Source organism: Psychrobacter sp. ASPA161_9 (genome assembly GCF_051970275.1).
Lineage (GTDB): Bacteria > Pseudomonadota > Gammaproteobacteria > Pseudomonadales > Moraxellaceae > Psychrobacter.
On the sequence record NZ_JBEFNI010000011.1, the window covers coordinates 57,672 to 115,342 of the forward strand.

Below are 57,671 nucleotides of genomic sequence, written 5' to 3' on the forward strand. Positions count from 1 at the left end.
ATATGGGTATTACCCGTGATGCTAAACAATTAACACAAGCGCTGGTACAAATTCAGCAATGGCAACAGAAGCTTAACTGCGTAAACCCCAATCAAATAGCTATCGTTAACAAAGACAACGCCACTGTTCTGAATAATTTGCCCTACTTTCAATTAGCAAGACAGTTGCAATTAGCGGCATTGATTATACAGTCGGCTTATCAGCGTCACGAGAGTCGCGGTGGGCATTACCGAAAAGATTATCCAAACTTAGCGAGCAAACCTAAAGTGAGTGTAATTACCCCTCTATCAGACAGTCTGCCTCGCCATATTTATGCATCTGATAAATTTGCTATAGTCAGTGAAAAATATAGCCAACAAGATAAGCATTTGCGATCAGCCGTTAGCACCCTGTAAACTTGCAAGAACATGGTAATTTTTGTCCGCTCGTTCCAGCATTTATAGCCTAATATGATACAATCTCCAGCTTCCTAAAAACGCCTTGTCAAAACGCTGCGAGCACATCATCATGCAAAGCCTAGTTACCCTTGTTTTGGTATTAATGCCAATGTTTATTGGCTTTGCCATTCCCTCTAATCCCAAAATGACTAAGCTTGCTGATAAAGGCTTGTCGTACTTGGTTTATGTCATCTTAACCCTTATCGGTATTGAGCTATCACAAGTAGAAGGGCTGGGTAGCCAAATAGGTGAAATCGCCCTATATGTCACTATCCTATCGATCTTGACGATTGGCAGTGGTTTGTTTGCCCTCATGCTATTCGATCGTGTGCGTCCATGGCACGCCAAAAAGCCCAGCGTAAAATCCAAAGAACATCGCGTCAGTATTCGTGGCAGCTTGGCACAAGTGATTTGTGTCGTGATTGGTATGGTGATTGGCTACTTCTTGCCAGTAGATTATATGCCGCCTGAAAACTCCATGACCGTCATGCTAATGATATTAATCTTACTGGTCGGCATTGGGTTAAAAGGCTCAGGAATTACCCTTAAAGAAGTGCTACTAAATAAACGCGGCGTTGAGATGAGTATTATCTTTACGCTATCGATATTGGTTGGCGGTCTTATCTTTGCGCTGATGTTTAGCGATGTGTCATGGACGAAAGGCTTAGCACTGGCATCAGGGTTTGGTTGGTATTCATTGTCAGCGATTATCATGACTGATGCTTATGGCGCGGTTTGGGGCAGTGTGGCGCTATTTAATGACTTGGTGCGTGAGTTCTTTGCGCTATTATTTATTCCTGTCTTTATGCGCAAATATCCATCAGCGGCAGTTGGGCTTGGCGGCGCGACCAGTTTGGATTTTACCTTGCCTATCATTCAACAATCAGGTGGTCTAAAAGTTGTGCCACTGGCGATTAGCTTTGGCTTTATTATTAATATTGTGTCGCCAGTGTTGATGGTGTTGTTTTCGTCGTTGGGGTAAGTATAAGTTTTAACGGTTGATAAAAATCAGTCGTTATTATTCAAACGGCTCACAATGCTTGGCGTACTTACCATAACTATCTCTATCACCTGCGTATTTTAGATTCGATAAAACTTTGACTTGTCTGCTTGCCTTAAAAACTACTCTTCTGTCTTTGGATTCGATCTGTTTAGGATCATCATAACTCAGATCTATGTTGGTAGAAGGATACCGATCTAAGCAGTCGTAAGTAGTAATACGGTCAGATGCGATATGATGCTCGGTTATAAGTCTGTTTTTAATAGTGAGTGCACGTTGGCGTGATAAGTTGTCATTGCTCTTTGATAATGCAAGCTCATTCGATGACAAATGCCCAAAAATAAAGACATTAGCATCTAGATATTCGTTAAGCTTTTCTTCAATTTTTGCAAACTCTTTATCATAGGTATTAATTAATCGACTACTCAGCGGTGCAAAAAATCCTTGTAATTCCATCTCAAGCGCCTCGCCTCCCTCAATTATTATTTCACAGCCTTTGACGTCGACCACTACGTTAGGTGGCGTTTCAGGGCATTCGTCTACAGCATCAAGCATACCGTCACTATCTGAATCAATCTCTGCTTGCATCGTCCTGATGATTTCATGTTGAGCTGCATCTTTAGACGGCGCAGTTGGAGTGATTTGACACGCCGATAACGTCAAAGAACTACAAAAAACGGTACTGGCTAGATAGAAATTTAGTTTCATATCGAATCGAAGCCCTTATTCAATTAGATTTGATGATTTACCTCAAATCGTTTCAGTAATAAAGTTTTTTTTATTCCTGAGGTTCAGACGCAATCGCATATACGCGCCGGTTCAACATATTGCCCTCTTCGCTATCAGACGGCGCAATCGGTCTTCTTGCACCATACTCAGTCGCCGTGATGCGCTCAGAGGCAATGTTATATTTCGATATTAAATAATTTTTAACCTTATTCGCTCTGTCTTGCGCCAAGGCATTCGCTTCGTTTATAGAGGCGCTATCGACTTCAGTTCTTGAATTATGACCTTCAATCAATATGGTGGCGGTTTTATACTCTTGTAACCTCATTCCTACCTTATCAAGCTCAGCTTGATATTTTGGTAGTAGCTCGCTACTACCTTTGGCAAAAAAGGCACGATACTCCATTTTTAGACCTACCCCAGGCATCGTAAAAGGGCAACCTCTTTCATCGATCACTACGTTTTCTGGCGTATTCGGGCACTGATCTAACTTATCAGGCACTCCATCACCGTCACTATCTACATTAACCACAACCATTGGCATGTTGATAGTTTGACTTGTTCGATTAGACAAGTCAGCTGTTTGACAACCTGTCAGTGCTAATACACCTATCATCATCGGCGCTATTGTCCATAATTTAACGTTCATACTCTACTCTTCCTTAAGTTAAAACCCTAAACCCCACTCGCCTGCTTCGCAAACAATCGCATAAGCGGTTTCATCTTACCCACGCGGTACATACCTTCGCTACGGATTTGTTGAATAGGACGCATCTGTGCAAGTGACCCTGCAAATAGCCAGTTTAGTGCCGAGAAGCTATGCATCATCAGAATATTATGTGGACGACGCAGACGCTCGTAAGTACGCAGGGTTTGATTGCTGCCCCAAAGCGTGCCACCACTACGTGCAAAATCATGCATTAGCTGTTCACTTAACGCCTGTACATCGAGCATGCCTAAATTAAGCCCTTGTCCAGCAAGTGGATGCACGCCATGCGCAGCGTCTCCTATCAAGACTAAATTATCAGCGACATAACTCTTTGCTTGTTGCGCGGTCAGTGGAAAGCTAGCGATTGACTCAATCTGACTAATAGCACCAAGCTCATAATTACTTGCAGCAGCCAGCTTATCGGCAATCACGCGCGCGTCTTCCTCTATCAATGCCAATGCCTGATTGCGTGGCAGTGTCCAAACTATCGACTGCCAGTGTTGCGGATTGGCCTTATCAGCATCAGTGATATCCGCTAACGGCAATAATGCCAGCGTTCCAGTGGGTAGCATAGCTTGGCGAGCAGTCGCTTGATGAGGCTTGGTCGTTTGAATCGCACAGCAAATCGCGGTTTGATTATAATCAAGCGTATCCAGCTCAATTCCTGCTTGCTTACGCACAAACGAGCCGCGACCATCAGCACCAATCAACAGTTGAGCATCGATAGCTGTATCGTTATCCAAAGTCACACGGTAGCCTTGCTGTGCGCCTAACCAATCCATTCCCACGACTTTATGTCCAGCGATGACGGTCAGATAGTCACTGACATCATCCTCAGATAAACGCTGCCATAATGCGTGCTCAATAACGGCAGGCTCAACCATACTTCCCAGTAGTTTTGGCGCACTGCTTTCGCTATCACCAAATAATAACTCGCCCATACCGTTCAGTTGCCATACCTGCATCTGCGAGTAATCCGCCTTACGCCCAGATAGGGCAGTCTTTTGCCAAGCGCCAACATCTTTGAGTAAGTTAATACTAGCTAAGCTAAGCGCATAGACACGTGCATCGCGCGCGCTCAATACTTCTTGCCAATCTGACTCATCACGCGCAGGACGTGCATCAATCAAGGTCACTGGCATTTTGGCTTGCGCAAGCTTTAGCGCCAATGTCGCACCGACGATACCGCTGCCTATAATCAGCGTATGGTTATTTTTCATAAGTTATCTCTCAATGTTAGAACGCTTATTATAAGACTATGATTTTAAGCCCATCGCATAATTAGCAATTAGTGGTTTAATATTCGGCAGCTTGTCAAAGGCAACTAAGGCCACATTACGCGCCAGCTTCACTGCTGGGTTAGGATGAGTAAAGCCATGTACAACGGCATCACAGAAACGAATAACTCGTTTTTGGTCGGTCTGGCGGGCTTTTTCATAGCGTTTGAGTAGTGTTGGGTCACCGATATCTGCGCCTTTGAGGACTTGCGCACTCATCATTTGCGCCAGTACATGCGCATCACGCATACAAAGGTTAAAGCCCTGACCCGCCACAGGATGCAAGGTATGCGCAGCATTACCCATGATGACGCAGCGGCCCTCTGCTTGTTTGTCCGCTAGCACGCGTGTCAACGGATAGGCACCGCGGCGACCAGCAGCGATGAACTTGCCAGCACGCTGACCAAATGCCTGCTGTAAAGTCGCCAGAAAATGCGCATTATCTTCTAGGTATTTATGCTCTTCACCGGTTGGACATACCCAGACTACCGAGCGTCTATAGCCCTTTTGATATTCATCATTACCATCACCTTTTGGATCAGTCAATGGCAACACCGCAAGCGGGCCTGCCGGACTAAATCGCTCAATCGCGACATGCGCGTGTGGCTTATCTGTCTCTACCACACCGACGATAGCGGTTTGCTGATAATCATAAGTCGTCGTACCAATATCTAAAAGCTGACGTACCGTAGAGTCGCGACCATCACAAGCGACTAAGACGCTGGCTTGCAATTGCTGCTCATGCTCCTCTTCACCATAATAGCTAAAGCTCAGCGTCACACCGTCGCTCTGTTGTTCCACAGCGATGACATTAGCATTATCAATCAAAGTAATCAGCGGTTCTTGCTGAGCAGCCAGTAATAACTTACGTCCAAGCCAAGCGTTTTCCATGACTTGTCCGAACGATTCTACCTGCTCTTCAGCTTTATTTAATTGCGCACGTCCAAAGCTACCCTGCTCACTGATTTGCACGGCATCAATGCGGCAAGCATGACTTTGCAGCTCGTCCCACAACCCAATCTCTTGATAAATCTGTACGGTGCGCCGAGATAATGCCGTATTGCGACTGTCTAAATAATGACTGCGCATACTATCATCATGTGGGCTAATAGTTGGGTAGCTGTTTTTTTCTAGCAAAGTACTAGCAATACCATGATGTGCTAATAGCAATGCAAAGGATAAACCTACATGACCGCCGCCAGCGATGAGCACCTGTTGCTCGGTCATTGCCGTTTTATTATTTTTCATATTAGATGTCTTATTAACAGTGTTCGATGGCGCAGAATTTGATATCGTTGGCATATCTGAATGAGTATTTTGTATCATTGTTATCCCTATTGGAATCTGTTGGATAAAGCGGTTATATACGATTAGGAAGACTTTTTATACTTAATTATAAAGAGTTATTTATCAGCATTTTATGGTTTTAAGCGTCATGACCAAACGATTTTTAGACAACTCATAGATTACCACAAATTGCCCAAACCTCTGTGTCCTTCCCGGTATGCTTAACGCTGAGTAGCTACTTCTAAGCTTATGAGCATAGCAAAAATTTGTCGATATATGCAGTGGTTGCAATCACCATACAAAAACAGCCCAGTCCATTGCTACACAATGCTTGAAATTTAAAAACTATCAACCATAATGAAGACAGGACTTTCACTTACCATACATATAAACAATAATAACTTTACCGTCATTTTTTCTACTATCTACAAGTAATAAAACCCTACTACTGTTTTATCTATTAAGCCCATCAATCTATTGAGAATTAACAATAGTATCGGGTAACTAATATAAGGATAATCGCTTGACTGATTCCATGAGCCGCCGTATAAAGTTTGAGTCATTGACCCCAGCACAGCTTAAAACCGTGCTTGGCGAATACAACAACCATATGAAATATCTTCAAGACCGCCTCGACATCAAAATCAGCCAACGCCAAGGCGACTTCTGTCTGAGCGGCGATGTCACAGGTGTTGAGCGCGGCGAACGTATTATATATAAGCTAGTTGATGAAGCTCAAAACACAAAAGATATTAGTGCAGAAGAGTTACATCTCATCATCCAATCTAGTATCTCACGCGATCAAGATACGGAAGATGATGAGCAAGTCACTGATAGCGAAGAAGATAAAAACGATTTGGATTCGCCAAATGACTTTACACCCATTAGTCTGCGCACACGTAAAGGTAAAATCATTCCACGCGGTGGCAACCAGCAGCGTTATGTAAAAAACGTGCTTAGCTCTGATGTGTCGTTTGGTATTGGTCCTGCCGGTACGGGTAAGACTTATCTGGCGGTCGCTTGCGCAGTCGATATGATAGAGCGTAATGAGATTGAGCGCATTTTGCTCGTACGTCCAGCCGTAGAAGCAGGCGAAAAGTTAGGCTTTTTACCTGGTGACTTGGCGCAAAAAATTGACCCGTATTTACGCCCGTTATATGACGCTTTATATGAAATGCTTGGCTTTGAAAAAGTCGGTAAAATGATTGAGCGTCAGATTATTGAAGTTGCTCCACTTGCCTATATGCGTGGCCGGACCTTGAATAACTCGTTTGTCATCTTGGATGAGGCGCAAAATACCACACCTGAGCAAATGAAAATGTTTTTGACACGCTTAGGCTTTGGCTCGCGTGCAGTCATCACTGGTGATATTACGCAGGTCGACTTGCCACGTGGTACTAAGTCAGGACTGACGCAAGCGCTAGAAATTTTAAGCGGTATTGAAGAGATTCATATCACTAAGTTTGACTCAAAAGATGTGGTACGTCATCAATTGGTACAGCAAATCGTTGAAGCTTATGATGTCTTTGACAGTGAGCAGTTAATATTGGAAGAAAAACGTAAACAAGAGCGTATTGCTGAGCAAGAGCGCAGACAGGCAATAGCCAACGCGGCATCTAAGTTGTAAGTAATTAGCTTAGAGTTAGAATTTTGAATATTTGAGTTAAAAAAGAGCGAGACTATTAGTGATAATAGCCTCGCTTTTATGACTTAGCACTTCATGCAACTTAAAAAAACATTTCATATTATGCTATATCATCTAAAAATGATCTGTGATAGGTTATTAGTAAGCACTATTAATCTATTATTGAAATTGCTATAGACGTTTTTACACGAGTAATCGGAGGTTGGAATGGCTTGGATTAGCGTAGTATGGGGTTTGGCAATCGAAGATCCAGAAGAAGGTGTAGCGGGCGACGACCCACGCGTTGACGAAGCGAGTCTTCAAATTTTTTTTGTTACAGCGTTCAATGGTAGAGTTAAAGTGCATGGATACACTACTGGTGACGTATATCCTACTTTTGAATTACCTGCATTAGATAGTCCAAGCGGTTGGGCTAATCCGCAAGCCCGAACAGCAAGAGGTGTTATAAGTTCAAAAAATGTACCTACCAATAATAATCCATTCTTTGGGCTTGTCATAAGAACGGTGGAAGAAGATCGTTCCCTACATCGGCATCGGCGTGACAACAATAACATTTTATATGAAACGGTAAGAGTAGCAGCTCAAACAGCCTTTGATGATGGAAGGACTCCTACAAGGGAAGAGTTGGCAGTTGCAGCTAGAGTAGCATCATCGAAGATGCATGATAGACTTTTCCGAGACGATGATGATTTTATTGGAGAAGCAGCATGGATATATCCAAATTTGGGAGTCGACTGGTGGCCGAATTCCTCAACTGATGAATCTGGGTTAAGACCAGGTCAAACAATATACTACGAAAGAGAATTAAATAGATTGACAAGCCGCAGAGAAAATGCAAATTATAGAATATATCAACAAGTTTTCATAACTGCAAATAACCCTAGCGGTCCCCGTCTTATTGATGACCGGATAGAAAATGAGTAATAATTTTTAGTTATTTTGTTAAAGAAAAAACGGTTCAAGCTCGACTTACATACGCAATATTTCTAGTGAAAAACGGAACAATAGAAAACTACTACAATCACATATGATTCTTACATATAACATATAGCTTTACTCACTTCTAGCATGCTTAATTCTTTCCAAATTGTTAATAGATCTTTAGTATCACTTATACTAGAAGTGGACTATCTAATAATATATTTATGCCAACAGTATACATTCGACATTAGGTTTTTCGCTTATGGAATCTAATTGGAAAGTCATTCGAGTAGAAAAGGCATAAACATTACCTGATAACAGTTTAATGTTAGCGGCAATATTTATTGCAGATTAATCATGCTCTGAGAAAATAGGCACATTGAATATAATTGATATATTTTATGAAATAACTTATAACTAGATTAGGCAATAAGTGTAATTTACGGATAAAAATAATATGAATGAAATAGAGTCAAATAGTCTAACCAGTGCTGAGCTAAATGCCAGCGCTATTGATAGTATTGATGATAATTTGATTGATAGCTTTTATAACGAAGATAGTCTGTTGCCAGTCATGATGGCAACTTTAGATTATATAGATAAGCGTAAGAAGAATGGGCTGATGCTACCCTACTTTGCAGATATTAGTCTTGAGATGTGGCAGCAGAAACCTAAAGCATTAGATATATATATTACTGACGAGACTGAAGGCCAAGAATTGAATTTGGAAGCACGTGGCAAGGATTATGCGACCAACATTTTATCTTACCCAAGCGAGATGCCAGCTAATATTATTGAGCTGATGCCAACCCTGCCACTTGGTGAGCTAATTATCTGTCATGAAGTAATGGTACGTGAAGCCGCAGAGCAAAACAAAACGCTAGTGCAGCACATTAGCCACTTATTGGTACATGGCGTGCTGCATTTATTAGGCTTCGATCATGAGCTCGGTCAAGCTGAACAGGATGAGATGGAGCGTTTTGAAATTGAGATTTTGGCAGGTTTGAACCTACCAAACCCTTATGTTTCAAATACCTAATCGCCAAACCTCTTAAACTCTAAACTTCTCAACTCATAAGCTCCAAATTCCTAAATTTAACTTAGCTAATCTTTAGTCATGGGAATTTTTTGTGCTTGACCCATTTGGTTAATCATCTGATCTAAGCCTTTAACATGGACACTACGCTGCGGGAATGGAATCTCGATTTTCTCATCATCCAAGGCGTATTTAAACTGCTCAAGCAAATCACATTGCATTGTCCACCAATCAGCATTGGTCGTCCAAACGTTTAGAGTCAGATCAACTGAATTGTCGCCAAGATTGGTCACACGCACAATAGGCTCAGGATCAGTAAAGGCCATCGCATTGTTTTTCGCTAAGCTCAGCATCACATTTTTGGCAGTTTTGATATCGGCATCATAGCCAATCCCTACTGTGATATCGACACGGCGGTTGGGCAGCGCGGTATAGTTGATAACCGCTGAAGTGGTAATATCGCTATTAGGTATAATGATATCGTGATTATTAATCGTCGTTAGATGGGTATTGACCAAAGTAATTTCAGTCACTGTACCGGTGTAACTACTAATCTGCACATAATCACCACGTACAAACGGGCGAAAAGTCACAATCATAATACCAGCCGCAAAGTTTGACAGCTGATCTTTTAATGACAAACCAATGGCTACTGCGGCACCACCCAATATGGCAACGACTGATGTAGTCTGTACGCCAACTTTGCTAAGGGCTGCTAGAGCAACCACAACCAGCAACACGCCATATATTAGACGACCTAAAAAACTAGCCACGGTATCATCTAAACGGCTACGCAGCATAATGCTATGAGCGAACGTAACCGCTTTTTTGGCGAGCCAACGCCCTACTACAAATATTAATATCGCTAAGACGACTTTAAGCGCTAAGCTTAGTGCGTTACTCGTTAACGTGGCAACATCGATAGTAAAACCTAAAAATTCCATACTGACTCTTTACTCTATAGCTTCGTTTGTTTATTAGGACATATTAAAATAGAATCAGATACTGGCACTCATTCTAATTCATTATTTATTTTAACCCATTCATAATTACAGTTTGTTCGTGATTTTAACCAATGGTTTTTTAATACCGTATTTTTTAACAGATTACTTTTTGAAAGTTTACGTTTTAGATTTTTCCGTTTTAATAAGTTACTTCTACTTTATCACTATAACGATAAGTACGAATCAAACGTAGCTCTACAATATCGCTCATATCTGCGGTAAACTTACCAAAGGGTGCCGCTTGCCGTACTGATTGCTTGGCCGCTTCATCCAATATCGTCGAGCCTGAGCTTTCAAGTAAACGAATAGCTTTAATATTGCCATCATTACTGATAATCACCATGAGACGTACTTCACCAGTGATACCTTGCGCACGCGCTTGCACCGGATAATACAAGTTACCAACACGCTCAACATGCTCACGGAAGGTTTCGATATAATCTGCCGCAGCGCCGCGAGTAGTAGAGTTGCTATCGACGGTTACGACTTTGGACTTGGTTGCATAGACTTGTTGACGCTGAGACAGCTGCGCCTCTAAAGTCGCAATCTGTTTACGTAAACGCTCCTCTTGTGCCATCATATCATCTTGCGCTTGCTTACTGTCGTTGTCAGCTTCTACATCAGCCTTACGCCAACTCAAAGTCGTGCGCAGATAGCTCTCTTGATAACGCTGTTGACGCACTTGGCGTTGCAGATTGATGACATCTTGAGTCTCGCTTATCTGCTCTGAGCTCAGTGGGCTAGTTTGCGCGCTTTCTTGCCGTACTTGCTGGCGTACCGAGCCTCCGCCTTCTTGTGAAGCATTAGCGATATAGTGAGCATCCTCATTCGGCTGCATATTGTCTGTCAAAGCCTTTGCCACATCTTGCATCAGCGCCGCAGGATCTTGCCCCATAGAAAAGCTGACACCAAAGATAATAACACCATGTACCAACAACGCAATAGTAATAGCTATCGGTAAGCTAAAGTTGCGTGTTGGAGCTTGAGTAGAAAAATGATAGCTTTGAGAATCTTTAATATGTGCCACAGTAAGTCTCAAATTATAAGAATAAAAACAGTAATAACCGTATTGATACGATTATTTTGCATCAGTAATGTTTTTGCAGCCATCATACAAGCAATAACTATGCCTACCAATAATAATATCCGCGCTATCATAACATGAGCAGCAATTATATCGCTATTCTGTCATTTTATCGCTATTCAAAATAGCCATAAAGCTTAAGAGCTGAGGAAGAAGCTATTTAGGCACGCCTGCCTATCTTCGTTATATTTCTTAAGTTATTTGCTACAATACAAGGCCTTAAGTTTTGTACCATGCTATTTTGCTATATACTATTTTCACTTGTCATATTGCTACTGGTCATGTCTATCAATTACTTATTATATCAATTAGCAGCTGACAACCAATTATACGGTTAAAATAATCCTACTATAATCATAAGGATAACAAGTTTGAGTAACTTCGATAACTTTGATGACTTCTCTGATAATCTTGGCTATCGTTTTAACGAGTCATTTAGTGATGGTTGGGAGAGCTTAACCCAAAATATCAAAAATATGTACAACAAAACTGCTGATAAGCTTGATGATGAATTGGCTTTGCCCGTTGCGCAAAAATACGTCAATGATGCCCTGCAAAAGTTTGTCACAGACAATGTCAAAGCTATCTTAGAGTTACGAGTTGAGCTGCATGATGACTGGTTTCGTTTATATTGTACGGTTAATGCCGCTGGTGTTTACGCTGAAGTAGCTAGTAACTTTAGCCTTGTACATGCCCAGCTTGACCGCAATGTACAGCGCTTTGTATTTGGCCAGCTGACTTATACAGACGTCCTCAACTTACGCTGTGAGTCATTTTTGAAGCTTCAAGGTATCAAACTTGCCATCTGGTTCTATCATAGTGTGCTCAAGAAAGACCCGTTAGGCGTTATCCTGACTTATATCAATATCGCCCGCGCGAAAGAAGATATTATTTATCTCGATATTAATCGCTGGCTAAAAAAGAACCAAAAAATCATGAGTACCTTACATAAGGTACAGGTGAACTACGGTGAAGTCGAAGAAGATCAGCTAATTCTAAAGGCACAGATTAACTATCGCGACCTATTAGGCGGTAGTAGTGGTGAGGATATCATCAGTGATGATGATGAACCCGAGTTAATGCAAGGTCCTATTAATCCTATAGATGATGCCACTGAGCCAAGTACAGAGTAGCTTTTACATCACAGAGTAATTCTTGCATACCGTTACTGCTTTGGCTAACTAATAAAAAACGCCGCTTATCATTAGATTGCGGCGTTTTTCTGTCAATAACTTAAAGCAATTAACGACTTAAGAGGTTTACCAATAATTCTCTACCGCAATATTACCCTCACCACGTCGATTCATGACCAGACCCAAATCTTTTAGGGTCTCCTTAGTATCCTCTACCATCTCTGGATTACCACATAGCATCACATGCGCATTATCGATGTCCAGCTTTATACCTGCGCGCTCCTCTAGTTCTCCATTAAGCAGTAGTTTCGGCAGACGCTCAGATAATGCTCCTTCCATTGGCTCACGAGTCACGATTGGCACAAATATTAAATCAGCAGGACTATCAACCAACGATCCAAAGTCCGCCTGTAGCTGTCTTATTTGCTCAACGTATGCCAGTTCCTCTTGCGAGCGCGCACTATAAGCCAATACGATATGATCGTAGTCTTGCCATGTTTGCAGGTCTTGTAGCATAGATAAAAAGGGTGCAAGGCCAGTACCTGTTGCCAGCATCCATAAGTCTTTTGGTAACGGTTTTTGATAACGTGCCAAGGTCAAAAATCCAAATGGCACGGTATTGAGTAGGAGCTCATCTCCTACTTGCAAGTGCTGCAGCTGCGAGGTAAATGCTCCATCAGGAATCACAATGGAGAAAAACTCCAGTACCTCATCAAACGGTGAAGATACTATAGAATAAGCACGAAAGATATCTTCATTCAATGCTTCATCAGACTCTTCGTTTTGCTGCTCGTAGTATTTTAGTTTGCTGGGGTTAACTCCCAAACGTACAAACTGTCCAGCAGTAAATTTAAAGCTATCTGGACGGGTGACTGTAAAACTAAATAAACTTGGTGTCCATGTAGTTTTGCTAAGCACTTTAACGGTTTGAATATTATTTTCACTCATAATAATTAGTCACTCACAATTTATTAATATTTATTTTTATAAAGCTTATTAAAACGAACAAATAAAAAAGATGCGCCAAGCTTATCATAGACTTGGCGCATCTTGGTTTTCTAACAGTAACGGCAGACTAACAGTAAAGGATTGCAACGACTTAGCCTGTATTTGACAGGCCACACGTTAAACTTAGATTACCAAATACTTGCCATGCCTGACCACACAATCATACTGTTTGGTAATATACCGAAGAAAATAACTACCAAGGTAACACCAATAACCATCAGTCCGCCCATACGGATACCCCATTGCCCTGCTACATCAAACTCAATAAACTGTTTTGGACGTTTAAATAGTGTCAGCATGACGCGTAAGTAATAGAACAGACCAATAGCACTACCTAAGATAATCATTGCAGCCAAGAACCAATTAGCACCTTGAACAGCTGCCAGTATCGCAAATAGCTTGGTAATAAAGCCCGCGGTCAGTGGAATACCGGCCAACGATAACATCATAATAGTCATGACCGCAGTAAGCACTGGACGACGCCAGAACAGTCCTTGATAATGTACCAACTCGTCAGCTTCACCAGATAACCGATAAGGGCTAGACATTAATGTCACCACACCAAAGGCCCCAATAGAGGTGAAGGCATAGGCGGCCATATACATACTAGATATGCTATCAGCCGCACTACCAATACTAACAATCACAATCAGCACATAACCCATATGAGCAATAGAAGAATAACCCAGCAGACGTTTCAGGTTGGTTTGACGTACTGCCAATAGGTTACCAACTAAGATAGATAGTGTGGCCATTACCATTAATAACATCTGTACTGAAGGCAATGCCAATAAAGCCGTATCAATTAAAAAGCGGACAGCAAGTGCCATCATAGCAACTTTAGATACGGATGCCAGATAAGTTGCAATAGGAGCTGGTGCACCTTCATAGACATCGGGTGTCCATATATGAAAAGGTGCTGCTGATAGTTTAAAAGCAATACCAAACATCATTAGCGCTGCGCCTAATATCAGCAGCGGTGACTCAAACATGTCACCTAATACTAAACTGATTGGCTTGAAGGCTAACGAGCCAACTTGCGCATAAATAAAGGCCATACCCATCAGTAAAGTTGCAGACGCAGTCGCTGATAGCACCAAATACTTAAGCCCCGACTCAAGCGAGCGGTTACGTAAAAAGGTATAAGACAGCAGACCATATAGCGGTATTGAAAGCAGCTCTAAGCTCATAAAGAAAGCAGCCATATGCTGTGCAGATACCATCAATAGCGCACCGGTGGTCGATACCAGCATCAGCAAATACAGCTCATCCTTATTGTCTTTTAAATTGGCAAGATACGCATACGCTAACGTACAGCAAGCCAGTGCACAGATAAAGATAATGACCATATTAAACTGAGCAAAGTTATCAATTACAAACAGCTGCTCAGCATTTGGTAGTACACCCTTTCTACTTATCACGCCGCCTATTTGCGCAAGTAAGGTAAATAGGCCAACGTTTAGACCGATTACAGTAATAGTACCGGTGACCACATGCGAGCGCTTGACAGTAATCGCAATCATGACTAACAGTGATGTAACTGCTACTGCAATGATTGGTGCATAAGGCATTAGCCCCATCAAATCATTCATCGTAAATTCATTCATGACTTAACGTGCCTCCATTGCATCAAGTAACTGTGACATATCTACTTGAGTAATCTCACTATAGATATATGCATTGTTAATCCACTGCATAGCGTGACTTGATGTATCAAGTATCGGCTGCGGATACAGTCCGAGCCATACCAATCCAGCTGCTAACATAAGTAATAACGACAGCTCACGCTTGCCCAAATCTTTTAACTTGCGAGCAGGTAAACCGTGTGATTTGGTTTCATGTAACGCCAATTCTTCGATGTTGTTGACACCAAATAGCGCGCGGTAAATCAAGATTAATGAGTATAGACCTGCTAATACTAGGCTAAAGGTTGCTAGTACCACAAACACTGGATACTGCGCAAATGCGCCAAACAGAATCATGAATTCACCGATAAAGTTACCGGTACCAGGAATACCTAGAAGTGCAGCACTAAAGAACATCAATATCGGTGCATAGTAGCGGAATTGTCCCCACATACCACCCATCAAGGTCAAATCACGAGTATGCAAGCGCTCATAGAGCTGGCCTGCCATGATGAATAGAGCTGCCGAGCTCAGACCGTGCGCAAGCATTTGAATCATTAAGCCTTGTAAGCTGAGCAACGTACCTGCATAAATCGCCAAGACCACAAAGCCCATATGCGAGATACTGGTATAAGCGAGCAAACGCTTCATATCAGTTTGCATAAAGGCAAGCCATGCCCCGTAAAAGATACCAATCGTACCTAATGTAATAGCAATCGGTGCAAACTCTTGAGAGGCTGCTGGAAATAACGGTAATACAAAGCGAATCAGACCATAAGCCGCGGTCTTAATCAGTACCCCTGCCAAATCCACCGAACCTGCTGTTGGCGCTTGCGCATGCGCATCAGGCAACCAGCCATGGAATGGAATAATAGGTAGCTTGACTGCAAAGCCGATAAAGAAGCAAAGCATGATCGGATATTCCCAGCCGCCAAGTGGCGTACCGAGCAAGTCATTATAGTTAAAGCTAACCACACCGCTATTGGCGTAGCTAAATAGTACTAATAATAAAATACCAATGAGCATGATAAGCCCAGAAGCTTGGGTATAGATAAAGAACTTGGTTGCTGCATATTCTTTGGTCTTACCACCAGCGACGTCATGACCCCAAATGGCAATCAAGAAATAGATAGGAACCAGCATCATCTCCCAAAAGAAGAAAAACAGGAACATATCAATCGCTAAGAACACACCAATGACACCGCCCAAACTCCATAACAAGTTTAGATGGAAGAAGCCGACACGGCGTTGAATCTCATTCCACGAACAGGCAACAGCCGCAACACCGAGTAATCCTGTCAATGCAATCATCAACAGCGACATACCATCTATCGCCAAGTGAAAGCTAATACCAAAGCTTGGTATCCATGGCACACTATATTCGGCAACCCATGGTACTGCAGACTGCGGCGCAATTACTTGCTTACTCATGCCCGAAAAGTCGCCATACTGCCATAATACGAGTGACAAACCAAAGGTTAGCATCATCCCGATTAAGGCAATCCAGCGCGGCAGACGCTTATTTATCCGCTCAACCAACCAACATAACAATCCTGCAATAAATGGAATTGCGATCAATGCTGGCAGCATCCACGTTTGTTGTAACTCTATCATTTTATACCACCGTCATCATTACCAGCACCAACAGCACAGCCATGCCCAAGCCGAAGCTTGCAGCATAGCCTCGAAGTGACCCTGTTTGCGTTGCAGACATAGCTTTGTTACCTGCTGATGCCAGCATAGGTAATATCGTCCACGATTTATCAATAGGATCGGCTTTAAATAAGCGGCCAATGAATAAAAAGGGTTTTACAAACACTAAATCGTATAGCGCATCAAAGCCCATACCGTTATAGCACCAATAATACAGCGCGCCACCAATACTTGATTGCTTAAAGCGCGTAAGCAGGCGACCTTTATCAACCACATATAATAGTGCTGCTAATATCAGTCCTGCAAGCATCGCACCCATGGCAATATATTCTGCTGTATGTTTACCTTCGGCTTGATTAGCGACCTCTAATAAATGCCCAACACTCTCTGGTAACACACCTTGTAACGGTGGCGTTATCCATGCACCAACTGCAGTTGATAGCACTAATAACACGCTGAGTGGCAACCAATACGACACACCAGATAGTTTATGCGCTGGCGTTTTTTCTTCGCCAAAAAAGATAATCCAAATCATACGGAAAGTATAAATCGCGGTTAAGAAAGCACCGAATACACCCATATAGAATAAGACTTGATGACCGGTTGCAAAAGCTTCCCACAGAATTGCTTCTTTTGAATAGAAACCAACTGTCACCCAAGGTATGGCTGCGAGTGCACCGCCACCAACGATATAGCACCAAAATACTAATGGTATTTTTTTACGTAAGCCACCCATCTTAAAGATATTTTGCTCATGATGAACCGCTAAAATGACCGCACCTGAAGATAAAAACAACAAAGCTTTGAAGAAAGCATGCGTCATTAGATGGAAGATTGCACCTTGCCATGCACCAACGCCAAGAGCTAAAAACATATAACCGATTTGGCTCATGGTCGAATACGCTAAGATACGCTTAATATCTGTTTGTACCAGTGCACAAAATCCAGCGACCACCAGTGTCAACGCACCTACTGCCCCAACCCAATACAATAAAACGCCAGGGGTTAGAATAAATAGCGGATGCATACGGGCAATTAAATAGACACCCGCGGTAACCATCGTTGCTGCGTGAATCAATGCAGATACCGGTGTCGGACCTGCCATTGCATCAGCAAGCCATGTATGTAACGGCAACTGTGCTGATTTACCCATTGCACCGCCAACCAACATCATCGTTGTCAAAATCATCGTTGGATTATTAACATCGAATACTTCAGGAGCGCGAGTGATAATCTCTTGAATATTAAGTGTACCAAATTCACGAAATAGTAAAAACAGCCCAAATGCCAAAAACACATCACCGACACGTGTCACCGTAAAGGCTTTCATTGCAGCGCGGCCATTGGCACGATCTTCAAAGTAAAAACCAATCAGCAAGTATGAGCAGATACCCACACCTTCCCAACCAAGATATAGCAATAATAAGTCGTCTGCTAATACCAGCAATAACATACTAGCCACGAACAAGTTCATATAACTAAAGAAACGTGCAAAGCCTTTATCACCTTTCATATACCAAGCGGCAAACAGGTGAATCAAGAAGCCAATGCCTGTAATAACTCCAGTCATCGTCAGTGCTAATCCATCAAAACTAAGACCAAAGCTTGGCGCAAAATCGCCAACTTGAAACCAAGTCCAAAGCGGCATCTGGATTACCGTACCTGCTGGATTAGCCGTCAAAAAAGTGTAACTGGCAACCAGTGTACATAGTGCTGATAGCAACATACTACCGACACCGACGAACGCTGCTGCCTGTTCGCTTAATTTGTCACGCATAAAGGCTAAAATTAAAAAGCCAATGAGCGGGAATATAAAGGTTAATGGTAATAAACTCATGACATCATCCTTTCATCTCATTGGCGCTATCGACATCGAGATGCCCACGCTTATGATAAAACTGTAGTAATATTGCCAAACCGATGGCTGCCTCAGCTGCTGCTAATGTCAAAATAAAGATAAACATAATTTGTCCATCTGGATCAACCCAACGGCTACCCGCCACTACAAACGCTAGTGCTGCTGCATTCATCATGATCTCAAGGCTCATTAGCATAAACAAAAAATTGCGCCGAACCATCACACCGCATAGACCAATAGCGAACAAAATACCCGCTAGGATTAATCCGTGGCTCATGGGTATCATACCCAATACACCCTGTGCCTCAGCAACAGGCTGTACAAAGCCTGCTACTTCATGGGCGAACGGCACGTTTGACACGTCTTGTGCCACGCTCGCTGCTAGTACCATCAGTCTGACTCCTTGCGCGTAGCTTTTTGCGTACCAACCTGCATACCCACATAATCATGTGGATCTACTTCTTTATATTCGTATGGTTTAGCCATTTTAACGGCATCACCAACTGTATCGCTGCCGTCATTCTCATATTCTATGATGCTACCAACGCTTGGGCGAAAATCTTGGCTATCATTGCCAATAATCTCATCGTCTACAGACTCTTTGCCTAAATGATAAGCAGCAACCAAGGCGGCTAATAATAGCAGCGCTGCTACTTCAACCAGCATGATATATTTAGTAAATAATGCCGTACCGACTGCTTTGGCTGAGATAGTGGTGCCACCAATTACCGCGGCCTCTTCATGATTGAGTCCAATCATCGCATACAGTACAACCGCAATGATCGCAGTTAAGCCAGTTGGTACCGCCCATGTTTTTGCATCAAGCCAGCGCTCTTCACGTGCATCATTAGCCATACCAAGATTGAGCATCATAATAACAAAGACGAAAAGAACCATGATTGCGCCAGCGTATACGACAATCTCAAGCGCCCCTGCAAAGGGAGCACCTAGTACGAAAAAGATACCTGCTATTGCTAACAACGATACAATCATCGATAAAATAGCATGTACTGGATTGGCATTCGTAATTACTCGTAGACTAGCAAAAATAGCCACCGCTGCGAGCGAATAGAACCCTGCCAATTCAGGATTATTTAAGATATTCATCATGGCAGCAAGCTCCTAAGATCAATAGGTGCAGCTTCATTTTGCGCCGCCCCTTTTGGTTTATCTGCCACCGCCATACCAGATACGCGATAATAGTTATAATCAGGGTATTTACCTGGTCCTGAGATAAGCAAATGCTCTTTTTCGTAGACCAAGTCTTGACGCACATACTCACCCATCTCAAAATCAGGGGTCATTTGAATCGCTGTCGTTGGACAAGCTTCTTCACATAGACCACAAAAAATACAGCGTGAGAAGTTAATCCGAAAAAACTCTGGATACCAGCGTCCATCTTCACGCTCAGCTTTTTGTAGAGAGATGCAACCGACTGGACATGCCACAGCGCACAAGTTACAAGCGACGCAGCGTTCATCACCATCAGGGTCGCGGGACAATATGATACGCCCACGAAAGCGTGGCGGTACTGGCACTGGCACTTCAGGATACAATATTGTATCGCGTGGCCTAATCGCATGGCTATTAACCATCCACATGCTGCGGACAATGGTAAATATACCAATGACAGTCTTTTTTATCGTAGTAAACATGGGATTATTATCCTTATCAGCATTACTTCAGATCATTACCGAAATTACAGCGTTGGAGAAAAAATCAGAATAACCGCAGCAGTAATCAGCAAATTGATCAAAGTAACCGGCAGACAAACTTTCCAACCGAAATTCATTACCTGATCATAACGCGGACGCATGAGGGAGCCTCGAGCCAAAATAAACATGGTCATAAAGAACAGCGTCTTAATCATGAACCAAAAAGCTGGTGGAACAAATGGAATATCTAAATTAAAGGGCGCAAGCCAACCACCAAAGAATAGACAGGTCATTAGCGCAGAGATTAATACAACGTTGACATACTCGCCAATGAAGAACATACCGAACTTCATACCCGAATATTCAACATGGTAACCTTCGGCAAGCTCTTGCTCCGCTTCTGGCTGGTCAAAAGGATGTCTATGGGTTACCGCCACACCGGCCACTACAAAAGTTAAAAATCCGAAAAACTGCGGAATTATATACCAGCCATCAATTTGTGACTCAACAATCTCACGTAAATTAAAAGAACCTGTCAGCGCAACAACACCCATCAACGATAAACCTAAGAACACTTCATAACTGATCGTTTGTGCCGCTGAACGTAAGCCACCTAATAGGGAGAACTTGTTTGCAGATGCCCAACCACCGAACATCACTGCATAGACAGCAATACCTGCCATTGCAAAGAAGAACAAGATACCGATATCCCAATCAGCTACGCCAAGCGTTGGTGAGATAGGAATGATGGCAAATGAGGCCAATGCAGTAAACATCGCTACCGCAGGCGCCAAAGTGAACATAAACTTATCGGTAAAGTTTGGTGTCCAATCTTCTTTGAAAAATATTTTGAGCATGTCAGCAACTAGCTGCAAAGAGCCAAAAGGTCCGACACGGTTTGGACCGTAACGATCTTGCCATAAGGCCAACATGCGGCGCTCATAGACAATCATCATAGCGGCAACCATGACTACTACTAAAAAAATGACCAGCGACTGCGCGACCATAAATAGAATGGACCAAGTATCAAAGGTCATGCTACCGGCCAAAAAGCTTGGCACATCAGGGATAATACGGGTAACTTGCATATTACACCTCCTGCGTGGTGGTCGGCGCTGTAGTAGCTACAGTGACTTGCGTTGCGCGGTTATCGTTAGTATTAGCAGTTAAAGCACTATCGTCAGCCATACTACCCATCATCGTAACTGGGGCGTCTACTTTGCGTACCGAAGCTGGCATTGAAGGGTGGATAATACTCACCTGCCCAACTGGATAACCGATACAGCCTTCTGCTAGATAACCGACAAGCTGAACTGGCAAGGTAATTTGTTGCTTATCAATCTCAATGGCTAAGTAATCACCTTCAGTGATATTCCAGTCTTTGGCATCGTCCATACCGATACGCCATGCCGCGACAGGCAATTGCTCGGCAACGATTGGGCTACGCGAAGCCATCATTGAGCTGGCATAAATATTATAAATAGGCACAAGCTTTGCTTGTCCCTGCTGCATGTCAGTTGTGGTTGCAGACATCGCTTCTGGTGCAACATACTGACGTGTGGCTAAACGCTCTAGCTGATCGAATAAGCGTACACCCGGATCGCCGTTTTTGAGGCTGCCACCCACTTTATCTTGATACTTGTTCCATGCTTGCGGTGAGTTCCAGCCTGCCGCATTGGCAAAAGGAATCATCGAGCTTGGTGTTTGTTTACCACTATAGCCTTCCATTGAAAAAGTTAAGCCCGTATCCCAATCTTTGGGCTGCATTGGCTCATGTACGGATATCGGGGCACGCATAGCGGTACGACCTGAATAACGGCGCGGCTGACGAGCAATTTTTAGACCTGTAATACGGTAATCGGCATCAGGTGCAGCGCCTTTAATTCCAGCAAGTTTAGGATGTGTCGCTATTAAGGCATTAATCACGTCATCTAGCTGTGTCCAATCGACATCTCTACCTTCAATGCTGCTATGTACCGCATGCAACCAGCGCCAGCCTTCTTTAATACTGCTCATCGGATGATAGTAGTTATTATCATAAACTTGGAAGAAGCGCTGAGCACGGCCTTCAGCAGATACCAAAGTACCATCAGCTTCAGCAAAGCTTGCTGCTGGCAATACAATGTCGACGTCTTTATGCCAATCAAGTAGCTGATGATCTAGTGCAATGACGGTTTTATCTGCTAACAGCTGGGTTAACTTATTGGCATCGATAGCGTCAGTGAGCTGATTTTCAGCAACTATCACCACATCAAAATCAGTCGCCAGTAACTCTTCGACTGATTGACCGCCAAGCATACAGACGCCAATGCTGTTAGCATCAGGAACTGCTAAATAAATACCAGCTTGCACATGATAGCTGTCATTCACTTCTTTTAGCTCAAGTTTAGTTGCAGGCTCGCGCTCTACATCGTCTTGTGCTTCTGTATCAACGCCTGTTTCAGGTTTATTCGGTTTGGCAGATAGATCTTTATCTTCACTTTGCTGAGCGGTTGCTGCTTGTTTTTCAGCGGCGCGAAGCTGTTCATCACGAAGCTGTTTATCACGAACTAGAGCATTATGCGTTTCAACCTGCTGCTGTTCAGTGACTTTAATCGCCGCACGCTTTTGGCTTAGTGCTTGGGTAATTTGTGCAGCCGCTTCTATCAAGGCATTAGATGATAAGCTGCTGCCTGAGATGACTAGCGGCTTATCGGCTTGTATTAAGTCATAAGCGATTTGCTGAGCGAGCGCTTGCATCGCGTCCACATCATCATTTTGTTCTACTGTTTGTGGATCTGTTATTTCTGATAAATCATCCGCAAAATTAGCAATCTCATCAGCCACTTTAAAACCAAGCTTGGTAATATCTTCAGGCGTTGCGACCACGCTAACTTTACTGATGTCTTCTAGCTTAGTTTGGATGACATCAATGACGTAGACTGGGCTTAGCGCATCTTGAGCGATACGTTTAACAGGTTCGGCAAGCCAAGGCTGTGTCTGTAATGCCGCTGCCATTTTTAGGCCTTCGTTTTTTGCTGCTTGGCGTACTGACAATGCGACTCGTGATGAAGTTTGGGTAATATCTTCACCCAAGACTAATACCGCATCGTGGCTTTCAATATCCGTTATACCTGGGTTATAAATACCCTCGGTGCTAAGTACCTCAATACATTTGTTGACCAGTTCTTGCTGCTGATGATTGAGACCGGTTGAGAAATTATCAAAGCCAACGAGGTTTTTTAGGGCAAAGTTGGTCTCTAAACTGGCCCGTGGTGAGCCGATACCAATGACTTTTTTATCTTTAATACGTTTGATGGTTTCATCTAACGCATAGTCAATATTAATTTTGACGTGCTTGTCATTGATACGCTCAAGCGCTTGCGTTGGGCGATCGTCGCGGTTGACATAGCCGTAACCAAAGCGACCACGGTCACATAGGAAGTAACGATTTACTTCACCATTATAGCGGTTTTCAATACGGCGCAATTCGCCATAACGCTCACCTGGTGAGATGTTACAACCTGCGGAGCAGCCATGACAGATGCTTGGCGCATACTGCATATCCCATTTACGGTTATAACGTTCAGAATGCGTCTTATCGGTAAATACACCGGTTGGGCAAACTTCGGTTAAGTTTCCTGAAAACTCACTTTCAAACTGGCCATCTTTATCACGGCCAAAATAAACGCGGTTATTTGAGCCATAAACACCCAAATCTTCGCCACCCGCATAGTCTTTATAGAAGCGTACACAGCGATAGCAAGCGATACAACGGTTCATCTCATGGGCGATAAATGGACCAAGCTCTTGGTTATGATGGGTGCGTTTGGTAAAGCGATAGCGACGACGGCTATGGCCTGACATATATGTCATGTCTTGCAAGTGACAATGTCCGCCCTCTTCACAGGTTGGGCAGTCATGCGGATGGTTGGTCATCAGTAGCTCAACCATCGACTTACGAAATGCTTTGGCTTCATCGTCAGTGACCGAGATGTACATATCGTCGCCAGGGGCAACCATACATGACATCACGAGACGACCGCGACCCGCTTCCATATCTTCTTTGTTTTGGAATTGCTTGACCGCGCACTGACGGCACGATCCTACTGAGCCAAGGGCTGGATGATAACAAAAATACGGCACATCAATGCCGAGTGATAAGCAGGCTTGTAGCAAGTTATCTGCGCTATCTACCTCGACGGTGGTCCCATCAATATGTATGACTGCCATGCCGCTCTCCTTATTTCACTTCTGGCTGTTGATTGGCTGCAGCATCAATAACATCTACACCAACCGCCTGCGCGATTTTTTGATCAAACTCTGGACGGAAATATTTAATCGCACTCATCAGTGGTTCCATCGCACCCGGCGCATGCGCACAGAATGTTTTACCAATCCATAAGTCACGCGTGAGGCCCTCTAGTTTTTCCACATCGCCGACTTGCCCTTCACCATCGTTAATGGCGGTGAGCAATTTAACACCCCACGGTAGACCATCACGGCATGGCGTACACCAACCGCATGATTCACGCTGAAAGAAAATCTCAAGATTACGAAGCAGTGGCACCATATCTTGTTCTTCGTCCACAACCATAATCAGCCCAGTACCCATACGGCTACCGGCTTCTTGAATCGTGTCAAAATCAACGACCACATCTAAATGATCAGCCGTCAAAAAGTCGGTCGATGCACCGCCCGGCAACCATGCTTTAAGCTTTTTGCCGTCTTTCATACCACCCGCCAAATCTTCGATGATTTCACGAGCGGTATAGCCAAATGGTAGCTCCCACAGACCGGGATCATTGACTAAGCCTGAACAACCAAACAGTTTCGTGCCTGGGGTTTTACTTTTGCCTTTAATCTCAGACAGTGACTGATACCATTCTACGCCATGATTTAAGATGGCTGGCATATTACACAAGGTCTCGACGTTATTGACCACGGTAGGTCTGCCCCATGCACCAGAGATTTGTGGAAAAGGTGGTTTGGTACGTGGATTAGCACGGCGACCTTCTAAACTATTGATAAGTGCGGTTTCTTCACCACAAATATAACGCCCAGCGCCCGTGTGCACATGTAGATTGAAGCTAAAGTCTGAGCCTAAGATGTTGTCGCCCATTAAGTTATTGGCTAGACATTCTTCAATAGCAGTGACCAAACGCTCTGCGGCTAAAATATACTCCCCGCGAATAAAGATATATCCATCAGTCGCACCGATAGCATGGGCAGTGATGAGCATACCTTCAATCAACTGAAACGGTAGACGCTCCATTAATAAACGGTCTTTGAAAGTACCCGGCTCCATCTCATCAGCATTACAGATTAGGTAACGTGGCAAGCCATCAGGAGGTGACATAAATGACCATTTAAGGCCGGCATTAAAGCCTGCACCGCCGCGACCTCTAACGTTGGCCGCTTTAATCATATTGCCGACATCTTTAGGCGACTTTGATAACGCTTCTTTTAAACCAGTAAAGCCTTTTAAAGATTCATAAGTTGCCAAGTCAAGCACTGCATCATGATGCGCTAGACGCCAAGTTAAAGGTTTGGTTTCGCTAGTCGCTGTTGCCTTGTCACCATAAATTGGAACGCGCTGATCATTCAATTGGCTTGGTGCTTTGCCTTGACCGCGACGAGCGATCTGCTCTGAAAGTGTTAATCTCATGCGTATAGCTCCAATAGTTGGGCAACTTCTTCAGGCTGGACAGGGCCGTAGGTGTCTTCGTCAATCAACACGGCAGGACCTTTATCACAATTACCTAAGCAGCAAATTGGTAATAGCGTAAAGCGACCGTCGGTTGTCGTCTGACCGTATTCAATACCTAGCTGTGAGCGTAGCTCAGCTGATAATGCCTCATAGCCAGTCAGATAACAGGCGACTGAATCACAAATAAGAATCACATGACGGCCAACAGGTTGACGATAAATACGGTTAAAGAAAGTGGCAACCCCATCCATATCTGTCATCGGAATATCTAAAATATTGGCAATGGCATTCACTTGCGCATCATCAACCCAACCATTACGCTTTTGCACAATTTTTAACGCATCTAGTGAGGCGGCACGTGCCTGTGGGTAATGATGCATAAACTCATGAATGGCAGCAATTTCCTCAGCGGTGAGGATACTTGCCACATCTACTTTTGGCATTTTATCGGAAACAATTTTCATCATCTTCTATCTTTCCTCACTCATCACGCTTTATCACATTACTGATAGCCTTATTGCGACTATCGTTATATAGAAATATGACAGCATTTTGGTGTGCCACTTGGCAATAATATATTGATTAACGTATCTTTTTCTAAAACTACAATTCTTAGATTAAAGCATTAGCGATCACAATCTGCCATCACAATATCAATCGATGCCAAATACATAATGGCATCAGACACCAGTGAGCCATTAATCACCGAAGGCATCTGCTGCAAATGTGCAAATGTCGGGGTACGAATACGCGTGCGATAGCTCATCGTCGCTTTATCTGAGGTTATGTAATAGCTGTTCAGACCTTTGGTCGCCTCGACGATTGTGGTGCATTCCCCCGCTGGCATCACAGGACCCCAAGATACTGAGATAAAGTGATTAATCAAAGTCTCAATATCGTTTAAGGTACGGTCTTTTGGTGGTGGTACAGCTAGCGGATGATCAGCTTTATAAGGGCCTTGCGGCATATGATCCATACACTGACGAATAATTCGTAATGACTGACGCATCTCTTCGACTTTAATCATACAACGGTCGTAAGCGTCACCGTTATAGCCGACAGGAACTTCAAAGTCGTAGTTCTCATAGCCCATGTATGGACGTGCTTTACGTAGATCAAAATCCACGCCTGTCGCGCGCAAACCTGCACCAGTCACACCCCAAGCAAGTGCTTGCTTGGCATTATACTGCGCAACGCCTTGGGTACGGCCCTTAAGCACGCTGTTTTGTAGCGCTGCTTTGACATATTCATCCAAGCGTTTAGGCATCCAGTCTAAAAACTCACGAACCAAACGCTGCCAGCCACGTGGCAGGTCAGCAGCAGTACCGCCAATACGGAACCAAGCTGGATGCATACGATAGCCAGTCACGGCTTCGATGACGTCATACGCTTTTTGGCGATCGGTAAACATATAAAATACAGGGGTCATACCGCCCGCATCCTGAATAAAGGTACCAACAAATAGTAAGTTATTAGTAATACGGAAAAACTCGCTCATCATCACGCGAATGGTTTGCGCGCGATCTGGTATGGTGATACCGGCAAGCTTTTCGACCGACATGATGTACGGTAGCTCATTCATTACCCCGCCGAGATAATCAATACGGTCGGTATAAGGAATGAATGAGTGCCATGTCTGACGCTCAGCCATTTTTTCTGCGCCACGATGGTGATAACCAATATCTGGAATACAGTCAATCACCTCTTCGCCATCAAGCTGTAGCACCAAACGGAAAGCACCGTGAGCAGATGGATGGTTGGGACCGATGTTCAAAAACATAAAGTCTTCATCGCGCCCTGAACGTTTCATACCCCATTCTTCGGGGACAAAGCGCAGATTTTCTTGCTCATACTGCTGTTTAGCAGTATTCAAGAAATAAGGGGTAAATTCAGTCGCACGCGCATGATACTCTTTACGTAATGGATGACCTTCCCAATATTTAGGTAGTAAGATACGGGTTAGGTGCGGATGGCCGCTGAAGACAATGCCGAACATATCCCACACTTCGCGCTCATACCAGTTGGCATTTGGCCAAATATTGGTAGCACTAGGTACATTTAAATCATCTTCACTCAGCGCCACTTTAATACGCACATCGCTATTACGCTCAAGTGACATCAAATGATAAAACACCGTAAAGTCGCTGGCTGGTAAGCCTTCGCGATGTTGGCGTAAACGCTCATCTATCGCTGACAAGTCAAATAACATGACATAAGGCTTTGGTAGCTTACGCAGAAATAACAGTACATCGAGCAAATCAGCACGTGCCACCCAAACGGTTGGAATATCATCAACAGTCTGCTGCACGACGAACTTACCGGCATAATTATGTTCCAGCTCTTTAATAACTGCTGGGACAGGCTTAATCTTAGGATCTATGTTTTCGACTACCGTGACCATGAATGATGTATTCCTTCATTAATCATAACTAAACTATGTTAATCATAACCGAACTATATTAATCATAACTGAACTATGATGAGCGTATGCATACTTTTACAGACTACTAATTATTGAGCCAAGCTACCAAACTAAACACTATTCAGACTAAATACTATCTGGGCTACGCAAGTTTTTCACAGCGATACGATCTGCTTGTTTACGGTCACGCTCAGGCGTCATTTGTGGCTGATAGATGCCTTGATCATTCATATGAATACCTAACGGACGACGCTCTTTAGTGATAGATTCTTGCAATAACATAAGACCTTGAATCAACGCTTCTGGACGCGGGGGACAACCTGGTACATAGACATCGACAGGAATAATTTTATCCACGCCTTGCACGACCGAATAGATATCATACATGCCGCCCGAGTTGGCACAAGCACCCATTGAGATGACCCATTTTGGCTCAAGCATTTGCTCATATAAGCGCTGAATAACGGGGGCCATTTTGACAAAGCAAGTACCGGCGACAATCATCACGTCCGCCTGACGAGGCGAAGCACGAATAACTTCTGCACCAAAACGTGATAAATCATGAACCGCAGTTAAAGTGGTGGCATATTCAACATAACAGCAAGAAGTACCAAAGTTGAATGGCCATAGTGAGTGCTTACGCCCCCAGTTTGCTGTCGAATGAACGAGGTCTTCGAGACGACCCATAAAGACGTTTTTATTGACTTCATCTTCAATAGGATCATTGACCGTTTGGCGAGACTGTGCAGGATAGACATCTGCATCAGGGTTGGCTTTTGTTAATGTGTATTTCATAACATACAACCTTTCTATTAAGCAAAGCGTGGCAATTGTCTTGTTATCACTATCGCCATAACTTTTATGATTAATAATTGACCATTAATATAAACATACTGACATTGTCATTATATATATCGTTGCTATCAACAATTTACAGATCTTTCTAAGCAAAGATAGCTATGAGCAAAAACGGTTAACGTTCAATGTTAGGCGGTTGTGCAGACGTCGCAAAATCCACAGAGGTAATATTACCTGTAGTATTAATATGATCAATGCTTTGTAAATGACGACGATTGGCCTCAATATTATTTGAGACATTAATCTGACCTGAAGACTGCGCCGGTATTTTGCCAGTAGGGTCCACCATTAGCTCATCAACGCCATCGAACTTGGTGATATCACCTAAATTAAAGCCAGCTGGTGCAGCATAGAGACGTGGTCTTTTACGCAGCTTATCAGCAGGTGCCCAGTTCATAGCGCCTAAACTTAGCTCATATATCAAGCCAATGATTAAGACAGTAATAAAGACCGTAGCCGCTGCAAATCCAAGCCAGCCAGCCTCACGAACTGAAACCGCGTAAGCATACAAATACAGCGCTTCTAAATCAAAAATAACGAAAAAGATAGCCACTAAATAGAATTTAGCAGACAAACGAATACGGGCGTTGCCAGATCCGACAACACCCGCTTCAAATATCTCTTCTTTTTGTAAGCCCTGAGAGCGACCGCCCAGTAAGCGCGGAACAGTCAGCATAAAAACAACTAGCCCAATAGCGGCTAGAATAAAGGCAACTGCTGACCAATTATAGGCAGACATGATAATACGTGCTCCTCACCCAATCTAGTGTCATAAGTACTGCAGACCATTACTATATAGAGCAAAATGGAATGACAGTACTTGACGCAGACGAAAACACAAAGGCTGTGCTGGTAACGACCAATTATCAAGATTATTGACGACGGTATAAGATGATACCAACCGTAAATTTATCTAAGTGCTGAGAATGACTAAGACAATCCACTAAACTCTGACGACAAAGTCTAGAGCAGAAAGACTGGCAATCTCCAGCTATCCTATCAGTAAAAACTGTGGCATACCTAGATAAAGGCTGGTCATCAAATCCATCTAATAAAGACGCAAGATAAATTTATTAAATCAATATCATATTTAGACATTTAATTGATTTAATAACTCATTACGCGTGATCAACAATGGCGTGACAACTGGCATAAACTGTTTGCTCACTATACGCATATCACCAATCAAAAGCCAGTTTTTAACTGCATTGAGTGGTCACTTTATATGCTACAAAATATGTATCTCATCAAGAAAAATGTGCTACACATTGGCAAAACCACAATAAAATAGACAATTTGATTAACGGCTCGATATTTATACTAAAAAATATCAAGCAATTGAGTCAAACATCAAATTTTTAGTAGGCTTATTTCAAGATATTAGCATTATATGATGGAGCATTTAACATGCATAGCAAGACTGCGGATATTGTAAACCAAATATGTCTAATTGCAACCTATCCATAACTCTACTTTAAGTAAATATTGCTAGGTACAGCAGCTTTTAGTCACTTATTTTAGCTCATAAAAAAGGGCAGATCCAAATATTGGTCTGCCCTTTTGTCAATCATGAGACTGTTAATCAGTAAACTATACTGTATTTTACTGACTCGTTATTTATCAACTAATTACTGATTAATCACATCCACACCTTTTGGTGGCGTGAATTTGAACTGATTACTACTGATACTTGGATTAAGTTTGATGCCGTTGAACTTAATTGAAGTAGTTTGTCCCAATGTATCATTAAGTACCATCATTACTGGCTTACCACCGCTAAAACTTACCGATAGATTCTTAAAGCTGGCGTCACCTGATTTAGGATACAGCACATAGTAGTTTTTATTTTCATATGGCTGAGTGATCTTAAAGTTTTTGTCGATTTTACTTGGATCACCTGATAGTAATAGTGCTGGCGTGTTGCCTACTTGGCTATCCACACCTTGTTTGGTCGCTTGCTCCAAATCCTTATCGTAAATCCACATTGAGTCACCATTTGCCACAATCAATTGTTCTGATGGCGACTTAGTTTCCCAGCGAAAGTTATTCGGACGCTGAACGCTCATCGAACCCTTAAAAGTACCATTGGTTGCGCCTTTAGTAGTTTGAGTAAAGTTGGCGGTCATACTTTTAGTGTTGGTTAACAGTTTGTTCAAGCGTTTGGCTGCTACCAAATTATCAGCAGGTGCAGCAGTCGCCGATTGAGTCAACGCTATCATTGGCGCTGCAACACCAAGCGTGGTCATCAATACACCAGCCAAGGCGCCACTCATCATTTTTTGTTTTACTGTAGTAGATAAAGTCATAATTCTTCCTCTCGTAATAAAAATAAAATTTCAATCAATGGTTATAAAAGTTAGATCACTGCGTTTTTGTTGTGTTCATCTATTGCACTAAATAAAATCACGTGCATTGTGAGTTATCGCGATAAAGATATAAACTCCTTATTTTGATCTAACCATTAGTCGTTAGCTGCTTATCTATTAAAAGTATTTCAATTAACTCTCAACAAATATAGTGCTATTAACCAATGACCACAGTGTGCCAGTTTTTTTATTACGCGCCTAGTCTTCAATTGCAATCAATACTACGCCTGCCATACACACTTGTAACGACAGTAGTTACAATATTTCATTCTGAAATTTTTGTATCATCAACAATAATTAGAGAGTTAATTATAATATTAGTCATAAAAAAAGCCCCTATCACCAATCGGTAATAGGGACTTTAATATGTAGCAAGCTGCTTTAATTACATACCATAAAGCAGCTTGTGCTTAAAAGCGATAACTACTCGCCTTCAACCATAACATAACGACGGTTAAATTTACCTTTGGTCGCAAACTTTACCACACCGTCATTCAGTGCAAATAAAGTATGATCACGACCCATGCCAACGCCTTCACCTGCATGGAATTCTGTACCACGTTGACGAACGATGATGTTACCAGCTGTGATAGCTTGGCCACCAAAGATTTTAACGCCTAGCATTTTTGGGTTTGAATCACGACCGTTACGGCTCGAACCGGCAGCTTTTTTATGTGCCATGAGAAAATCTCCTTGTTAATGTGACTTATCGCTGATGCGATAACTCTTAAGCATTTAGTGCGCTATTTTAGCAATAATTGCTAAATGGGCAATTAGGCATTAATGGCTTTGATTTTTAACAAGGTGTACCATTGGCGGTGACCTTGTTCTTTGTGATAATGCTTACGACGGTTGTGCTTGATGATACGGATTTTGTCACCACGACCGTGCTTAACCACTTCAACTTCTACGCTAGCGCCATCAACGACAGGCTGACCGATTTTGACGTTATCGCCGTCAACAACCATCAACACGTCTTCAAATTTGATTGTTTCGCCTGTTTCTGCTTTTAGTAATTCAACTTTTAAAAGCTCATCGACGACTACACGGTGCTGTTTACCACCAGTTTTGATTACTGCGTACATTGTATGACTCCGTTTAACCCGTGTGCCGTGGCTGATATCATACCAACGCTTTTACGACGAACACGACAGGGAAAAATTAAAGGCAAGATTTTACGGCTTTTTGCTCATAAAAGCAAGCCGCGCCTCTTCTTTTTAAAAGTTGGTGATACTTACCTAATATATTAATACTATTTACTCTAACATCTAACTGACCAAGTATATAAGCAAACTTTCTGCGAAGTAAACCATGGAGCGAGCTTGACGATAATAATAGCTGTTAATTTAAGCTTAAGTACAGTTATTATAACTCATGCAATCAGTAGCTTACAATGCGATATCAATACCTACTTTACTTTAATCACCGATTTGATAGTGTAGCTATGCTACTATAAGCACACTAATAGTCTCGTAAGAGACCACTATTAGACGATTCTTTCTACCTTTTATTAATACGACTATTTACTATGACGACCACTTTATCGAACGCTTCTACCCCGTCTGTATCTACGCCAAGTTATGCCGATATTCAAAGTATCGTTGCTGATGACTTTGACATTATGGATAAGCAAGTTTTTGGCAGTCTTAACTCGAAAGTACAACTCGTTATGAGTGTCTCTCAGCATGTGATTAATGCGGGTGGCAAACGTATGCGTCCATTAATTACTTTGTTGTGTGCGCGTATGCTCAACGATGAACCATCACAACAGGCTATGCATTTGGCGGCCATTACCGAAATGTTGCATACAGCAACTCTAGTCCATGATGATGTAATTGATGAGTCAGGACAGCGCCGAGGTAAGCCAACGGCGAATGCCACTTGGGACAATGCCACGGCGGTATTGGTCGGTGATTATTTGATTGCCCGCGCCTTTAACTTATTGGTCGGATTCCAAAGCTTGCCGTTATTACAAGTTTTCTCAGACGGTACTTGCGATATTGCTGAAGGGGAAGTATTACAGCTCCAGCATCAACATAACCCTGCGGCAACTGAAGATGACTATCTAAGCATTATTGACGGCAAGACGTCGCGGTTATTTATGATGGCGACTCAAGGGGCAGCTATCTTGCAAGAGCAAACCCAGTATTTGTCAGCATTAGCAGACTTTGGTCAACACTTTGGTAATGCGTTTCAAATTATTGATGATGTACTTGATTACAGCGGTGATAGTGAGCTGATGGGTAAAAATCTTGGTGATGATCTCGCAGAAGGCAAGCCTACTCTGCCTACTATCAAAGCACTTGAATTGCTTAAGGATAACGATAAAGACAGCTATGAGAAGCTACGTATTGCGGTACAGACGGGTAAAACGCCGAATGCTGAGCAACTTATTGAATTGGTAAGAAACTCTGGGTCTCTCGCCTACTGTACTAAGCGCGCCCTAGAAGAAACTAAACTAGCACAACAAGCACTAAGCACCCTACCTGACAATCGCTATCGTCAAGGGTTATATCAATTGACTGAGCTTGCCAGTGCACGTTTGCTATAAACGTTATATCGTATTGAAAAAGCTTCGTTCATCATACTGTATCTGGCAAATAATAGAAAAAACAACCACTGTAAAAACATAAGAACAATAGGCACATAGGGTATGCTGGAGCTCTAACTCACCAGCTACCTTAATAAGCGTCAACACCAAATTTTGATAAATTACTAAAGTTTATGTTTAATTTCTAGCCTATGTCATCGTATTTTTTTACCACTGTCCATCGTTTAACAACAACCTTTTACAGTTCAATCGCAATTACTCATTGCTAATGTTGCCGTTTTCATCACAGCCTCATTTTCTTGTTCTTATTCATGATATTGTCTACTTTATCCGTCTTAATCTTGTATAAAAAACAAAAATTAACAATTTTTTACTTATCAAGTTGAGACAGAGTCTTCTACAGGTTTTTAGTGTAACGCTTTTATTTCCAACGTTTTTACCAACTTGTAGAAAGAATAGAACTTCTACAACAAGTAAAAGCTGTTTTTCTGTGCTTGACTGTAGGGTATACCCTATAGTTTATAATACTCTACTAAATTTACTTACCAACCTTTACCATTTGGTTGTTTTTAATACTAAAACCTCGCTGAATGATTTCACTATTTAATTGATAAGATACTGATTAGGTCTAACCACTTAGAATATGAGTTGGTTCGGCTTTTTGTGCGGCAGGATTTAGATTATAGATTTACTATATATCAATCATTATGATGGCTTAAAGAACCAGTTGATAGTCATATCTGTGACGTTAGAACCTATATAACGTTGAAGTTTATTACTAAAATTTTATTTATATCGTATCTACATTATTGACGAGGACATTGATGAAGCATTCTTATCTTGCGCTTGTAATAGCATCTGTACTATCTGGAGCTGTACTGGTTGGCTGTGACAAAAACGAGGACTCCGCTGATGCCGCCGCACAGCAGCAGATGCCGCCAGCCGTCGTCAACGTCCAGACCGTGACCTTTGATAGCGTACCCCAAGTACAGACTTTTTCTGGACGCACTGCAGCTTATCAAACTGCAGACGTCCGTCCACAGGTGAATGGGGTTATTGAAGAAATCCTATTCCGTGAAGGTGGTAACGTCAAACAAGGTCAGCCTCTCTATCGCATTAACACTGATAACTATACCTCCTCTGTTGCCAGCGGTGAAGCTGCGGTACAGCAAGCACAGGCCAACTATCAAACGGCTTTAGCAAATAATGCCAATGCCAAAGCTGAGCTCGCTAGTCGTCAAGCATCACTTGCGCAAGCGCAAAACGACTTGCAACGTCTACGTGGACTTGTTGATATAGATGCTATCTCTAAGCAACAATATGAACAGGCTCAAACACAAGTTCGTACGGCACAAGCTGCTGTTCAGAGTGCCGCTGCCGCCGTTGGGCAAACACAAGCAGGTATTGAAAGCGCAAAAGCTGGCATTCAAACCTCAAAAGCGGGCTTAAATGCTAGTACTTTAGATCTTAACCGTACTATCGTGCGCGCACCGTTGACTGGTCGTACTGATCGCTCTAGCGTCACCGCTGGTACGCTCGTCAGCGCTGGTCAGCCCGATCCATTAGTTACTATTTCGCGCTTAGACCCTATCTATGTCGATATCAGTCAATCATCCTCTGAGCTGCTAAAGTTGCGTCAGCAAATAGCTGAAGGCAAAGCACAGGCAGGGATGAATTCTGTTGAATTGGTGTTAGAGGACGGCTCAGTCTATCCTGTACGCGGTAAGCTTGCTTTATCTGAAGCAAAGGTTGACAAATCAACAGGCGCGGTTACCCTGCGGGCTATATTCCCTAATAGCAATAATATCTTATTGCCTGGCATGTACGTAACTGCACGTCTGACTCAAAGCGTTATTACCAATGCGGCTTTAGTACCGCAGAGTGCGGTTATGCGTACACCTAAGAGTGAGACGCAGGTATATATCGTTGATCAAAATAATAAGATTCAAGCACGTCCTGTCACTATTAATGGTACTTATGATGGACAGTGGGTAGTTACTAAAGGTCTACAAGCAGGAGATCAGGTCGTTATCATCGGTGGCGCGAAAGTTAAGCCTGAACAAGAGGTCGTCGTCAAGCCGTTAGAAAATCCAAACCCTGCTCCATCCGCTCAAGGTGCGCCTACTGCTAAAACACCGCAGCAGGCTGCTAAAGAAGCGGATAAACCTGCTTCCGCTAAAAAACCTACAGAAGCCGCTGCTAACTAATTCCATTCAAAGATAGGAAGACTTAGGGATATACTATGTCACGTTTTTTTATTAATCGCCCTATTTTTGCATGGGTTATGGCTATTTTAGTCATGCTCATCGGGGTGATATCGGTCATTAATTTACCGATCGAACAGTATCCACGTATTGCGCCACCGACCATTTCGGTCAGTGCAAGCTATCCTGGTGCTAACGCACAAACCGTTGAAAACTCAGTTGTGCAGATCATTGAGCAACGTATGAAAGGCCTTGATGGTTTGATGTATATGTCATCATCAAGCTCCTCAAACGGTAGCGCGTCAGTAACACTCACCTTTGAAAATGGTACTGATTCTGATACCGCTCAGGTACAGGTGCAGAACAAACTTCAAGCGGCGATGAGCTCGCTACCTGAGTCTGTTCAGCGTCAAGGCGTCAACGTTAATAAATCGTCTAGCAGCTTTTTGATGGTGCAAGCTTTTATTTCCGAAGATGACTCTATGGATCGAGCTGATATTGCCGATTATATTAACTCCAATGTCGTCGATTCGCTTAGCCGTGTTGAAGGTGTGGGTGAAGTTCAAGTTTTCGGGTCCACCTATGCGATGCGTGTTTGGCTTGATCCTTCACGTCTCCGTAGCTATAACATGGTACCGTCTGATGTCGTCAATGCCATACGAGCACAGAACACTCAGGTATCTGCCGGACAATTGGGTCAAGCACCTGCTGATACAGACCAACAGGTTATTAACGCGACGGTCACTGTTCAAAGCTATTTACAAACGCCTGAAGAATTCCAAAACATTCTGCTGAAAACTGATACCTCTGGCGCTCAAGTCCGCTTAGGTGATGTTGCAGATGTCGAAATTGGCAGTGAGAACTATAGCGTTGTTTCTTTATATAACGGTCAAGAAGCTGCTGGTTTGGGTATTTCACTCGCTGGTGGTGCTAACGCGCTTGAGACTCGTGAAGCAGTTGGCGCGCGTATGGCTGAACTGGAAAGAAACTTCCCAGCTGGTTTAATCTCGGTCGTACCATACGACACTACGCCTTTTGTACGCTTATCTATTGAACAAGTCGTCATGACCCTCATTGAGGCGATTGTGTTGGTATTTATCGTCATGTTCATTTTCTTACAGAACTGGCGTGCAACTATTATCCCGACGCTTGCCGTACCTGTTGTATTACTGGGCACGTTTGCAGTGCTTTATGTAGCGGGCTTTAGTATCAACGTGCTGACCATGTTTGCGATGGTACTTTCCATCGGTCTACTGGTCGATGATGCTATCGTTGTGGTAGAGAACGTTGAACGTATCTTAGAAGAAGATCCTCACATTTCTATCAAAGACGCGACCGTTCAATCAATGGGTGAGATTAGTAAGATTGTTATCGGTATTGCTTTGATTCTATCAGCAGTATTCGTACCGATGGCCTTCTTCGGTGGTTCAACAGGCGTAATTTATCGTCAGTTCTCCATTACTCTGATTACCGCTATGGTACTCTCAGCACTGGTTGCGCTTATCTTCACCCCTGCTCTATGTGTCACTTTACTAAAACGTGGTAAGAGCCATGAAAAAGGTAGCACCGAAAAGCAAAAAGGCTTTTTTGGCTGGTTTAACCGTGGTTTCTTCAAGCTTAGCCGCTCTTACGAAAATTTTGTGGGTAAGAGTATTCGTTTTAAATGGTTATATTTGATTGGCTACGCGGCTATTATCGGCATCATGGCAGTGGTCTTCTTACGTATTCCTGGCTCATTTTTACCAGAAGAGGATCAAGGTATTATGTTTACCTTGGTTCAGCTTCCTGCTGGCTCTACGCTTGATGAGACACAAGATGTCCTCGATAAAGTAAGAAACTATTACGATACTCAAGAGACAGATAACATTGCCTCTGTCTTTACCATTGCAGGCTTTAGTTTTGCTGGTCAAGGGCAAAATATGGGACTGGCATTCGTTCGCTTGTCTGATTGGGAGTCGCGTTCCGGCGATGAAAATACTGCACAGGCTGTTGCTGGTCGTGCGATGGGTTACTTCTTCACTCAATTAAATGAAGCGCAGGTTTTTGCGATTGTACCTCCAGCGATTACTGAACTTGGTAATGCCAGTGGTTTTGATTTAATGATTCAAGATAATGGTAACCTTGGACACGATGGGCTACTTGAAGCACGTAATATGCTCTTAGGTATGGCAGCACAAAATGACCAAGTCGCTGGTGTACGTCCCAACGGTCAAGAAGATTCACCGCAGCTTAAGGTGAACATCAACCAAGAGCAAGCTGCAGCTTATGGCTTGTCATTAAGTAATATCAATAGTGTCATTTCAACGGCTTGGGGTTCAAGCTATGTTAATGACTTCATTGATCGTGGTCGTATCAAACGCGTCTTTGTTCAAGGTGAAGCAAGTAGCCGTACCAATCCTGATGATATTGGCAAATGGTATGTGCGAAATGATATGAATGATATGATTTCATTCGATGCATTTTCATCCAGCGAGTGGCAGTCAGGCTCACCGCGTCTGACCCGTTATAACAGCTTGCCCTCGATGAACATCCAAGGTAGTGCAGCGCCCGGTTTGAGTACTGGTGAAGCAATGAGCTCGATGGAAGCGATGATAGAACAGCTACCTGAAGGTATTGGTTATGAGTGGACAGGTATGTCATTGGAAGAGCAAAAATCAGGTGCACAAGCGCCAATGCTTTATGCGCTTTCAATCTTAGTCGTATTCTTATGCTTAGCAGCCCTATATGAAAGCTGGTCTATTCCTTTCTCCGTACTATTGGTCATTCCACTTGGGGTTCTAGGGGCAGTCATATTTACTTGGCTACGAGGTTTTGCCAATGATATTTACTTGCAAGTAGGTCTACTCACGGTGGTTGGTCTATCGGCTAAAAACGCCATCTTGATTATTGAGTTTGCTAAAGAGCACCAAGAGGAAGGTTATAGTCTGAAAGAGGCTGTCATGACCGCAGCTCGTCAACGTTTGCGTCCAATTATCATGACCTCACTTGCCTTTGGTCTAGGTGTTGTGCCATTATTCTTGGCGACTGGTCCGGGTTCAGGCAGTCAAAATGCCATTGGTACTAGTGTTGTAGGCGGTGTAGTCACGGCGACTCTCTTAGGCATATTCTTTATCCCGATGTTCTATATTTGGGTACGCAGTGTGTTCCCATACAAATATGACAACAATCAGCCAAATGATAAAGGCGATGGCGGCAATGGTACGCCTACTCCGCAGAACCCAACTCCCTCAGAGAGTTATCAGCCTGCAAGCTTTGGAGATAATACACAATGAGTTCACAACCTTTTATAACCAACTCAACAGCAGTAGTCAATACTGCTGCTAATGTGCGCCCAATGACAAACAAACAAGCAGCGTCAGTTGCTAAATTTGTGAGACCAGTTATTTCACAGGTGCGCAGAAAAAGCGGTCGTTTAATAGGTTTAACCGTACTAGCGATGAGCATGGCTGCCTGCAACACGATCCCAAAAGCTGATATGCGCCCTGTGCTCGCTGAGCCCAATATACCTGTTGGACAAAGCTATGGTGCTTTCGATCGTGAGACGGTTAGCAATGCTGAGCAGCCTAGTCTCGCTAGTCAACGCTGGCAGAACTTCTATAGTGATGAGCGCCTAAAAGGGCTGATTGCGTTAGGTCTTGAAAACAACAAAGACTTTGAAAGTGCACGTTTAGCGATTGAAAAAGCACGGGCGCAATATCAAATTACTGATATTCGTGACCTACCAACGATTGATGGTAGTGCAGGCTATTCTCGCCAACGCCAAAGAAGTACAACAAGCGATAGCTATAACGTAAATCTGGGTCTGGCTAATTATGAGCTAGACTTTTGGGGTAAGATTTCTAGTCTAAAAGATCAAGCGTTGCAGAATTTCTTAGCGACAACGGCGGCAAAAGACTCTACTCAGATTAGCCTTGTTAGTAATATTGCTCAAAGCTATGCCAATTTAAGCTATAGCCTAGCGCAACTTAAACTAGCAGAAGCAACGGTAGAAAGTCGTGAGCGTTCACTGTTTATTGCTAGCAAACGTTTTGAGGCAGGTATCGATCCTAAGTTACCTTCATTACAGTCTTCGGCGGCACTTGAAAATGCCAAACTAGCTGTATTACGTGCGCAAAGCAGTATTTTAAAATCACGCAATGCCTTGCAGTTTTTAGTTGGTACGCCTATTCCGAGCCAGCTTATTCCAACGCCTGCGGTCAGCAACATCACTACGCATGAAATCTTTAGTGCTGGTTTACCAAGTGAGCTATTGCGTTACCGTCCAGATGTTCTGCAAGCGGAATATAATCTAAAAGCAGCTGGTGCTAATATCGAAGTAGCGCGTGCCTCTTATTTCCCTTCTATCAGCCTTGCTAGTAGCATCGGTGTAAGTAGCGGTAGCTTAGACGATCTGTTCAAGAGTGGTTCAGTTGGATGGTCATTTGGTCCAAGCGTTAGCGTGCCTATCTTTGATGCAGGACGCTTGGATGCTAATTATGACATGGCTAAAATCGAACGTGAGCAGACGCTTGCAAGTTATGAGAAATCTATTCAGACAGCCTTCCGTGAAGTCTCTGATGTGCTGGCAACACGAGCCACACTAGGTGAGCAACTTGCAGCGCAATATCGTCTGCAAGATAACTTTGAACAAACCTATCAGATAGCAGATGCACGCTTCAAAGCAGGTATCTCAAACTATCTAGATGTCCTTGATGCTCAGCGTTCATTGTTTTCAACCCAGCAAGGTATTTTAGATTTAGAGCTACAAAAAATCGTTAGTCAAATCGAGCTATACCAAGCGCTTGGTGGCGGTGCTAATTTAGATATACCAACGGCTATTCCTGTGCCGCAGTATACTAACGTAGCTCAAATCGCCAGCCTACCTGCGAACAGCGCAAAAGCTAAAGCTGCTTATGCCATAGATGCTGCAAGCTCAGCTCGCGTGGCATCTCCACAAGAAGCACTGGCAATCAAACAATCTAAAACGCCAGCGACATCTACCTTTAAGCCTACTGCTGTCGTCGATGTTAATAACGATGGTAGAAATGATGCTGCCGTCGGTGTCGTGACCCAAGAGACACCTGTTGAGCAAGTACCGGTAACGCAGATTATTGAGCCTTAAATAGCTGTAATGTGAGAGGTAGATAAACACTTTACAATTAGCCCTACCACATTGGTGGGGCTTTTTACTTTCATCGGCTGCTTTTGGTTATAGTAGTCTCACCTTACTGAACACCGTTTTATACAAACCAACTTTGTAAAGAATTACAGGCTTTAATGAAGCTAAATTTGATAAAGCTAAGTTTACTGAAACCATAGCTGTTGAAACAATCATTATTGAAAATATAATAAGGAACGATTATGTCTTATACCTTTAACCGCCAATACCCTGAAACTCGTTTGCGCCGCTTACGCTACAACGATAATGTACGGGCAATGATTCGCGAAGTTGAGCTACATCCCAAGCATTTTATTGCGCCAGTATTCGTACTAGAAGGTGAAAATCAACGTGAGGCTATTGCTAGTATGCCGGGTGTCGAACGCTTATCAATTGATTTGCTCATTAATTATGCGAAAGAATTATTAGCGGAGGGTGTTACGACTATTGATATCTTTCCTGTCATTGATAACTCCCTAAAAACACCAGATGGTAAAGCGGCCTATGACGCAAATGGTCTTACTGCGCGTGCAGTAGCCGCGGTAAAAGACGCCGTACCAGAAATGGTCGTTATGACAGATGTGGCTTTAGACCCTTATACCTCACATGGTCAAGACGGTTTGCTTGATGACAGCGGCTATGTTATCAATGATGCAACCATCGAAGTGTTGGTCAAACAAGCGCTAGTTCACGCTCGCGCTGGGGCCGATATCATCTCCCCTAGCGATATGATGGACGGGCGTATTAAAGCCATGCGTGATGCCTTTGAAGCAGAAGGCTTTGTGAATACGGCTATCATGGCCTACTCTGCAAAATACGCCTCTGCTTATTATGGCCCATTCCGTGATGCAGTCGGTAGTGCAGGTAACTTAAAAGGTGGCCATAAAAAGCAATATCAGATGGATTTTGGTAACCGCGCGGAAGCTTTGCACGAAGTTGCCATGGATATCAATGAAGGCGCAGATATGGTTATGATTAAACCGGGTCAGCCCTACCTTGATCTGATTCGGGAAGTCAAAAACACCTTTGGCGTACCGACGTTTGCCTATCAAGTCTCTGGTGAATACGCTATGCATATGGCGGCCATTCAAAACGGCTGGCTCAGTGACGCGGTTATTCTAGAGTCGCTAATTGGTTTCCGCCGAGCCGGTGCTGATGGTATCTTGACTTATTTTGCATTGGAAGCAGCACGTCAGTTGAATAATGCTTAATATTGTCTTAGTTATCTAAATCTTTCTTGTCGCGTCTATAGCTCTATGTCTGTGGGCGCGATTTTATTGCTGCAATTAATATCTTCTTCGCTACAACTATAAGGTAGTTAGGTTTTAAGGATAATACGCTTTAACGCTTTATCCATCTCCTCCCAAAAAGCCACGCTTTTGCTTTATAATAACCCACCTGATTTTCATGGCGTCTCAACGCTAACCTCTACATTTTATTGCCGTTATTGCGCCCGCTGCCTCGTTTTTTTGCTAGGGCACATCAGCGCCTACCCTTTTTTGCTTTTGTCTTACAGGTCACGTTATGAGTCAACTTAATCCCAAACAACAAGAAGCTATGCTCTACGTATCCGGCCCATTGCTCGTGCTAGCAGGTGCCGGCTCCGGTAAGACTTCGGTTATTACGCGCAAAATTGCATACCTTATTGAAGAATGCAACATGCCAGCCGAACGCATCACAGCGGTGACCTTTACCAATAAAGCCGCCCGTGAGATGAAAGCTCGGGTAAGTAAACTGCTGCCTAGTGAAAAGACGCGTGGACTGACAGTATCGACCTTTCACCAATTTGGCTTACAGTTTTTACGTTATGAGTTGATTCATACGCCTCTAAAGGGCAACTTCTCTATCATGGACAGCGATGACAGTAAGCGCCTGCTCATGGAGCTTATGATGCGCGACAATTTAAGCGGCGCTGAAAGTCGCGAGCTGGTTGGTAAAGCCATCAAATTTATCTCTGACTGGAAGAACGATCTAATTGATCCTGACAAGGCGATGGAAACCTTAGACGATCCAGAAGATATGATTTTTGCCACCCTATATGCATTATATGAGCGTAATTTGCGCGCTTATAATGCGGTTGATTTTGATGATCTAATTGTACTGCCGACTAAAATATTACGTGAAAATAGGGAGCTGCGTGATAAATGGCAAAACCGTATTCGCTATCTATTGGTCGATGAATATCAAGATACCAATACTGCACAGTATGAGATGATTAAATATCTGGTAGGACCGCAAGGGCGCTTTACTGTCGTTGGTGATGATGACCAATCTATCTATGCATGGCGCGGTGCCAAGCCTGAAAACATGGCGCTGCTCAAAGAAGATTTCCCTAAGCTTAAAATCGTTATGCTTGAACAAAACTATCGTTCGACCACGCGTATTTTGACTTCTGCCAACGCAGTCATTACCAACAATGAGCATTTATTTGAAAAAAAGCTGTGGTCAGATAAAGGTCAAGGCGAAAAAATCCGTATTATCAACTGCCGTAATGACGATGATGAGTCCGAGCGCGTGGCAAAAGAGATTGTCACTCATAAATTACGCTTTGGTAATGAGTGGGAGCAGTACGCTGTTCTTTATCGCAGTAACTTTCAGGCGCGGATGTTAGAAGCACAGTTACGTCAGCTGCAAGTTCCTTATAAATTATCCGGCGGTCAGTCGTTCTTCGCCCGTAGTGAAATTAAAGACATCATGGGTTATCTGCGTCTTATCCTAAACCCTGAAGATGACAGCGCATTTTTGCGTATTATCAATACGCCCAAACGCGGCATGGGACCTGCGACCCTCGAAAAACTTGGTCTGTTTTCGCAAGAGCATAGCATATCGTTATTAGCCTCTTGTACTCACGCCGGTCTTGCTCATGTCTTGCCGTCTAAGGCTTATGGGACGATAAAAGAGTTTGGTGAATTCATCGAGCATTATACTCGTGAGCTGGATCAACATCCTGATCCTGTGCCAATCGTACGCCAAATGATCGATGAAACTGGTTATATTGACTTTGTACGCAGTGATGCCAAAACGCCGCAACAAGAAAAGAATCGTATCGATAATATCGACATGCTTTACACCAGCATTCAGTCTTTAATTAATCGTGCCGAAGAAGATGAAGATCGGACAATTGATACCATCATTCGTAAGCTCGTTTTGCTCGATATGCTTGAGCAGCAGCAAGAAGAAGAAAATACTAACAAAGTAAACTTGATGACCTTGCATGCGGCAAAAGGCTTGGAGTTTGATTTTGTGTATATCATGGGGCTTGAGGAAGAGATGCTACCGCATCGCAACTCTATCATGAGTGAGACAGTCGAAGAAGAACGCCGTTTGATGTATGTGGGTATTACCCGTGCTCGTCGCGAGCTGACACTGACTTTAGCTACCCAGCGTCGTGCTGGCGGTCAGATGCGTGTCACCTCAGAGTCAAGATTCTTAGATGAGTTGCCTGAGGATCATATTGACTGGCCAGCCAAAGCGAAAAAGAAAAAAGCCACTAAAGACCCGGAAGCAGTCGCTGATGAATACTTGGCTAATATTCGTGCATTGCTTGGTAATCGCTAACACTGGCTTTAACGTTTATTTTTAATATTAACTATGCTTATAGTTAAAGGTCTGCCAATAGCGTTTAATGTTTGTTTATTAATAAGCATTGGCTGGCATTTTTATTACTTTTATCATTTATTTTTGATTTTTTGGAACGCCTATGCCCGCCCCTACGCCCAATTCAGAACAACCAGCCAAACCGCAGGCAGAATATAATCCGTTAGAATATAACGCTGAATATAAACTGTTATATTTGCAAGGTTTGGTGGCTGATAATGCGTATGCAGCGATTACTGAATTCTTAGCGCAGCAGTCTGAGTATGAAATTGCTAACCTACTGGAATCGTTCCCCAATCAAGATCGACAAATTATCTGGGCACAAGTTCCTGACCATCTCAAAGGTGAAGTTCTTGCTGAGCTAGAGGTTGATACGCGTCAACCATTAATGGAAAACATCTCCTCAAAAGAGATCTCATTATTTACCCAAGATCTCGATGCGCAAGACATCTCAGAGATTTTAGAGACGGTTACTGAGACCGTGCGTACCTCAGTAATGGCAACTTTGGACGAAGACGTTCGCATTCAGGTGAACAAACTCGATACCTATGCAGATTGGGAAGTTGGCAGCTATATGGATCCTGATACTATTCAGGTTCAAGATGATATTAGTTTGGGACAAGTGCAAGAGTGGCTACGAGAAAACGAGGATCTGCTTGATGATCAAAGCCAAGAGTTATTAGTGGTCGATCAAAGTCAGCAGTTATTAGGGCTGTTAAGTCTGGTTGATCTGATTAAACATAATCAAAAATCACTGGTTTCAAGCTTTACAGACAACGCCATTACTATCAACGACCGTTTAGATATTCAAGATGCCGCGGCGATTTTTCGTTCGGAAGATATTCGCTTTGCACCTGTTATCAATAGCCATGGCGAGCTGGTTGGGCAGTTAAATGGTGAAGATATCATGGAAATTATCCAAGATGATGTCGATAGCACCATGAAAAACCTTGCTGGTGTTAGTCAAGATGAGGAACTATTTGCGCCTATCTTGACCAGTGCCAAAAGTCGTAGCATCTGGCTAGGAATTAACTTATGTACTGCACTACTCGCCGCTGCAGTTATTGGACAGTTTGAAGCGGTACTTGCAAAAGTAGTAGCGCTGGCGATACTCATGCCAGTAGTGGCAAGTATGGGCGGTATAGCTGGCTCGCAGACGCTAACCATTGTCATTCGCGGTATGGCCATGGGTCAAATCGGTGGTTCCAACCGTTTATGGCTTTTTAATAAAGAGTTATGGGTTGGAGCAATAAATGGACTTATTTGGGCAATTATCATGGCGATTATTGCACAAATGTGGTTTCATGATGTTAAGATTAGTGCAGTGATTGGCTTTGCTATCGCCATTAATATGACTGCTGCCAATGTATCCGGCATTAGTATTCCGCTGATGCTTAAGCGCATGAATATCGATCCTGCGCTATCAGCCTCAGTTATTCTGACGACAGTGACTGATATTGTCGGCTTTATGTCATTTTTAGGGCTGGCAAGTGTGTTGCTGCTGTAGTTGTTACTCTTTGCAAGGTGCGAGCAAAAATTTCAGTCCAAAATTACAACGTGACAGAGAGTAGTTGTTCTCTATAATCGCTATCTGTTTATAAATGGCTATTAATATTAGCCTTACAAATACAATAGTATGATGAAAATTACAAAAAACTTAAGTGAGTGTGTTATGCAAGCTGTACAAGTCAAAATCATAAATCCAAAAATTGGTACGCATCCTGACTTTCCAATGCCAACGCGTGCAACAGATGGATCAGCAGGTATCGATTTACGCGCTTGCCTTGATGAGCCTTTGACCATCAAAGCCGGTGCGACGCATTTGGTAGGTACTGGCTTAGCGGTCTATATTCAAGACCCTAATTATGCCGGAATGATTTTGCCGCGTTCAGGACTCGGTCATAAGCATGGCATTGTATTGGGCAACTTGGTGGGTCTTATCGATGCAGACTATCAAGGTGAGCTGATGGTCAGTGTTTGGAATCGTAGCACTGAAGACTTCGTACTTAATCCTGCTGAGCGTATGGCACAGTATATTGTAGTACCAGTTGCCCGCCCAGAATTCGAAGTGGTGTCAGATTTTAGTGATGAAAGTCTTCGCGGCGCAGGTGGCTTTGGGCATTCAGGTCGTCATTAAACTTACAATACTTAAAATAAAACGTTTAAATTAAAATAGATATAGTCGATTCAATAAAAAGAATACAGTGCTACTGGGATGAACTTTGCGCAGCCTCTGTGTAAACAGCATGCAAGGAAAATTTATACCAGTAGCATGCCAAAATTTTGTACCTTTTTTATTTTGAACTGACTATATAACGTTTAAATATATACAGCGGCGGTGTACTTTTAACTAGGTTCACCATCTTACTATTAATAGGGATATAAGGAGTTTGTAGTCATGACGACTTTTGCCGCACAGCTCCCCCTATTTCGTGCTTACGATATTCGCGGGGCGCGCCAGTATTTTACTACTGAATTTATAGCGGCATTGGGTGAGGTTTTCGCGCAGCTATATAAAGCGCAAGTTTTTCGTTCAAAAAGTAGTCATCTAGAATGCAATCACTCAAAAAACAACCATTTAGAAAACTGCAATACAAAAAACATTCACGCAGCGGAAAAGCATTCAGCGCGCAAACATCATCAAATCAATAAAGCGAATCCTCAAGCCAACTTTCAAACTAATACTGTGGTCATAGGTTATGATGTGCGCTGTGATAGCGATACCATAGCTCACATGCTTGCCAGCAGTTTAAGTCAGCATGGATTAACGGTTATCCAGTTGGGGCTTATCACGACTCCAATGATGGCATTTTGGGCGCAGCAATATGATGGGCATGGCATTATAGTCACCGCCAGCCATTCTGAAAAGAACATCCTAGGGATAAAGTGGCTGGTAAATAATGCCTCCCCTAGTGACGCTGACATTCAAGTAATTCACCAAAGCCTAACGAGTGATAATTCCTCAAATGACTCTAGCTTTCAACATAACAAAAATAACCAGCAAGACAACAAATTTCAAGTAAATACATCTAGTGCCTGTAATGCAAATATTCTTGCCAGCAACCTTATCAGCTTGCCTACTAATACTGTCGCCTCCACTTATATAAGTGCTATCGAGCAAGTATTTGCTCGTATCGAAAAACAAACTAATCAATCCCCCTCTCATAATCGTGGTACTGCAACCAAACTGGACTTAAAGATCGTTCTTGATTGCCTAAATGGTGCAACCAGTAGGATTGCTCAACCTTTATTTGAACGCTTTTGTAAGCAAGTTATTGTGCTTAATGATATTCCTGACGGTAATTTTCCAACAGGTAATCCAGATCCTACTGAGCCTAACCGTCTGGCAGAGCTTCAGCAAACTGTTATTATCAATGAGGCAGATATAGGTCTGGCCTTTGATGGTGACGGTGATAGATTGATGATCGTTGATAATAGCGGTAAGGTCGTCACCCCTGATCATTTGCTGTATTTATTAGCACGAGTGGCAATCATAGAACGTCCTACGCTCAACAAAAAATCAAACGCCCCGCAGGTACTGTTTGATGTAAAGTGCTCTCATCATTTGCCACGCTTACTTGATCAGCTCGATGCGATACCAGTGATGAGTAAAACGGGTAGTAGCTTACTGCGCCAACAGCTCCAGTCTCATAATAGCCAAGCTATATTTGCCGGTGAATTATCAGGGCACTTTATCTTTAACGACGACTATTTTATTGTTTATGATGACGCTATGTATGCTGGACTGCGCTTGCTACACTGGCTGGCATCGACCGTTGTCAAATCTGACATTACCGCACTACGAGGTATCGTTACTAAGACCTCTACCCGCAATCTGCCTCCAAATTATGATGAATGGGGCGCGCCTAGAAGAGCAACCCTGCCGTATCGGCTGACTGATATTACGCAACATTTACCAAAGCTTGTGAGTACTGCTGACAACTACTTACCACTGTCGGACGATGCTTCTAATCATTGTTCAATCGTAAAGCATCTGACTACGTTTTGTCATTATCTACAGCACTTGGTTGAAGAAACTAACGTTGAGTCTTCTGTTATGGATGCAGCGACCTTACAAACAGACATTATAAAAACAAAGGGTTTAATGACCTTGCCATCATGTCGTTGCTTCGATAATGTACAGCAGATAACCTCCACACAGGCTAAACAGCTCTTACCAAAAGGCACGCTGTTATCTTTTATCGATGGTGTACGTTTAGACTTTGCTCATGGCTTCGGTGTACTGCGTCAATCAAATACCAGTCATAGCCTTACAGTACGTTTCGCAGGAGACAATTTGGTCGACATGAAAGACGTGCAAGCGCGCTTTGTGACATTGTGTCAGGCCTTTGATACACAAATAGCTGAGCAAATTGCCGCTATTTCTGCTGAGTAAAAGCAGCAACAGCAACGAATAATCATTCAAAACAATATTTATTTAACAATAGCTTTAAATATAAATTCTTTGCCATTACTGGCATAAAAATTAGTATAAAAATGCGTGGGTAACGACCGTTTTATAATTGTATTTTAGGAGAGTATGATGTCGCTTAATTTAGATGATGCAAAAAACACCGCTGAAGTGTTGACCACGGCGCTGCCTTATATTCAACGCTTCGTCGGTAAATTGATTGTCGTCAAATACGGTGGTAACGCGATGACCGATCCTGCACTTGAAAGCTCATTTGCACGTGATATCGTACTTCTAAAGACTGTCGGCCTACATCCAGTAGTCGTCCATGGCGGCGGTCCACAAGTCGATAATTTGTTAAAAGAGCTTGGTCGCCAGTCTGATCGTATTGACGGTATGCGCGTGACAGATAAGCGCACCATGGATATCGTTGAAATGGTACTTGGTGGCAGTGTTAACAAATCTATCGTTAGCCTTATTAATAAGCATGGTGGCAGCGCTATTGGACTGACTGGTAAAGATGCCAATCTCATCCAAGCTAAAAAACTACTAGTAGAAAAAATCGGTGAAGACGGTATTGCGGTACCTGTAGACTTAGGCTATGTCGGCGATGTGGTCAGCGTCAATAAAGATGTGATTAATATGCTTATTGCTTCTAACTTCATCCCCGTCATTGCACCGCTTGGGGTCGATGAAGAAGGTAATACTTATAACATCAATGCAGATTTGGTTGCGGGTAAGGTTGCAGAGTTTTTACAAGCGGAAAAACTGATGCTGCTGACCAATATTAAAGGGGTACTAGGTCGTGACGGTGAAGTAGTCACTGGCTTAACGCCACAGAAAGTCGATAGCTTAATTGAAGATGGTACGATTTCAGGCGGTATGATTCCTAAGATTCAATGTGCGCTTGATGCAGTACGTAGCGGCGTGAAAAGTGCAGTTATCGTTGATGGTCGCGTCCCGCATGCCACGCTATTAGAGATTTTCACCAACGAAGGTGTCGGCACGTTAATTAGTCGTGATTTGGGTTCATCGATGAGCTGAGACTAGGAGCAAGTAATGGCATTGTGGCTATGGTGTCTGCTTTTTATTTTAGAGAGTCTATATTGCTGGTGGATAATTGGTTACGGCGGCGCAAAATGGATAGAAGGTTGGAAATCGTTTTTTCTTATTGAATGGTTTGCACTTGACTGGAATGCTGAACAGATTCGGATGTATGTGCTAATTATTTGGGTAGCTAGCCTAATCTGGTTTATCTTGGGGGTTATAAAACCTGAACTTAGATTATTCTAAGCTCAGGTTTTGCTACCTCTTTTTACCTAAAAATGCTAATTTCTTAATAAGCGCAAAACTCTACGGAGCTATGACTGCTATTACCATACACTTTCATGCGGTGATTACCTTTACGCTCAGTAAAGTACGAGGTCTCATTGTCATAACGGTCACCATCTAAACGACCATTTGGCCCTGAGACATAAGCAACATTAATGCGATCATCACCTTTAGAATAGCCTTTTTATGAAAAAGTCATGTCAAACGTTTCTTCATCAAAGCCGCAAAGCAATATCGGTCGACCTTTATTTTTATCTGCCAGCTTACCTTCTAAGATTGGACGTTTAATCATGCTGGTATTTTCTACTAGCAATTCAATAGCCTTGTCTACATTGGTATCAGCTGCTTGCTTTTGCTCATCATCTAATTTGCGCCATGTCGTCCCGCGCTTATTCAATACTTTATCAATACCAAGCGCATCTACCCAACGCTGGACGCTTTGTTTATCAATACCTTTTTTATCAGCACCTTGCTTTTTATAATCGTGAAAATCATAGCTTACATTCAGCTCATCAAGCTTAGTAAATGATTTTTTCATCGTGCTACAAGATTTGATACCGTAAATAGTGATGGTCATTGGAACTCCAAGTTAATTATCGTTATTCTCTTTATTATACCCAAGACTGGCTAGTTGTAGACCGCAACCTTAGCTATAATCAGTTTTTAAACGCCAAACATATCACGCAAGCAAACCATCATATCATCGCAATTTTCACCAAATTACGCTATGCTATGGCATTGTAAAATTTCACCTATTTTTATCTGTATTAACCAATTCCGAGCCGACTATGAGCAACGCCGTGACAGCAGACCAATCTAATACTAACAATGCTAATGCCAACGCTAATAACGTTAATAATATTGCTACTGACAGCACCCAATATCAGCCGCAGCTGATTGAAGCAGCGCAGCAAGCCAAGTGGGCGAGCGACAAGCGCTTTGAAGTAAGTAATGAGCCAAGTGATAAGCCAAGTCGCTATATGCTGTCTATGTTCCCTTACCCAAGTGGTAAGCTACATATGGGTCACGTGCGTAACTATACGATCTCTGATGTATTAAGCCGCTATTATCGCCTAAAAGGCTATGAAGTCATGCAGCCAATGGGCTGGGATGGTTTTGGCTTGCCAGCTGAAAACGCAGCGATTGCCAACCAGACCCCACCTGCCGAATGGACGTTTGCCAATATCGATAACATGCGCGCGCAGCTCAAATTGCTTGGTTTATCCATTGATTGGTCACGTGAATTTGCTACCTGTAGCCCTGAGTATTATCAATGGGAGCAGTGGTTATTTTTACAGTTATACAAAAAGGGTTTGGTTTATAAGAAGCTTGCTACCGTCAACTGGGATCCGATTGATAATACCGTTTTAGCCAATGAGCAAGTCATCGATGGTAAAGGCTGGCGTAGCGGTGCTGCGGTCGAAAAACGCGACATCCCAATGTATTACTTTAACATCACCGATTATGCTGATGAGTTGCTTGATGATTTAGATCAGTTAGAAGGTCATTGGCCATCTGAAGTACTAACCATGCAGCGCAATTGGATCGGTCGTAGTGCAGGTATGGAAGTGCATTTTCCTTATGAGCTTGCTGGGGAAGACAACACTTTAGACGTGTTCACTACTCGCCCTGATACCTTAATGGGCGTCACTTATGTAGCGGTCGCCGCTGAACATCCGCTAGCGCAATACGCTGCTGAACATAGTGAAGCAATTGCTGAATTTTGTGCACTTTGTAAAAAAGGCTCAGTTGCTGAAGCCGATCTAGCAAAAGCTGAAAAAATCGGTATGGATACTGGGCTAACCGTTACCCATCCATTAACAGGCGAAAAAGTATCTGTTTGGGTTGCTAACTACGTATTAATGAGCTATGGCTCAGGTGCGGTCATGGCAGTGCCAGCGCATGATGAGCGCGACTACGAGTTTGCTATTAAATACAACTTACCTATCAAGCAAGTTATCAAGTCCCCTGATGGTTATGCTGAGTCCGTTATCGCCGAAGCCAAAACAGATGGTTCTGAGCCAAACCTTGCTTATACTGAGCGCAATACCCTAGTCAATTCAGATGAATTTGACGGTATGGATTTTGAGCAAGCGTTTGAAGCAATGCTAGTGAAGCTTGAACCGCAAGGTCTCGCTAATAAAAAGATTCAGTATCGCCTGCGTGATTGGGGTGTATCTCGCCAGCGCTATTGGGGCTGCCCTATTCCAATGGTCAACTGTGAGCATTGCGGCACGGTACCTGTTGAAGAGCAAGATTTACCAGTCGTCTTACCGACTGATGTCGTACCTGATGGACGTGGTAATCCACTTAAAAATATTCCAGAATTTGTTAATACTACTTGCCCTAAGTGTGGTAACCCTGCTGAGCGTGAAACCGATACCTTTGATACTTTCGTTGAATCAAGCTGGTACTATGCGCGCTTTGCTAGCCCGAACGACTCGCAAAACATGGTCAATAAGTCTGCTGCTAACAAATGGTTGCCTGTCGATCAATACGTCGGCGGTGTAGAGCACGCCGTTATGCATCTGCTTTATGCACGCTTCTTCCACAAGCTAATGCGCGATGAGTCACTGGTATCAGGCGATGAGCCGTTTGCAAACCTTATGACCCAAGGTATGGTACTTGCTGGCACTTTCTATCGCGTTAATGCTGATGGTAGTACAACTTATTACTTCACTGAAGACATTGATATTGATTATAACGAGCGCGGACAACCGATTAAAGCTATCCTAAAATCAGATGGACAGCCTGTAACAATTGGCAAAATTGAAAAAATGTCTAAGTCAAAAAATAACGGTGTTGATCCGCAGATAACCATTGATAAATACGGTGCTGATACGGTTCGTCTATACACGCTATTTACCGCTCCTGCTGATCAAACACTAGAATGGTCAGATGATGCACTAAAAGGTCCTTATAACTTCGTTAAAAAAGTGTGGCGTATTGCGACTGAGCACATGCAAGCACTCACTGCAGCGAACTTAGACCTTGATACGCTAAACAAAGAAGCCCTCAATATTGACGGCTTAAGCAAAGCTGCCAAAGATTTGCGCCGTAAGACTCATTCAACGATAGCCAAGATTGATAGTGACTTGGGTGATCGTTTAGCATTAAATACACCAGTATCAAGCCTTATGGAGCTTGCCAACGAACTTGCTAGCTTCAGTGCCAATAGTGAGCAAGATCTGCAAGTACAGCATGAAGCACTGATTGATTTGCTTATCATGTTATCAGTATATGCACCGCACGTCGGTGAGCACTTACTTGAGCAGCTAGGGCTTGATACAGTAACACTAAACTATCCAGTGGTTGACGAAAGTGCCCTTGTGCAGGATATGATCACGATGGTGGTGCAGGTCAATGGTAAAATGCGCGGTAAGATGGATGTAGCCCCTAACAGCGATCCAGAGCAGCTAAAAGTACAAGCACGGACAATGGAAAGTGTGGCAAAATTCCTTACCGGTGAGATTAAAAAAGAGATCGTCGTGCCTAATAAACTGGTTAATATTGTGGTTGCAGGCTAAACCTTTTAACACTTAGTGCTTTAAGCCTTTTTATCAAAATAAGGATAGCGATTATGTTAGATAAGCATCAAGCTGTGCAGTCACATCAAGAGAAATCAAGCAGACAAAAACTAGCGAAAGTACTACTCGCTACTTTGCCAATGCTTACGGTGCTTAGTGCGACAGCAGGTCTTAGTGGTTGCGGGTTTCAGCTACGTGGTTATGATACACCAATGCTTTTTGATATTGCCAAAACAGCGGTAATTATTGAAGACAATCGCACTGCATTTCCACTCAAGTTGCCATTAACACGACGCTTAGAAGCTTTAGGTCTCGACGTAATCGATAACATGACCTTGGCTGACATCGCTAACAACAGCAACAATGTGGGCGCTGACCCCATTGCTGCTATTACGGTAAATAACATACGCTTTAAACGTTATGAATTAGTCGGTGTATTAACAGAGATTCGTTTAGTATTATCAGCAGATGTTAGCTACCAAACCATAGAGAATAGCAAACCTGTGACGCTAAGCAATCCTATTCAAGTTGAGCGCAGCTATCAATATAATGAGGCATCTGTCAGTACCGATGATCAGCAAGGCAATCAGATTCGTGACTGGCTTTATGATACTTTAGCGCGCCGTATTACTGATCAATACGTCGCTATTTCTCTGCCTAAAGTTGCGCCTGCTAGTGCCAATAAGTCTTCTCAAACGCTTAAAAGTCCAGAGAAGACCGCTGTAATTGTGCCAAGCTCTTAACGCTTATTATTAGCATCTTTTGGTGTTATTTTAATTCTAAAAGGTTATAGCTCAATAGTTATGCAAGATACCTTTATACAGGCTTACCCAAAATTACTACAACCTTCAGTTGCAGTGGCAGGCTTGTGGCTGGCACATGGTGATGAGCCGTTACTGAGTCAATGGCTTATCGATGCCATGCGCCCACATTGGCGCGCGCAAAACTATGCCATCAAGCGTATCGAGCTGATATCGGTGAAAAGCTGGCAAGAAGTATTGTCGGAGCTGGGTAGCCAGTCTTTATTTGACGATGCAAGTGCGCTCATCGTGACTGGCAACCATAAGCCAGATAAGGGAGTTATCGCTGAGCTAGAACGCTTCGCTCAGGACGCGCAAACAGGTGCACATAGTCATAGTTTATTATGGTTAACATCCAAACAAGACAAGCGTGCCCAAAGCAGTAAATGGTTTACACCGTTTGCTCAATATGGTCACGTTATTGATTGCAACTTATACAACGAACAACAACGTCAACAGCTATTGCAAATACAAGCTCAACAGTTTGGCTTAAAGCTGTCTCAAGAGGCTTGGCAACTGCTTATGTCACATACTGAGCACCATCTGTTAAGTGCCTATCAAACACTGTGGCGACTCTCTTATCTGTTTGCGCCACAACTAATGGCGAATGGTGATGATGCCAGTCAAGAGCATGGTACATCTGCAAAGCTTGCTACAAATTCTTCAAAGCCTGCTACCAATGTCGCCTTGGATATAAAAGATTTACAAGCCGCCTTAGTCAGTGATGCCCAATTTAGCGTGTTTGATTTATCGGATGCAATGCTTGCTGGTAATAGTCCACAAGTGGCAAAAATCATCTTTCAGCTTAAAGCCACTGATGAGCCAACGACCTTAGTGCTCTGGGCGATTAGCAAGGACATGCGTCAGATTATGCAATTGATGGATGGACAAGACCCACAAGCTCTTGGCATATGGCGCAGCAAACAAGGCTTATATCAACAAGCTTGCCGCCGTCAGTCAAAAGCCTATACTGCCGAATGGCCTGCCCTGCTTTATCGCTGTGACCAAGCGATCAAAGGACTGGTTCGTCAGCCAGCTTGGGAATTACTGTTGCAAGCAGCGTTAGAGCTATCAGGGCGAAGGTTGTTCGCTATGCAATAAGTATTAGAAATATGTTTTACCCGCTCTCTATAATCATTATTGTAAAACCAATTAAATCAACAATCACTACCATTAGCCTTCTTATTTTCGACTGATCCTTATATAGCCCACTCTAGATAATCTATACTCAGGCTAAACTTACCTTCCACACTCTTGTTTTTTCAAAACCCCCTTAACCTTTCTTAAACTAATTGCCATTCCCTTTTACCTATGAAGTCTCTACTATACATACACTTGAGTTCACTGTGATTGGATTGTTGTTATGCGTAAAATGAGCAAAAAGTCTGCTATTAAATGGGGTGTCATTGTCCTGATTGTCGTAGCGTTGTCGGCGTTAGCTTACACTACTCTAAAACCAGAAGAAGAAAAACCCAACTATCTGACAGCGACTGCTGAGATTGGTGATATCGAAAACAATGTCATGGCCTCAGGGAAAGTCAAAGCCCTCAATACCGTTGATGTCGGTGCACAGGTATCTGGTGAAGTAAAACGTCTCTACGTTGAGGTTGGTGATGAAGTACAAGAAGGCGATCTTATTGCTCAAATCGATCAAGTAACTCAAAATAATAACTTAAGCAATGAGCAAGCTAGCCTTGAGCAAAGTGAGGCCGCATTACAAAGTGCACGCGCAGAAGCATTAAGCCGTCAAGCTGGTCTAAAAAGTGCCTATGCTGATCTTGCCAGCCGCCAGTCTGAGCTTAAGCAAGCACAGTCAGACTTTGCACGTTTGCAAGACTTAGTCGCTATCGATGCGATTTCGCAGCAAGAGTATGACACTCAAGCGACTAGCGTTGAAACAGCAAAAGCCGCGGTTGCTAATGCGCGCGCTGCTATAGATACTGCTAAGGCTGCTATTGCCACTACGCAGGCTAATATTAATGGCCAACAGGCAGCATTACGTAAAGCGCAAACTAATGTAAGTACGGCAGAGGAAGATCTCAATTATACCACCATCCGTGCACCTATATCAGGCACCGTCGTTTCTATTACTACCGAGCAAGGGACGACTGTTAATGCCAATCAAACCGCACCGACACTGGTCACTTTAGCGGATTTATCAACGGTTCGTATCAATGCACAAATCTCTGAGGCCGATGTTATCAATGTTGAAGCTGGTATGCCCGCCTATTTCAATATCATTGGTAATCCGGACCAGCAATATGATGCAGTGCTGACTGCTATTGAACCAGCACCTGAGAAAATTAGTGAGACCAGTTCAACGGACTCTGCTATCTATTATGTGGGCTACGTGGAAGTGCCAAACCTTGACAGATTGTTTCGCATTGATATGACGGCGCAAATTTATATTGTTATCGACCAAGCCAAAGACGCGTTGCTCGTACCATCAGCTGCAGTGCAAGAAAAACCATCTAAAAATAAAGCCGATAAAAAAGCTAAAACCAGTAAATTCATACGCGTATTAAATAACGATGAAACAGTAGAAGAACGCGCAGTAACTGTAGGGATTGATAACCGAGTAAATGCACAAATTCTAAGTGGTCTAAAAGAAGGTGAACAAGTCATTATCAGTGAAGGTAGTGCCAAAGGTTCTGGTAGCGGTCGTATGCGTGGCGGCCCACCAGGAATGTAACTTGCTCTTTGTATATGTTGGTTGCAA

45 protein-coding genes (1 of these 45 only partly in view) are annotated in these 57,671 nt (G+C 43.0%); 21 read left to right on the forward strand and 24 right to left on the reverse strand.

Annotated features, from left to right (window positions below):
- Together nadB and ACTQ9S_RS12365 are read left to right on the forward strand one after the other, a co-directional pair.
- Positions 1 to 395, forward strand: the end of a protein-coding gene (nadB, locus tag ACTQ9S_RS12360; RefSeq protein WP_440455088.1) for an L-aspartate oxidase. 1,498 nt of this gene lie to the left of the window's left edge; 395 of the gene's 1,893 nt are visible here — the last part of the coding sequence; the start codon falls outside the window, past its left edge; it ends in the stop codon at positions 393 to 395.
- A gap of 112 nt (positions 396 to 507) precedes the next feature.
- Positions 508 to 1,419 (forward strand): lysine exporter LysO family protein, encoded by a 912-nt coding sequence (locus tag ACTQ9S_RS12365; protein ID WP_440455089.1) that lies wholly within the window; start codon positions 508 to 510, stop codon positions 1,417 to 1,419.
- 36 nt (positions 1,420 to 1,455) lie between these two features.
- Here the strand turns inward: ACTQ9S_RS12365 and ACTQ9S_RS12370 are convergent, their stop codons facing one another.
- The 4 genes from ACTQ9S_RS12370 to ACTQ9S_RS12385 all read right to left on the reverse strand — a co-directional run bounded on the left by ACTQ9S_RS12370 (position 1,456) and on the right by ACTQ9S_RS12385 (position 5,376).
- Positions 1,456 to 2,145, reverse strand: a complete 690-nt coding sequence (locus ACTQ9S_RS12370) for an OmpA family protein (RefSeq protein WP_440455090.1) — start codon at positions 2,143 to 2,145, stop codon at positions 1,456 to 1,458.
- A gap of 70 nt (positions 2,146 to 2,215) precedes the next feature.
- Positions 2,216 to 2,812 (reverse strand): OmpA family protein, encoded by a 597-nt coding sequence (locus ACTQ9S_RS12375; protein WP_440455091.1) that lies wholly within the window; start codon positions 2,810 to 2,812, stop codon positions 2,216 to 2,218.
- 26 nt (positions 2,813 to 2,838) lie between these two features.
- On the reverse strand, positions 2,839 to 4,092 hold the full coding sequence (locus ACTQ9S_RS12380; protein ID WP_350657491.1) for an FAD-dependent monooxygenase: 1,254 nt from the start codon (positions 4,090 to 4,092) through the stop codon (positions 2,839 to 2,841).
- A gap of 36 nt (positions 4,093 to 4,128) precedes the next feature.
- Complete coding sequence (locus ACTQ9S_RS12385) at positions 4,129 to 5,376, reverse strand: FAD-dependent monooxygenase (protein WP_440455125.1); 1,248 nt, start codon at positions 5,374 to 5,376, stop codon at positions 4,129 to 4,131.
- Between the two features lie 595 nt (positions 5,377 to 5,971).
- Here ACTQ9S_RS12385 and ACTQ9S_RS12390 point away from each other — a divergent pair.
- The 3 genes from ACTQ9S_RS12390 (at position 5,972) to ybeY (ending at position 9,041) form a co-directional block, all read left to right on the forward strand.
- Complete coding sequence (locus tag ACTQ9S_RS12390; RefSeq protein ID WP_440455126.1) at positions 5,972 to 7,063, forward strand: PhoH family protein; 1,092 nt, start codon at positions 5,972 to 5,974, stop codon at positions 7,061 to 7,063.
- A gap of 225 nt (positions 7,064 to 7,288) precedes the next feature.
- The gene (locus tag ACTQ9S_RS12395) at positions 7,289 to 8,005 is read left to right on the forward strand and encodes a hypothetical protein (RefSeq protein ID WP_440455092.1); all 717 of its coding nucleotides are present in this window, start codon (positions 7,289 to 7,291) and stop codon (positions 8,003 to 8,005) included.
- 454 nt (positions 8,006 to 8,459) lie between these two features.
- A complete protein-coding gene (gene ybeY / locus ACTQ9S_RS12400) occupies positions 8,460 to 9,041 on the forward strand; it encodes an rRNA maturation RNase YbeY (protein ID WP_440455093.1) in 582 nt (193 codons plus the stop codon).
- Between the two features lie 65 nt (positions 9,042 to 9,106).
- Here ybeY and ACTQ9S_RS12405 read toward each other — a convergent pair whose 3' ends face one another.
- Together ACTQ9S_RS12405 and ACTQ9S_RS12410 are read right to left on the reverse strand one after the other, a co-directional pair.
- The gene (locus ACTQ9S_RS12405; RefSeq protein ID WP_440455094.1) at positions 9,107 to 9,982 is read right to left on the reverse strand and encodes a mechanosensitive ion channel family protein; all 876 of its coding nucleotides are present in this window, start codon (positions 9,980 to 9,982) and stop codon (positions 9,107 to 9,109) included.
- 199 nt (positions 9,983 to 10,181) lie between these two features.
- Entirely contained in the window at positions 10,182 to 11,069 is an 888-nt protein-coding gene (locus tag ACTQ9S_RS12410) for an energy transducer TonB (RefSeq protein WP_068326233.1), read from the reverse strand.
- A 428-nt stretch (positions 11,070 to 11,497) separates the two neighbouring features.
- Here ACTQ9S_RS12410 and ACTQ9S_RS12415 point away from each other — a divergent pair, with 428 nt between their 5' ends.
- Complete coding sequence (locus ACTQ9S_RS12415; RefSeq protein WP_227514109.1) at positions 11,498 to 12,259, forward strand: hypothetical protein; 762 nt, start codon at positions 11,498 to 11,500, stop codon at positions 12,257 to 12,259.
- 126 nt (positions 12,260 to 12,385) lie between these two features.
- Here the strand turns inward: ACTQ9S_RS12415 and ACTQ9S_RS12420 are convergent, their stop codons facing one another.
- The 17 genes from ACTQ9S_RS12420 to rplU form a co-directional block, all read right to left on the reverse strand.
- The gene (locus ACTQ9S_RS12420; protein ID WP_440455095.1) at positions 12,386 to 13,207 is read right to left on the reverse strand and encodes a ferredoxin--NADP reductase; all 822 of its coding nucleotides are present in this window, start codon (positions 13,205 to 13,207) and stop codon (positions 12,386 to 12,388) included.
- A 188-nt stretch (positions 13,208 to 13,395) separates the two neighbouring features.
- On the reverse strand, positions 13,396 to 14,874 hold the full coding sequence (locus ACTQ9S_RS12425; RefSeq protein WP_440455096.1) for an NADH-quinone oxidoreductase subunit N: 1,479 nt from the start codon (positions 14,872 to 14,874) through the stop codon (positions 13,396 to 13,398).
- A 3-nt stretch (positions 14,875 to 14,877) separates the two neighbouring features.
- Positions 14,878 to 16,506, reverse strand: coding sequence for an NADH-quinone oxidoreductase subunit M (gene nuoM, locus ACTQ9S_RS12430; protein WP_440455097.1), 1,629 nt, complete (start codon positions 16,504 to 16,506; stop codon positions 14,878 to 14,880).
- Position 16,507: 1 nt separating this feature from the next.
- Entirely contained in the window at positions 16,508 to 18,382 is a 1,875-nt protein-coding gene (nuoL, locus tag ACTQ9S_RS12435) for an NADH-quinone oxidoreductase subunit L (RefSeq protein ID WP_440455098.1), read from the reverse strand.
- Positions 18,383 to 18,386: 4 nt separating this feature from the next.
- The gene (nuoK, locus tag ACTQ9S_RS12440) at positions 18,387 to 18,695 is read right to left on the reverse strand and encodes an NADH-quinone oxidoreductase subunit NuoK (RefSeq protein WP_058368358.1); all 309 of its coding nucleotides are present in this window, start codon (positions 18,693 to 18,695) and stop codon (positions 18,387 to 18,389) included.
- Between the two features lie 98 nt (positions 18,696 to 18,793).
- Positions 18,794 to 19,513: an NADH-quinone oxidoreductase subunit J gene (gene nuoJ, locus ACTQ9S_RS12445; protein WP_440455099.1), complete on the reverse strand. Its 720-nt coding sequence runs from the start codon at positions 19,511 to 19,513 to the stop codon at positions 18,794 to 18,796.
- Positions 19,510 to 20,058 (reverse strand): NADH-quinone oxidoreductase subunit NuoI, encoded by a 549-nt coding sequence (nuoI, locus tag ACTQ9S_RS12450; RefSeq protein WP_068034761.1) that lies wholly within the window; start codon positions 20,056 to 20,058, stop codon positions 19,510 to 19,512. Before nuoI ends, nuoJ begins: the two co-directional genes overlap by 4 nt.
- A 44-nt stretch (positions 20,059 to 20,102) precedes the next feature.
- A complete protein-coding gene (gene nuoH / locus ACTQ9S_RS12455; protein ID WP_203226588.1) occupies positions 20,103 to 21,095 on the reverse strand; it encodes an NADH-quinone oxidoreductase subunit NuoH in 993 nt (330 codons plus the stop codon).
- Between the two features lie 52 nt (positions 21,096 to 21,147).
- A complete protein-coding gene (gene nuoG / locus ACTQ9S_RS12460; RefSeq protein ID WP_440455100.1) occupies positions 21,148 to 24,270 on the reverse strand; it encodes an NADH-quinone oxidoreductase subunit NuoG in 3,123 nt (1,040 codons plus the stop codon).
- Positions 24,271 to 24,280: 10 nt separating this feature from the next.
- Positions 24,281 to 25,705 (reverse strand): NADH-quinone oxidoreductase subunit NuoF, encoded by a 1,425-nt coding sequence (nuoF, locus tag ACTQ9S_RS12465; RefSeq protein ID WP_350657483.1) that lies wholly within the window; start codon positions 25,703 to 25,705, stop codon positions 24,281 to 24,283.
- On the reverse strand, positions 25,702 to 26,211 hold the full coding sequence (gene nuoE / locus ACTQ9S_RS12470) for an NADH-quinone oxidoreductase subunit NuoE (protein WP_068038989.1): 510 nt from the start codon (positions 26,209 to 26,211) through the stop codon (positions 25,702 to 25,704). The genes nuoF and nuoE overlap by 4 nt, the downstream gene beginning before the upstream one ends.
- 161 nt (positions 26,212 to 26,372) lie before the next feature.
- Positions 26,373 to 28,148, reverse strand: coding sequence for an NADH-quinone oxidoreductase subunit C/D (nuoC, locus tag ACTQ9S_RS12475; protein ID WP_068034753.1), 1,776 nt, complete (start codon positions 28,146 to 28,148; stop codon positions 26,373 to 26,375).
- Between the two features lie 147 nt (positions 28,149 to 28,295).
- Entirely contained in the window at positions 28,296 to 28,964 is a 669-nt protein-coding gene (locus ACTQ9S_RS12480) for a NuoB/complex I 20 kDa subunit family protein (protein ID WP_068034750.1), read from the reverse strand.
- Between the two features lie 178 nt (positions 28,965 to 29,142).
- Positions 29,143 to 29,766: an NADH-quinone oxidoreductase subunit A gene (ndhC, locus tag ACTQ9S_RS12485; RefSeq protein ID WP_440455101.1), complete on the reverse strand. Its 624-nt coding sequence runs from the start codon at positions 29,764 to 29,766 to the stop codon at positions 29,143 to 29,145.
- 889 nt (positions 29,767 to 30,655) lie between these two features.
- Positions 30,656 to 31,333, reverse strand: coding sequence for an outer membrane lipoprotein chaperone LolA (gene lolA / locus ACTQ9S_RS12490; protein ID WP_068034746.1), 678 nt, complete (start codon positions 31,331 to 31,333; stop codon positions 30,656 to 30,658).
- A gap of 483 nt (positions 31,334 to 31,816) precedes the next feature.
- On the reverse strand, positions 31,817 to 32,074 hold the full coding sequence (gene rpmA / locus ACTQ9S_RS12495; protein ID WP_068034744.1) for a 50S ribosomal protein L27: 258 nt from the start codon (positions 32,072 to 32,074) through the stop codon (positions 31,817 to 31,819).
- Positions 32,075 to 32,166: 92 nt separating this feature from the next.
- Positions 32,167 to 32,478: a 50S ribosomal protein L21 gene (rplU, locus tag ACTQ9S_RS12500; RefSeq protein ID WP_068034742.1), complete on the reverse strand. Its 312-nt coding sequence runs from the start codon at positions 32,476 to 32,478 to the stop codon at positions 32,167 to 32,169.
- 443 nt (positions 32,479 to 32,921) lie between these two features.
- On the opposite strand from rplU, the gene ACTQ9S_RS12505 reads away from it, so the two are divergent.
- From ACTQ9S_RS12505 to ACTQ9S_RS12555, 11 genes are all read left to right on the forward strand, one after another.
- Positions 32,922 to 33,944 carry a polyprenyl synthetase family protein gene (locus ACTQ9S_RS12505; protein ID WP_068326208.1) on the forward strand — a complete coding sequence of 341 codons (1,023 nt, stop codon included), beginning with the start codon at positions 32,922 to 32,924 and terminating at the stop codon, positions 33,942 to 33,944.
- Between the two features lie 824 nt (positions 33,945 to 34,768).
- On the forward strand, positions 34,769 to 36,151 hold the full coding sequence (locus ACTQ9S_RS12510; protein ID WP_440455102.1) for an efflux RND transporter periplasmic adaptor subunit: 1,383 nt from the start codon (positions 34,769 to 34,771) through the stop codon (positions 36,149 to 36,151).
- 35 nt (positions 36,152 to 36,186) lie between these two features.
- Positions 36,187 to 39,420: an efflux RND transporter permease subunit gene (locus tag ACTQ9S_RS12515; protein ID WP_440455103.1), complete on the forward strand. Its 3,234-nt coding sequence runs from the start codon at positions 36,187 to 36,189 to the stop codon at positions 39,418 to 39,420.
- The gene (locus ACTQ9S_RS12520; protein WP_440455104.1) at positions 39,417 to 41,249 is read left to right on the forward strand and encodes an efflux transporter outer membrane subunit; all 1,833 of its coding nucleotides are present in this window, start codon (positions 39,417 to 39,419) and stop codon (positions 41,247 to 41,249) included. The genes ACTQ9S_RS12515 and ACTQ9S_RS12520 overlap by 4 nt, the downstream gene beginning before the upstream one ends.
- A gap of 239 nt (positions 41,250 to 41,488) precedes the next feature.
- Positions 41,489 to 42,496, forward strand: a complete 1,008-nt coding sequence (gene hemB, locus ACTQ9S_RS12525) for a porphobilinogen synthase (RefSeq protein WP_440455105.1) — start codon at positions 41,489 to 41,491, stop codon at positions 42,494 to 42,496.
- A 313-nt stretch (positions 42,497 to 42,809) separates the two neighbouring features.
- Complete coding sequence (locus ACTQ9S_RS12530; protein WP_068034729.1) at positions 42,810 to 44,843, forward strand: UvrD-helicase domain-containing protein; 2,034 nt, start codon at positions 42,810 to 42,812, stop codon at positions 44,841 to 44,843.
- A gap of 142 nt (positions 44,844 to 44,985) precedes the next feature.
- Positions 44,986 to 46,389 carry a magnesium transporter gene (mgtE, locus tag ACTQ9S_RS12535; RefSeq protein ID WP_068034727.1) on the forward strand — a complete coding sequence of 468 codons (1,404 nt, stop codon included), beginning with the start codon at positions 44,986 to 44,988 and terminating at the stop codon, positions 46,387 to 46,389.
- A 165-nt stretch (positions 46,390 to 46,554) separates the two neighbouring features.
- On the forward strand, positions 46,555 to 47,019 hold the full coding sequence (gene dut / locus ACTQ9S_RS12540) for a dUTP diphosphatase (protein ID WP_350657478.1): 465 nt from the start codon (positions 46,555 to 46,557) through the stop codon (positions 47,017 to 47,019).
- A 261-nt stretch (positions 47,020 to 47,280) separates the two neighbouring features.
- Positions 47,281 to 49,278 (forward strand): phosphomannomutase, encoded by a 1,998-nt coding sequence (locus ACTQ9S_RS12545; protein ID WP_440455106.1) that lies wholly within the window; start codon positions 47,281 to 47,283, stop codon positions 49,276 to 49,278.
- 147 nt (positions 49,279 to 49,425) lie between these two features.
- The gene (argB, locus tag ACTQ9S_RS12550) at positions 49,426 to 50,337 is read left to right on the forward strand and encodes an acetylglutamate kinase (RefSeq protein WP_068034720.1); all 912 of its coding nucleotides are present in this window, start codon (positions 49,426 to 49,428) and stop codon (positions 50,335 to 50,337) included.
- Positions 50,338 to 50,352: 15 nt separating this feature from the next.
- On the forward strand, positions 50,353 to 50,586 hold the full coding sequence (locus tag ACTQ9S_RS12555) for a hypothetical protein (protein WP_068034718.1): 234 nt from the start codon (positions 50,353 to 50,355) through the stop codon (positions 50,584 to 50,586).
- 223 nt (positions 50,587 to 50,809) lie between these two features.
- Here ACTQ9S_RS12555 and ACTQ9S_RS12560 read toward each other — a convergent pair whose 3' ends face one another.
- Positions 50,810 to 51,202 carry a Spx/MgsR family RNA polymerase-binding regulatory protein gene (locus ACTQ9S_RS12560; RefSeq protein ID WP_440455107.1) on the reverse strand — a complete coding sequence of 131 codons (393 nt, stop codon included), beginning with the start codon at positions 51,200 to 51,202 and terminating at the stop codon, positions 50,810 to 50,812.
- Between the two features lie 211 nt (positions 51,203 to 51,413).
- Here ACTQ9S_RS12560 and leuS point away from each other — a divergent pair, with 211 nt between their 5' ends.
- From leuS to ACTQ9S_RS12580, 4 genes are all read left to right on the forward strand, one after another.
- Positions 51,414 to 54,152: a leucine--tRNA ligase gene (leuS, locus tag ACTQ9S_RS12565; protein ID WP_440455108.1), complete on the forward strand. Its 2,739-nt coding sequence runs from the start codon at positions 51,414 to 51,416 to the stop codon at positions 54,150 to 54,152.
- 53 nt (positions 54,153 to 54,205) lie between these two features.
- Positions 54,206 to 54,895: an LPS-assembly lipoprotein LptE gene (locus ACTQ9S_RS12570; protein ID WP_440455109.1), complete on the forward strand. Its 690-nt coding sequence runs from the start codon at positions 54,206 to 54,208 to the stop codon at positions 54,893 to 54,895.
- 60 nt (positions 54,896 to 54,955) lie between these two features.
- The gene (gene holA / locus ACTQ9S_RS12575) at positions 54,956 to 56,053 is read left to right on the forward strand and encodes a DNA polymerase III subunit delta (protein WP_440455110.1); all 1,098 of its coding nucleotides are present in this window, start codon (positions 54,956 to 54,958) and stop codon (positions 56,051 to 56,053) included.
- 262 nt (positions 56,054 to 56,315) lie between these two features.
- Positions 56,316 to 57,644 carry an efflux RND transporter periplasmic adaptor subunit gene (locus ACTQ9S_RS12580; RefSeq protein WP_440455111.1) on the forward strand — a complete coding sequence of 443 codons (1,329 nt, stop codon included), beginning with the start codon at positions 56,316 to 56,318 and terminating at the stop codon, positions 57,642 to 57,644.
- Positions 57,645 to 57,671 lie beyond the last annotated feature (27 nt).

What these genes read in the sequence shown, in the direction of transcription:
- ACTQ9S_RS12365 (WP_440455089.1), top strand. Translation starts at nt 508, where the DNA reads ATGCAAAGCCTAGTTACCCTTGTTTTGGTATTAATGCCAATGTTTATT.
- ACTQ9S_RS12370 (WP_440455090.1), bottom strand. Translation starts at nt 2,145, where the DNA reads ATGAAACTAAATTTCTATCTAGCCAGTACCGTTTTTTGTAGTTCTTTG.
- ACTQ9S_RS12375 (WP_440455091.1), bottom strand. Translation starts at nt 2,812, where the DNA reads ATGAACGTTAAATTATGGACAATAGCGCCGATGATGATAGGTGTATTA.
- ACTQ9S_RS12380 (WP_350657491.1), bottom strand. Translation starts at nt 4,092, where the DNA reads ATGAAAAATAACCATACGCTGATTATAGGCAGCGGTATCGTCGGTGCG.
- ACTQ9S_RS12385 (WP_440455125.1), bottom strand. Translation starts at nt 5,376, where the DNA reads ATGACCGAGCAACAGGTGCTCATCGCTGGCGGCGGTCATGTAGGTTTA.
- ACTQ9S_RS12390 (WP_440455126.1), top strand. Translation starts at nt 5,972, where the DNA reads ATGAGCCGCCGTATAAAGTTTGAGTCATTGACCCCAGCACAGCTTAAA.
- ACTQ9S_RS12395 (WP_440455092.1), top strand. Translation starts at nt 7,289, where the DNA reads ATGGCTTGGATTAGCGTAGTATGGGGTTTGGCAATCGAAGATCCAGAA.
- ybeY (WP_440455093.1), top strand. Translation starts at nt 8,460, where the DNA reads ATGAATGAAATAGAGTCAAATAGTCTAACCAGTGCTGAGCTAAATGCC.
- ACTQ9S_RS12405 (WP_440455094.1), bottom strand. Translation starts at nt 9,982, where the DNA reads ATGGAATTTTTAGGTTTTACTATCGATGTTGCCACGTTAACGAGTAAC.
- ACTQ9S_RS12420 (WP_440455095.1), bottom strand. Translation starts at nt 13,207, where the DNA reads ATGAGTGAAAATAATATTCAAACCGTTAAAGTGCTTAGCAAAACTACA.
- ACTQ9S_RS12425 (WP_440455096.1), bottom strand. Translation starts at nt 14,874, where the DNA reads ATGAATGAATTTACGATGAATGATTTGATGGGGCTAATGCCTTATGCA.
- nuoM (WP_440455097.1), bottom strand. Translation starts at nt 16,506, where the DNA reads ATGATAGAGTTACAACAAACGTGGATGCTGCCAGCATTGATCGCAATT.
- nuoL (WP_440455098.1), bottom strand. Translation starts at nt 18,382, where the DNA reads ATGAGTTTATTACCATTAACCTTTATATTCCCGCTCATTGGCTTTTTA.
- nuoJ (WP_440455099.1), bottom strand. Translation starts at nt 19,513, where the DNA reads ATGATGAATATCTTAAATAATCCTGAATTGGCAGGGTTCTATTCGCTC.
- nuoI (WP_068034761.1), bottom strand. Translation starts at nt 20,058, where the DNA reads ATGTTTACTACGATAAAAAAGACTGTCATTGGTATATTTACCATTGTC.
- nuoH (WP_203226588.1), bottom strand. Translation starts at nt 21,095, where the DNA reads ATGACCTTTGATACTTGGTCCATTCTATTTATGGTCGCGCAGTCGCTG.
- nuoG (WP_440455100.1), bottom strand. Translation starts at nt 24,270, where the DNA reads ATGGCAGTCATACATATTGATGGGACCACCGTCGAGGTAGATAGCGCA.
- nuoF (WP_350657483.1), bottom strand. Translation starts at nt 25,705, where the DNA reads ATGAGATTAACACTTTCAGAGCAGATCGCTCGTCGCGGTCAAGGCAAA.
- nuoE (WP_068038989.1), bottom strand. Translation starts at nt 26,211, where the DNA reads ATGAAAATTGTTTCCGATAAAATGCCAAAAGTAGATGTGGCAAGTATC.
- nuoC (WP_068034753.1), bottom strand. Translation starts at nt 28,148, where the DNA reads ATGGTCACGGTAGTCGAAAACATAGATCCTAAGATTAAGCCTGTCCCA.
- ACTQ9S_RS12480 (WP_068034750.1), bottom strand. Translation starts at nt 28,964, where the DNA reads ATGAAATACACATTAACAAAAGCCAACCCTGATGCAGATGTCTATCCT.
- ndhC (WP_440455101.1), bottom strand. Translation starts at nt 29,766, where the DNA reads ATGTCTGCCTATAATTGGTCAGCAGTTGCCTTTATTCTAGCCGCTATT.
- lolA (WP_068034746.1), bottom strand. Translation starts at nt 31,333, where the DNA reads ATGACTTTATCTACTACAGTAAAACAAAAAATGATGAGTGGCGCCTTG.
- rpmA (WP_068034744.1), bottom strand. Translation starts at nt 32,074, where the DNA reads ATGGCACATAAAAAAGCTGCCGGTTCGAGCCGTAACGGTCGTGATTCA.
- rplU (WP_068034742.1), bottom strand. Translation starts at nt 32,478, where the DNA reads ATGTACGCAGTAATCAAAACTGGTGGTAAACAGCACCGTGTAGTCGTC.
- ACTQ9S_RS12505 (WP_068326208.1), top strand. Translation starts at nt 32,922, where the DNA reads ATGACGACCACTTTATCGAACGCTTCTACCCCGTCTGTATCTACGCCA.
- ACTQ9S_RS12510 (WP_440455102.1), top strand. Translation starts at nt 34,769, where the DNA reads ATGAAGCATTCTTATCTTGCGCTTGTAATAGCATCTGTACTATCTGGA.
- ACTQ9S_RS12515 (WP_440455103.1), top strand. Translation starts at nt 36,187, where the DNA reads ATGTCACGTTTTTTTATTAATCGCCCTATTTTTGCATGGGTTATGGCT.
- ACTQ9S_RS12520 (WP_440455104.1), top strand. Translation starts at nt 39,417, where the DNA reads ATGAGTTCACAACCTTTTATAACCAACTCAACAGCAGTAGTCAATACT.
- hemB (WP_440455105.1), top strand. Translation starts at nt 41,489, where the DNA reads ATGTCTTATACCTTTAACCGCCAATACCCTGAAACTCGTTTGCGCCGC.
- ACTQ9S_RS12530 (WP_068034729.1), top strand. Translation starts at nt 42,810, where the DNA reads ATGAGTCAACTTAATCCCAAACAACAAGAAGCTATGCTCTACGTATCC.
- mgtE (WP_068034727.1), top strand. Translation starts at nt 44,986, where the DNA reads ATGCCCGCCCCTACGCCCAATTCAGAACAACCAGCCAAACCGCAGGCA.
- dut (WP_350657478.1), top strand. Translation starts at nt 46,555, where the DNA reads ATGCAAGCTGTACAAGTCAAAATCATAAATCCAAAAATTGGTACGCAT.
- ACTQ9S_RS12545 (WP_440455106.1), top strand. Translation starts at nt 47,281, where the DNA reads ATGACGACTTTTGCCGCACAGCTCCCCCTATTTCGTGCTTACGATATT.
- argB (WP_068034720.1), top strand. Translation starts at nt 49,426, where the DNA reads ATGTCGCTTAATTTAGATGATGCAAAAAACACCGCTGAAGTGTTGACC.
- ACTQ9S_RS12555 (WP_068034718.1), top strand. Translation starts at nt 50,353, where the DNA reads ATGGCATTGTGGCTATGGTGTCTGCTTTTTATTTTAGAGAGTCTATAT.
- ACTQ9S_RS12560 (WP_440455107.1), bottom strand. Translation starts at nt 51,202, where the DNA reads ATGACCATCACTATTTACGGTATCAAATCTTGTAGCACGATGAAAAAA.
- leuS (WP_440455108.1), top strand. Translation starts at nt 51,414, where the DNA reads ATGAGCAACGCCGTGACAGCAGACCAATCTAATACTAACAATGCTAAT.
- ACTQ9S_RS12570 (WP_440455109.1), top strand. Translation starts at nt 54,206, where the DNA reads ATGTTAGATAAGCATCAAGCTGTGCAGTCACATCAAGAGAAATCAAGC.
- holA (WP_440455110.1), top strand. Translation starts at nt 54,956, where the DNA reads ATGCAAGATACCTTTATACAGGCTTACCCAAAATTACTACAACCTTCA.
- ACTQ9S_RS12580 (WP_440455111.1), top strand. Translation starts at nt 56,316, where the DNA reads ATGCGTAAAATGAGCAAAAAGTCTGCTATTAAATGGGGTGTCATTGTC.